Origin of the sequence: Nonomuraea sp. NPDC005501 (assembly GCF_040605905.1) — a bacterium.
In the GTDB taxonomy this organism is placed as follows: Bacteria; Actinomycetota; Actinomycetes; order Streptosporangiales; family Streptosporangiaceae; genus Nonomuraea.
Genome location: NZ_JBEXDT010000028.1, coordinates 26,770 through 80,252 on the forward strand (window position 1 = coordinate 26,770; position 53,483 = coordinate 80,252).

Below are 53,483 nucleotides of genomic sequence, written 5' to 3' on the forward strand. Positions count from 1 at the left end.
CAGCTGGGGGCCGAGAACGCGGGCCGGGCCCGGGCGGAGCAGCTGGGGGCCGAGAACGCGGGCCGGGCCCGGGCGGAGCAGCTGGGGGCCGAGAACGCGGGCCGGGCCCGGGCGGAGCAGCTGGGGGCCGAGAACTCGGGCCGGGCGGAGCAAGTCGGGGCGGAGAACGCGGGGCGGGCCAGGATGGAGCAGGAGGAGACCTAGCCGCGCGGCCGGTGGCCGGGGAGGACCGTCCTGGACAGGCGCCAGCCACGGTCAGCGGTTGGCGCCCGGCGTGCCGTACCTATCCAGAACGGCATCCCGCCGCGGTGATCCTGGCGCGCAGGATCACCGAAGACGGAACGTCAGACGCGCGGGGACTCGCCTGCCGGCCGATCGGCCGTAAGGACGTCCTCGCCTCGCAGAAGGGCGTGCACTTCCGACTCGCGGAAGCGCCGGTGCCCTCCGGGGGTGCGGATACTGCTGATGCGGCCTGCCGCAGCCCAGCGCGTAACCGTCTTTGGGTCTACCCGGAAGAGGGCGGCAACCTCTCCTGGGGTCAGCAGACGCTCGCTGCTACTCTCCACCAATCTCTCCCCCTCGCATCCCGCTTCCTGCCAGCGGGCGGACAGGTAACAAGTGTGTCGAGCGAAGCCTGATTTATCCGTGGTTTTCGACAAAGATCACGGGTTGTTATCAGCTGACTGCCCGATTGTTATATGATAGAGCCTCTTTGGGGCTCTCGTGGGTGTTTCTTTACGAAACTCCCTGACTGGGAACAGTAGCAGCGCTCGCGCCGGATGCGAAGAGCGACCGCACTAGCCGGCGAGTAACCTCGACGTGTGCGTCCCGTTCTCGTTTACACCCTGTTGAGGATTGTTCTCTTCCTCGTGACCGCCGGCCTGCTCTTCCTGCTGGGTCTGCAAAACCTGTTCTGGCTGATCGTCGTCTCATTCTTGGTCAGCGGAGTCGTGAGCTATGTCGTGCTGTCCAAGCAGCGAGACTCCATGAGCACACGCCTCACCAACAAGATCAACCGGCCGAAGCCGCACGACGACTAGGGCAGGGGGAACATGCCAATCCGGGCATGGTACTCCCGTCCGAGTCTCGTCGTGTCGCTACCAACCAGTAGTCCGCCGGGGTGGGCCAGAAACGCCTTCACCCCGATGCCGCGCTCCCGCCCGGGATTCCAACTGAGCGCCTTACCTGTCATCGGATGAATGGCCGCGATCCCCTCACGGGGCACCGCGCCCGGTCCGGCCGAGTCGTGGCCGCCGGGATTGTTCATCCAGCGCTGGTGGCCGCCCACGTAGACGGCCGCCCCGGTGACCGACACCGCGTAGAGCGAGTCGCCGCCGGTGCTGTTGACCCAGGTGGGCCGCACCTCCGAGGCCGTCGCGTACGTCTCGAACCTGGCGGCCGAGTCGCACAGCCGGCCGCTGCGCGGTCCTCCCGTGGTGACGACCACGAAGTAGCGGCCGTCCGGTGAGACGTCGAGGCCGCGCACGTACGAGGGGAACGCGCGCATGCACGCGGGCGCGTACGCGGTGGTCCGCCAGGGTGCGACGCGGGCCGTGGCGCCGGCGACGTCGATCAGCCCGAGCTGCGGCCGTGAGCGCCCGCCCAGGGTGGTGAAGCTGCCGTCGACCACCAGCCGGTCGGCCGTCGCGGCCAGCGCGGTGACCTTCACCTTGGGCGTCAGCGGAGCGCCCGGTGTGATCGCGAAGCGCGGGTCGGCCGCCCCGGTGACGGCGTCCAGCCGGGCCAGCGCCGTGCGGGGCCCGGTGAAGTCGCCTCCGGCGTACACCTGGGAGCCGCGCCGGGCCAGCGTGGTGACCATGCCGCCCGTGACCCGCGGCGCGAAGCCCGGCACCGCCGAGCCGTCGGCCAGCCTGAGCCGGGCCAGCGGCCCCAGGGGGGCGCCGTCGACCTCGGGGAAGTCGCCGCCCACGTAGACCGTGCCGTCGTCGCCGGCGGCCAGGGCGTGGACGGGGCCGTCGACCTCCGGCGCGAAGCCGGGCAGGATCCGCCCGGTGGCCAGGTCGTAGGCGAACAGGTTGTCGCGCGCCACCGTGCCGGACCGGTCGGCGCCGGAGACCTCGGTGAACGAGCCCCCCACCACCACGGTGCCGCCGACCAGCGCGATCGCGTTCACGATGCCGTCGAGGACGTGCGGCGTGGTGTCGACCGGGTCGGCCGACACCACCCGGGCGTGCGCGACGGGGGCGGTCGCGAGGAGCGCCGCGAGTGTGACTCGGGAAAACATTCGCCAAGTTTTAGCAGACTCTTCGTGGTTATACGCTTACTTTCCGTTGATTGTCGCCGTGGCCATAGGCTTGGTCCCATGACGCGTGCTCAGTTGGACAAGCAGCCGGACGAGGTCGCCGCGATGTTCGATCGCACCGCCCGGCGCTACGACCTCGTCAACGATGTGCTCACGCTGGGCCAGGTGCGCCTGTGGCGCAAGGCCGTCGCCCACGCCGTCGACGCGGGACCCGGCGAGCTGGTCCTCGACCTCGGCGCCGGCACGGGCACCTCGACCGACACCTTCACCACGCTGGGAGCGCGCGCGATCGCCTGCGACTTCTCGCTGGGCATGCTCCACACCGGTGTGCGCAGGCGCGGGGGCAACGCGCTGAGCGGGCCGGGCGTGCCGTTCGTCGCGGGGGACGCGATGCGGCTGCCCTTCGCCGACGACTCCTTCGACGCGGTGACCATCTCGGTGGCGCTGCGCAACGTCCACGACACCGCCCAGGCGCTGCGCGAGATGCTGCGGGTCACCAGGCCGGGCGGGCGCCTCGTGGTGCTGGAGTTCTCCCGCGTGACGGTGCCGGCCTTCGATCTCGTCTACCGCCAGTACCTGATGCGGCTTCTTCCCGTGGTGGCCCGCGTCTTCGGGTCCAACGGCGCCTCCTACGACTACCTCGCCGAGTCGATCAGGGACTGGCCCGACCAGGCGACCCTGGCCCGCACGATGCAGGGGGCCGGCTGGAAGCGGGTGGCCTGGCGCAACCTGGACCTGGGGATCGTGGCCATCCACCGGGGGTTCAAACCGGCCTGAGCCGGGTCCACGATGCGGGACACGCCGGGACGGGGTTGAGCGAAATTCGCTTCCGGCGACGGTTTGGTCAAAGCGGCAGGCCCCGACTGCCACTATGTACCGGAAAAGCGTTAGACTGCGGGCCGACAAGTTTGTGAAGGGGTTCACAAAGGAACGAAGGCGCCAGACACCCCGAGGCCTTCGAGCGTGTAGGACAGGAACAGTCCAGTGACCGTGCCCACAGCCAGAAAGCCTGACGACGATGCCGACGTCATCGTCGTCGGCGCCGGTCCCGCCGGTTCCGCCACCGCTTTCCACCTCGCCCGGGCCGGGCTCGACGTGCTGCTTCTGGAGAAGACCACCTTCCCCCGGGAGAAGGTCTGCGGCGACGGGCTGACGCCCCGCGCGGTCAAGCAGCTGATGAACATGGGCATCGACATCGACGCCCCCGGCTGGGTGCGCAACAAGGGCCTGCGGGTCGTCGGCGGCGGCCTGCGCTTCGAGCTCGACTGGCCCCAGCTGGAGCGCTTCCCCGACTTCGGCCTCGTGCGCACCCGGCAGGACTTCGACCAGATCGTCGCCGCCAATGCCGTCAAGGCCGGGGCGCGGCTGATGGAGGGCGTCAACGTCAGCGGCCCGGTCCTCGACGACCGCAGCGGCCACGTGGTCGGGGTGACGACCAAGGACGGCGGCACCTACCGGTCCCGGATCGTGGTGGCCGCCGACGGCAACAGCACCCGGCTGGCCCTCGGCATGGGGCTGCACAAGCGCGAGGACCGCCCGATGGGCGTGGCCGTGCGCACCTACTTCACCAGCCCCCGCCACGACGACGACTACCTGGAGACCTGGCTGGAGCTCTGGGACGACGAGACGCTGCTGCCCGGCTACGGCTGGGTGTTCGGCGTCGGCGACGGCACCGCCAACGTCGGCCTCGGGCTGCTCAACACCAGCGCCCAGTTCAAGAACATCGACTACCGCGACCTGCTCAAGCGGTGGTGCAGGGCGATGCCCGCCGAATGGGGCTTCACCGAGGAGAACATGACGGCCCCCATCCGCGGCGCCGCGCTCCCCATGGCCTTCAACCGGCAGCCCCACTACACGCGCGGCCTCGTCCTGGTCGGCGACTCCGGCGGCGCGATCAACCCGTTCAACGGCGAGGGCATCGCGTACGCCATGGAGACCGGCGAGATCGCGGCCGAGGTCATCGAGCGGGCCCTGCGCAGGGACACGACGCCCGCCCAGCGCGAGCGCACCCTGCGCGCCTATCCTGACGTGCTGAAGGACGCCTACGGCGGGTACTTCACCCTTGGCCGGTGGTTCGTCGAGGCCATCGGCAAGCCCGGCGTCATGAGCTTCGGCACCCGCCATGGTCTGCCGCACCCGAGGCTGATGCGCTTCGCGCTCAAACTCCTTGGTAATCTCACCGACCGGCGGGGCAATGCGTCAGACAAGATCATCAACGCACTCTCGAAGGTCGCGCCGCCAGCATGAATCCCGCACACACCCGGCACATCCATAGACCAGGCTGCGCGCCCGCGCGCGCGGCGACTCCAGAGGAGGCGTAGCGATGGACCTTTACGTGCCCATCCTGGTGCTCGCCGTTCTCGCGGGGGGCTTCGCGATCTTCTCGGTCGCCATCGCCCCCTTCACCGGACCCAAGCGCTGGAACCGCGCCAAGCTTGACGCCTACGAATGCGGCATCGAGCCGACGCCCCAGCCGGTCGGTGGCGGACGGTTCCCGCTCAAGTACATGGTGACCGCGATGCTCTTCATCGTGTTCGACATCGAGATCATCTTCCTCTACCCGTGGGCCGTGTCGTTCGCCCCGCTGCACGGCGACGACGGCCGTGTGCTCGCCTCGGGCCTCGGCATCTTCGCGCTGGTCGAGATGCTGCTGTTCATCGTCACCGTGCTCGCGGCCTACGCGTACGTGTGGCGCCGCAAGGGTCTGGACTGGGACTGAAAATGGGACTTGAAGAGAAACTCCCCAGCGGCTTCATCCTCAGCACGGTCGAGCAGGCCGCGGGATGGGCGCGCAAGAACTCCGTGTGGCCGGCCACCTTCGGCCTCGCCTGCTGTGCCATCGAGCTGATGGCCACCGGTGGCCCCCACTACGACCTGGCGCGCTTCGGCATGGAGCGCGCTTCGGCGTCTCCCCGCCAGGCCGACCTGATGATCGTCGCGGGTCGCGTGTCGCAGAAGATGGCCCCGGTGCTGCGGCAGATCTACGACCAGATGGCCGAGCCGAAGTGGGTCATCGCGATGGGCGTGTGCGCCTCCAGCGGCGGCATGTTCAACAACTACGCGATCGTGCAGGGCGTCGACCACGTCGTGCCGGTCGACATCTACCTGCCGGGCTGCCCGCCGCGGCCCGAGATGCTGATCGACGCGATCGTCAAACTACACGACAAGATCCAGAACATGAAGTTCGGCGCGCACCGGGCCAAGCAGATCGACGAGCTCGAACTGCGGGCCCTGCGCCAGCTTCCGCTGATCGACCAGGGGGCTGCCAAGTGACCTCCCCAGACAACCTCCCCGAGGTCCCCGGGGCCGAGGTCCCGGCGGCTCCGGAGGTGCCCGAGGCGCCGGTCGTCCGGCGCGGCATGTTCGGCACGTCCGACTCGGGTGACACCTCGGGCTACGGCGGCCTGGTGGTGCGGCGGGCGCCGCAGCTGTCCACGCCCCGCCCGTACGGGAGCTACTTCGACGAGATCGTCGACACCCTGGCCCTCGACGACGCCATCGAGCGCGTGGTCGTCGACCGGGGCGAGCTGACCCTGCACGTCAAGCGCGAGCGCCTCGTCGAGGTCTGCCAGAAGCTGCGCGACGACCCGGCCCTGCGCTTCGAGCTGTCGCTCGGCGTGTCCGGCGTCCACTACCCGCACCTGGCGGGCGAGGAGCTGCACGCCGTCCTGCACCTGTGCTCGATCACGCACAACCGGCGCGTCCGGGTCGAGGTGAGCTGCCCCGACTCCGACCCGCACATCCCCTCGACGGTCGGCGTCTACCCGGGCCACGACTGGCACGAGCGTGAGACGTACGACTTCTTCGGCATCGTCTTCGACGGCCACCCCGCGCTGACCCGGATCATGATGCCGGACGACTGGGACGGCCACCCGCAGCGCAAGGACTACCCGCTCGGCGGCATCCCGGTCGAGTACCGCGGCGCCACGGTGCCTTCGCCGGACCACAGGAGGGCATACTCGTGACCACTGGCTACGACGAGGCGACCGAGGGCAAGGTCTACTCGGTCTCCGGCGCCGACTGGGACGAGATCGTCACCGCCGGGGTGCGCGACTCCGACGCCGAGCGCCTGGTCGTCAACATGGGCCCGCAGCACCCGTCCACGCACGGCGTGCTCCGCCTGGTCCTGACTCTCGACGGTGAGACGGTCACCGAGGCGCGCGGCGTCATCGGCTACCTCCACACCGGCATCGAGAAGAACATGGAATACCGGACGTGGACCCAGGGCACCACGTTCGTCACCCGCATGGACTACCTGTCGCCGATCTTCAACGAGACGGCGTACTGCCTGGGCGTGGAGAAGCTCCTCGGCATCGAGGACCGCGTCCCGGACCGGGCCCAGGCCATCCGGGTCATGATGATGGAGCTCAACCGCATCTCCTCGCACCTGGTCGCGATGGGCACGTTCGGCATGGAGCTGGGCGCGACCACGCCGTTCCTCTTCGGCTACCGCGACCGCGAGATGATCATGGATCTCTTCGAGTACATCACCGGTCTGCGGATGAACCACGCCTACATCCGCCCCGGCGGCGTGAGCGTGGACCTGCCCGCGGGCGCGGTCGACAAGGTCGGCGAGTTCCTCAAGGAGATGCCCAAGCGGATCAAGGACATCCGCAAGCTCCTCGACGCCAACCCGGTCTACCTCAGCCGCACCCGCGACGTCGCCTACCTCGACCTGACCGGCTGCATGGCCCTCGGCATCACCGGGCCGATCCTGCGCGCCGCCGGCCTGCCGTGGGACCTGCGCAAGTCGCAGCCCTACTGCGGGTACGAGACCTACGAGTTCGAGGTGGCCACCGAGCGCGGCGCCGACGTGTACTCCCGTTACCTCGTGCGCATGCGCGAGATGGAGGAGTCGCTCAAGATCGTCGAGCAGGCCCTCGACCGCATCGCCGGCCCGCTCAAGGGCGACCCCGTGATGATCGAGGACAAGAAGATCGGCTGGCCCGCGCAGCTCGCGCTCGGCCCCGACGGCTTCGGCAACTCGCCCGATCACATCGCGCACATCATGGGCAGCTCCATGGAGGCCCTCATCCACCACTTCAAGCTGGTGACCGAGGGCTTCCGGGTGCCGGCCGGGCAGGCGTACGCCTCGATCGAGTCGCCGAAGGGCGAGCTCGGCGCCCACGTGATCAGCGACGGGGGCACCCGCCCCTACCGCGTGCACTTCCGCGAGCCGTCCTTCTGCAACCTGCAGGGCTTCCCCGCGATGGCGGAGGGCGGCCAGATCGCCGACGTCATCGCCGCGGTGGCTTCTATCGACCCCGTCATGGGAGGTGTGGACCGGTGACTTATTCACCGGAAGTCCGTGAGCGTCTCGAGCGGGACGCCAAGGAGATCATCGGCCGCTACCCCAAGGCGCGCTCCGCCCTGCTGCCGCTGCTCCACCTGGTGCAGTCGGAGGACGGCTACGTCTCCGACGCCGGCCAGGAGTTCTGCGCGGAGATGCTGGGCCTCAGCAAGGCCGAGGTCGTCGGCGTCTCCACCTTCTACACCATGTACAAGCGCAGGCCCGCCGGCGACTACCACGTCGGCGTGTGCATCAACTCGCTGTGCGCGGTCATGGGCGGCGACCAGATCTGGGAGGAGCTGAGCGAGCACGTCGGCGTCGGTCACGAGGAGACCACCTCCGACGGCAAGGTCTCGCTGGAGCGCCTGGAGTGCAACGCCGCCTGCGACTTCGCCCCGGTCATGATGGTCAACTGGGAGTTCTTCGACAACCAGACGCCCGACTCCGCCAAGCAGCTCGTGGACGACCTGCGTGACGGCAAGGACGTGCGGCCGACCCGGGGCCCGAAGAAGCTGTGCACCTTCAAGGAGGCCTCGCGCGTGCTCGCCGGCCTGCCCGACGACCTCGCGGGCGAGGGCCCGTCGGCCGCCGGCGCCTCGCTGGAGGGCCTGAAGGTCGCCAAGGCCAACGGATGGAAGGCCCCAGAGGCATGAGCGTCACCCTGACTCCCGTCCTGACCGCCAACTGGGACCGTCCCGACTCCTTCACCCTCGACGGCTACGGGCCGTACGAGGCGGCCAAGAAGGCGCTCGGCATGGACCCCGACGCGGTCATCCAGGCCGTCAAGGACTCCGGCCTGCGCGGCCGCGGCGGCGCGGGCTTCCCGACCGGCATGAAGTGGGGCTTCATCCCGCAGGGCGACGGCAAGCCGCACTACCTCGTCGTCAACGCCGACGAGTCGGAGCCGGGCACCTGCAAGGACATCCCGCTTATGATGGCCAACCCCCACTCGCTGGTCGAGGGCGTCATCATCACGGCCTACGCCATCCGCGCCAACCACGCCTTCATCTACGTGCGCGGCGAGGTGCTGCACGTCATCCGCCGGCTGCACGCGGCCGTGCGCGAGGCGTACGAGAAGGGCTACCTGGGCACCGACATCTTCGGCTCCGGCTACGACCTGGAGCTCGTCGTGCACAGCGGTGCCGGGGCGTACATCTGCGGCGAGGAGACGGCGCTGCTCGACTCGCTCGAAGGCTTCCGGGGCCAACCTCGACTCAAGCCTCCGTTCCCGGCCGTGGCGGGCCTGTACGCCTCGCCTACTGTCGTGAACAACGTGGAGTCCGTGGCGAGTGTTCCCTCGATCATCGCCAACGGGGCCGACTGGTTCGCCGGGATGGGCACCGAGAAGTCCAAGGGCTTCGGCATCTTCTCGCTGAGCGGCCACGTCACCCGGCCCGGCCAGTACGAGGCGCCGCTGGGCATCACCCTGCGGGAGCTGCTCGACATGGCGGGCGGCATCCGCGAGGGGCACCAGATCAAGTTCTGGACCCCCGGCGGCTCGTCCACGCCGATCTTCACCGACGAGCACCTGGACGTGCCGCTCGACTTCGAGGCGGTCGGCGCCAAGGGCTCCATGCTCGGCACCCGCGCGCTGCAGATCTTCGACGAGACCACCTGTGTGGTCCGCACCGTGCTGCGCTGGACCGAGTTCTACGCCCACGAGTCGTGCGGCAAGTGCACGCCGTGCCGTGAGGGCACCTACTGGCTCAAGCAGGTGCTCAAGCGGCTCGAAGCCGGACAGGGCACCGAGGACGACCTGGTCACCATCACCGACATCGCCGACAACATCCTGGGCCGCTCCTTCTGCGCCCTCGGCGACGGCGCGACCAGCCCGATCCACTCCTCGGTGAAGTACTTCCGCGACGAGTACCTCAAGCACTTCGAGGTCGGCGGCTGCCCGTTCGACGCGAAGAAGTCCACTCTCTGGGGTGACCAGTGACAACAACCGCCGTAGAGACCACCCTGGTGACCCTGTCGATCGACGGGTTCCAGGTCAGCGTCCCCAAGGGCACCCTGATCATCAGGGCGGCCGAGCTGCTGGGCATCCAGATCCCGCGCTTCTGCGACCACCCGCTGCTCGACCCCGCGGCCAACTGCCGCCAGTGCCTCGTGGACATCCCCGACGCGGGCAACGGCCGCGGCTTCCCCAAGCCGCAGCCGTCGTGCGCGATCGAGGTCGCCGAGGGCATGGTGGTGCAGACCCAGCTCACCTCGCCGGTCGCCGAGAAGGCGCAGCGCGCGGCGATGGAGTTCCTGCTGCTCAACCACCCGCTGGACTGCCCGGTCTGCGACAAGGGCGGCGAGTGCCCCCTGCAGAACCAGGCCATGTCCAACGGCCAGGGCGAGTCCCGCTTCCACGAGCACAAGCGGACCTTCCCCAAGCCGCTCCCGCTGTCCACGCAGGTGCTGCTCGACCGTGAGCGGTGCGTCCAGTGCGCCCGCTGCATCCGCTTCTCCGACCAGATCGCCGGCGACCCGTTCATCGAGTTCTTCGAGCGCGGCGCCAAGGAGCAGGTGGGCGTCGCCGACGGCGCGCCGTTCCAGTCCTACTTCTCCGGCAACACCGTGCAGATCTGCCCGGTCGGCGCGCTGACCGGCGCCGCCTACCGGTTCCGGGCGCGGCCGTTCGACCTGGTCTCCACGCCGAGCGCGTGCGAGCACTGCGCGTCCGGCTGCTCGCTGCGCACCGACCACCGGCGCGGCCGGGTCACCCGCCGCCTCGCCGGCAACGACCCGCAGGTCAACGAGGAGTGGAACTGCGACAAGGGCCGCTGGGCGTTCACCTACGCCACGCAGCCCGACCGCCTCAAGACCCCGCTGGTCCGCAACGAGGAGGGCGTGCTCGTGCCCGCCTCGTGGCCGGAGGCGCTGAGCGTCGCAGCCCAGGGCCTGGCCGCCGCCCGCGGCAGGGCCGGCGTCCTCGTCGGCGGGCGCGTCACGGTAGAGGAGGCGTACGGCTACTCCAAGTTCGCCCGCGTCGCCCTCGGCACCAACGACGTCGACTTCCGCGCCCGGCCGCACTCCGCCGAGGAGGCGGCGTTCCTGGCCCACGCGGTCGCCGGTCGGGGCATCGAGATCTCCTACGCCGACCTGGAGAGCGCGCCCGGCGTGCTGCTCGTCGGGTTCGAGCCCGAGGAGGAGTCGCCGATCGTCTTCCTGCGCCTGCGCAAGGCGTGGACGAAGCGCGGCCTCAAGGTCACCGCCATCGCGCCGTTCGCCACCCCGGGCCTGGCCAAGATGGGCGGCACGCTCATCCGCACCGCGCCGGGCGGCGAGGCCGACGCGATCGGCGACCTGGTCGGCAGCCTCCCCGAGGGCACGGTCGTGCTCGCCGGTGAGCGGCTCGCCACCGTCCCGGGCGCCCTGTCCGCCCTCCTCCGGCTCAGCGCCGCCTCCGGCGCCCGGCTGGCCTGGGTGCCGCGCCGGGCCGGTGAGCGCGGCGCGGTCGAGGCGGGCGCACTGCCCAACCTGCTGCCGATCGGCCGGCCGGTCGAGGACGAGAGCGCCAGGGCGGAGATCGCCCGGGCGTGGAACGTCGCCTCGCTGCCCGCCGTCCCCGGCCGCGACACGGCCGGCATCCTGGCCGCCGCCGCGCAGGGCGACCTCGACGCGCTCGTCGTCGCCGGGGTCGACCCCTACGACCTCGCAGACCCGGCCGCCGCGCTGGACGCCCTGGAGCGCACGCCGTTCATCGTCAGCCTGGAGATCCGTGCCAGCGCCGTCACCGACCGGGCCGACGTCGTCCTGCCGGTCGCCGCCGTGCAGGAGAAGGGCGGCACGTTCGTCAACTGGGAGGGCCGCGGACGCTCGTTCGAGGCGCCGCTCAAGGTGCCCGGCCTGCAGAGCGAGCTGGTCGTCCTCGGCAACCTCGCCGACCGCATGGACGTGCACCTCGGCCTGCCGGACGCCAAGACCGTCCGGCGCGAGCTGAGCGCCATCGGCGCCTGGCGCGGCACCCGCGTCGCCGCCCCCGGAGTCTCCACCCGCTCGCAGGTCGCCCCGGCGGCCGGCCAGGCGGTGCTGGCGACCTGGCACCTGCTGCTGGACGAAGGCCGGCTGCAGGACGGCGAGCCCTACCTCGCGGGCACCGCCCGCGCCGCCGAGGCGCTGGTCTCGGAGAGCACGGCGGCGGAGATCGGCGTCGTGGACGGCGACAAGCTCGTCGTCGGCGGCCCCGGCCCGAACCCGGTCACGCTGCCGGTCCGCGTCGCGGACCTGCCCGACCGCGTGATCTGGGTGCCGGCGAACTCCGGCGGCTGCTCGGTCACCCGCGACCTGCGCGCGGTGGCCGGCGACATCGTCACCATCGGGAGCGCCTCATGAACCACGTTCTCGCGGCCGATCCGACCCTCGCCGACTTCGGCAAGGACCCGCTCTGGATCACCATCATCAAGGCCGTGCTGCTCTTCGTCTTCCTGATGCTGGGCGTCCTGTTCGGCGTCTGGTTCGAACGCAAGCTCATCTCGCGGATGCAGAACCGCTACGGCCCCAACCGGGCCGGCAAGTTCGGTCTGCTCCAGTCCGTGGCCGACGGCCTGAAGATGGGCCTGAAGGAGGACCTCTTCCCGCGGACCGTGGACAAGATGCTCTACCTGCTGGCCCCGGTCATCATGGTGGTCCCGGCGTTCCTGGCCTTCTCGATCGTGCCCATCGGGCCGGTGGTCAACCTGTTCGGCGTGCAGACGCCGCTGCAGCTCGTGGACCTGCCGGTGGCCGTGCTGTTCATGCTGGCCATGGGCGCCATCTCGGTCTACGGCGTGGTGCTCGCCGGCTGGTCGTCCCGCTCGCCGTACGCGCTGCTCGGCGGTCTGCGGTCGGCGGCGCAGGTGGTCTCGTACGAGATCGCGATGGGGCTGTCCTTCGTGGGCGTCTTCCTGTTCGCCGGGACGCTGTCCACCTCGGAGATCGTCAAGGCGCAGGAGCAGACCTGGTACGCGGTCCTGCTGATCCCGTCGTTCCTCGTGTACGTGGTCTGCATGTTCGGCGAGGCCGCCCGCATCCCGTTCGACCTGCCCGAGGGCGAGGGCGAGCTGGTCGGCGGCTTCCAGACCGAGTACTCCTCCTCCCTGAAGTTCGCCCTGATCATGATGGGCGAGTACCTTCACACGTTCACCGCCTCCGGCATCGCGGTGACGCTGTTCCTCGGCGGCTGGCGGGCGCCCTGGCCCATCTCCCTCTGGGAGGGGGCCAACCAGGGCTGGTGGCCGGTCCTGTGGTTCTTCATCAAGTTCGTGCTCACGTTCTGCTTCATCGTGTGGGTACGGGCCTCCCTGCCGCGCGTGCGCTACGACCAGCTCATGTCCCTGGGCTGGAAGGTGCTGATCCCGGTCAACCTGGCCTGGATCCTCATCGTCGCGGCGGTCCGCAACGTGGTGGTCAACAAGGACTACTCGATGCTGTCCATCGGGCTCGGCGTGGTCATCGTCATCGGGGCCATCGCCATCTGGCTCCGGTTCGACACCGTCAACCAGCGGCGCAGGGAAGCGAAGAAGGCCCAGGTGGAGGCCGAGTTCGAGGAGCTGACCAGCGAACCGGCGGCAGGTGGCTTCCCGGTGCCGCCGCTCGATCTGCCGCACTACCACGGGGTGCAGCACAAGGAGATTCCCAGTGGGACTAACTGATTGGCTGAACCCCGTCAAGGGCTTCGGGGTCACCTTCCACACGATGTTCAAGAAGCCCGTCACGGTCAACTACCCGGAGGTGAAGCGGCCGACGGCTCCGCGCTTCCACGGCCGCCACCAGCTCAACCGGTGGCCCGACGGCCTGGAGAAGTGCGTCGGCTGCGAGCTGTGCGCCTGGGCGTGTCCGGCCGACGCCATCTTCGTCGAAGGCGCGGACAACACCGAGGAGGAGCGCTTCTCCCCGGGCGAGCGTTACGGGCGCACCTACCAGATCAACTACCTGCGGTGCATCCTGTGCGGTCTCTGCATCGAGGCGTGCCCCACGCGGGCGCTCACGATGACCAACGAGTACGAGCTGGCCGACACCAGCCGCGAGAGCCTCATCTACACCAAGGAGATGCTCCTCGCGCCGCTCACCCAGGGCATGGAGCAGCCTCCGCACCCCATGCGGCTCGGCGAGACCGAAGAGGACTACTACCGGCTGGGACGGACCAATGGGTGAGACCGTCACGTTCTGGGTGCTCGCCGTCGTATCCGTCGGCGCGGCGCTCGGCATGGTCTTCAACCGGAAGGCCGTCTACTCGGCGCTGATGCTCGGCACCGTGATGCTCTGCCTGGCCGTCCTGTACGCGGTGCAGGACGCGCCGTTTCTGGCGGCGGTGCAGATCATCGTCTACACCGGCGCCGTCATGATGCTGTTCCTGTTCGTGCTCATGCTGGTCGGCGTCGACTCGTCCGACTCGCTGGTCGAGACGATCAAGGGTCAGCGGTTCTGGGCGGCTATCGCGGCCATCGGGTTCGCCGTGCTGGTGATCCTGGCCTTCGGCAACGCGGTCTTCGCGCCCCAGGCGGGCCTGGAGGGCGCGGTCGGCACGGCCGGCTACATCCGGTCGCTGGCGCTGTTGTTGTTCACCAAGTACGTGTTCGCGTTCGAGATCACCTCGGCGCTGCTGATCACCGCCGCGCTCGGCGCGATGGTGCTGGCGCACCGCGAGCGGCTCACCGAGAAGGCCACGCAGAAGGACCTGTCCCGGGCCCGCTTCCGCGGCGACCGGCCGTCCCCGCTGCCCGGCCCCGGCACGTACGCGCGCAACAACGCCATCGACATGCCGGCGCTGCTGCCCGACGGGACCGTCGCGGGGGACTCGGTCAACCGCTACATCGCGCGCTACGACGTCGAGGAGGGCCACCTCCCCGACGACCCGCGCCTGGCCGAGGCGATCCAGCACAAGGCCGAGGAGGACTCCAAGTGACCACGCACTACCTGGTCCTCTCGGGCCTGCTGTTCGCCATCGGTGCGATGGGCGTGCTCATCCGGCGCAACGCGATCGTGGTGTTCATGTGCGTCGAGCTCATGCTCAACGCCTGCAACCTCGCGTTCGTCACCTTCGCCCGCCAGAACGGCAACCTCGAAGGCCAGATCATCGCGTTCTTCGTGATGGTGGTGGCCGCGGCCGAGGTCGTCGTCGGCCTGGCAATCATCGTGACGATCTTCCGAACCCGCAGGTCCGCGTCCGTAGACGACGCCAACCTGCTGAAGTACTAAGAGGTGACTGGTGGAATCTCCCGCTGAGATCGTCCAGCACACCACCGGCGGCGTGATCGGCGTCTCGTGGCTCATGATCGCCTTCCCGCTCCTGGGCGCGGCGATCCTGCTGATCCTCGGGCGCAAGACCGACCGGTGGGGCCATCTGCTGGGCGTGGCCATGTCCCTCGCCTCGTTCGTCGTGGCGGTGCTGGCGTTCTTCGACATGATCGGCCTGCCCGCCGAGCAACGGCGTCAGGCCGTGCACCTGTACGAGTTCATCCCCGGCATGGTCGACATGGGGCTGCTCATCGACCCGCTGTCGATCAGCTTCGCGTTGCTGATCACCGGTGTCGGATCGCTGATTCACATCTACTCGATCGGCTACATGTCGCACGACCCCGACCGGCGCAGGTTCTTCGCGTACCTGAACCTGTTCGTCTCCGCGATGCTCCTGCTGGTGCTGGCCGACAACTACGTCGGCCTGTTCATCGGCTGGGAGGGCGTGGGCCTGGCCTCGTACCTGCTGATCGGCTTCTGGCAGTTCAAGCCGTCGGCCGCGGTCGCCGCCAAGAAGGCGTTCGTCGTCAACCGCGTCGGTGACTTCGGGCTGCTCGTCGGCATGTTCATCATCTGGACCGCGACCGGCACGTTCGCCTTCGGCGACCTGACCGAGAAGGTCGGGAGCATGTCGCAGGGCACGCTCACCGCGGTCGGCCTGCTGCTGCTCCTCGGCGCGTGCGGCAAGTCGGCGCAGCTCCCGCTGCAGTCCTGGCTGCTCGACGCGATGGAGGGCCCGACCCCGGTCTCGGCCCTCATCCACGCCGCCACCATGGTCACCGCCGGCGTCTACCTGGTCGTCCGCTCGGGCGCGTTCTTCTTCCCCGAGGGGTCGGCGCAGGCGCTGGCCGTCGCGATCGTCGGCGCGGCCACGCTGCTCGCCGGTGCGATCATCGGTTGCGCGAAGGACGACATCAAGAAGGGCCTGGCCGGCTCGACGATGTCGCAGATCGGCTACATGATGCTCGGCGCGGGCCTCGGCCCGGCGGGCTACGCCTTCGCCATCGGCCACCTGATCACGCACGGCTTCTTCAAGGCCGACATGTTCCTCGGCGCCGGCTCGGTCATGCACGGCATGAACGACGAGGTGGACATGCGGAAGTACGGCGGGCTGCGCAAGTACATGCCCGTCACCTTCGTCACGTTCATCATCGGCTACCTGGCGATCATCGGGTTCCCGCTGCTGTCCGGCTACTTCACCAAGGACGGCATCATCGAGACGGCCGTGGAGCACAACCAGGTGCTCGGCTGGCTGGCCGTGGCCGGTGCGGGCATCACGGGCTTCTACATGTCCCGGATGATCTTCATGACGTTCTTCGGCGAGAAGCGGTGGGCGGAGGACGCGCACCCGCACGAGTCGCCGGCCGTCATGACGTGGCCGCTGATCATCCTGTCGATCGGCTCGATCTTCCTCGGCGGCTACCTCATCCTGAGCAACAGGCTGATGCTGTGGCTCGCGCCCGCGGTCGGGCGTCCCGAAGAGCTGCCCACGTTCCACTTCGCCAGTGTTCCCGGCCTCGCCACGCTGGCGCTGGTGGCGGTCGGCGCCGCGTTCGCCTGGGTGCGGTACGGCCGGGCCGAGGTGCCCGCCGTCCAGCCGCGCGGCTCGTTCCTCACCACGTTCGCCCGGCGCGACCTGTACGGTGACGCGCTGAACGAGTCGCTGTTCATGCGGCCCGGTCAGTGGCTCACCCGGATCGCGGTGTTCTTCGACAACCGCGGCATCGACGGAGTCGTCAACGGGCTGGCCGCGGGCATCGGCGGGACCTCGGGCCGCCTGCGGCGGATCCAGACGGGCTTCGCCAGAACCTACGCGTTGTCCATCCTGATCGGTGCCGCCCTGCTGACCGGCGCCCTGCTCCTCGTTGGGAACATCTGATGTCGTCACTCTGGCTCCCCATACTCCTGGCGGTGCCCGTGCTGGGGGCCGTCGTGGTGGCCCTGCTGCCCAAGGGCGCCGACCAGGTCGCCAAGCAGGTCACGCTGGCGGTCTCGCTGGTCGTGCTGGTGCTGACGCTGGTCATGGCGTTCCAGTTCCCGTCGGCCAAGGGCGAGCGGTTCAAGTTCGCCGCGGTCTACGACTGGATCCCGAGCTTCGGCGTCCACTTCGGGGTCGGCGTCGACGGAATCGCGCTGGTGCTCATCGTGCTGTCCGCGGTGCTGGTGCCGATCGTGGTGCTGGCCTCGTGGCACGACGCCGACGGTGTCCGCTCCGCCGACGGCACGCTGATCACGCCGAAGCGGTCGGTCAAGACGTACTTCTCGCTGCTGCTCGTCCTCGAGGCGATGATGATCGGCGTCTTCGCGGCGACCGACATCTTCCTGTTCTACGTGTTCTTCGAGGCCATGCTCATCCCGATGTACTTCATGATCGGGTCGTACGGCGGGGCTCAGCGGTCGTACGCGGCCGTCAAGTTCCTGCTCTACTCGCTGTTCGGCGGCCTGCTCATGCTGGTCGCGGTCATCGGGCTGTACGTGGTCGCGGGCAAGAGCACGTTCATGTTCCCCGAGCTCGTCGGCGCCATCCAGGACCCGGCGACGCAGAAGTGGCTGTTCGCCGGCTTCTTCATCGCCTTCGCCATCAAGGCGCCGCTGTGGCCGGTCCACACCTGGCTGCCCGACGCCGCCGCCCAGGCCCCGGCCGGCGCGGCCGTGCTGCTCGTGGGCGTGCTGGACAAGGTGGGCACGTTCGGGATGCTCCGCTTCTGCCTGGAGCTGTTCCCCGACGCGGCCAAGGCGTTCACGATGCCGATCGTGGTGCTCGCGGTCATCAGCATCATCTACGGCGCGATCGTGGCGATCGGGCAGACCGACATGAAGCGGCTCATCGCCTACACGTCGATCTCGCACTTCGGCTTCATCGTGATGGGCGTGTTCGCCATGTCGCAGGTCGCCCAGTCGGGCGCCACGCTGTACATGGTCAACCACGGCTTCGCGACCGGCGCGCTGTTCCTGGCCGCCGGGTTCCTCATCGCCCGGCGCGGCTCGCCGCACATCGCCGACTACGGCGGGGTGCAGAAGGTGGCTCCGCTGCTCGCCGGCTTCTTCCTGATCGCCGGTCTGGCCGGGCTGTCGCTGCCGGGACTGTCGTCCTTCGTCAGCGAGTTCATGGTCATGACCGGTACGTACTCCAGCTCGGCCCACGGGTCCGGGGCGCTGACTGTCGCGGCCGTCGTGTCGGCGGTGGCGGTCATCCTGGCGGCCGTCTACATCCTGTGGATGGTGCAGCGGACGCTCAACGGGCCCACCGCCGAGCCGGTCAAGGCGTTCAAGGACCTGAACGTGCGCGAGATCGTCGTGCTCGCGCCGCTGGTCGCGCTGATCATCGGCTTCGGCTTCTTCCCCAAGCCGTTGCTCGACGTGATCAACCCGGCGGTGACCCAGACGCTGGTCAACGTCAAGGTGGACAACCCGGCTATCGCTGAGAAGGGGGCCGGTCAGTGAGTGACATCATGCAGGCGCCGACGATCGAGTACGGCACGCTGGCGCCGATGCTGCTGGTCTTCGGCGCGGCGGTGCTCGGCGTGCTCGTGGAGGCGTTCGCGCCCCGCTACCTGCGCAAGGTGATGCAGGTACCGCTCACGCTCATCTCCCTGGGCGGCGCGTTCGCCCTGGTGCTCGTTCAGGTGATCATGCGTGGCACGCCCAGCGCGGCGGTGGCCATGGGCGCGGTCGCGGTCGACGGGCCTTCGCTGTTCATCTGGGGCATCATCCTGGTCCTGTCGTTCGTGTGCGTGCTGCTCGTCAACGACGAGGGTCACTTCGTCGCCTCGGCGGCGGCGGTGCCCGGCAGCTCCGACGAGGAGGAGGCCGAGGCCAGCGGCGGCGGCCACACCGAGGTCTACCCGCTGCTGCTGTTCGCGGTGGGCGGCATGATGCTGTTCCCCGCCGCCCACGACCTGCTGACCATGTTCGTCGGCCTCGAGGTCATGTCGCTGCCGCTGTACCTGCTGTGCGGCCTGGCCCGCCGGCGCCGCCTGCTGTCGCAGGAGGCGTCGATGAAGTACTTCCTGCTGGGCGCGTTCTCCTCGGCGTTCTTCCTGTACGGCACGGCCATGCTCTACGGCTACGCCGGCACCGTGTCGCTGCCGGGCATCAACAAGGCCCTGGCCGGCGGCTCGCTGCTCGACCCGCTGCTGCTGATCGGGTTCGCGATGCTGGGCGTCGGCCTGCTGTTCAAGATCGGCGCGGCGCCGTTCCAGGCGTGGAAGCCGGACGTCTACCAGGGCGCACCGACCCCGATCACCGCCCTCATGGCCTCGGGCACGCTGGTCGCGGCCATGGGCGCCGTGCTGCGGGTGTTCTGGGTCGGCCTGGGCAACCTCGACTGGAACTGGCGCCCGGTCATGTGGGCCGTCGCGGCCCTCACCATGATCGTGGGTGCGGTGCTGGCGATCACGCAGACCGACATCAAGCGGATGCTGGCCTACTCCTCGATCGCGCACGCCGGGTTCCTGCTCATCGGCGTCATGGCCACGTTCGACAAGAGCCAGCAGAACTCCGGCTCGCTGTCGGCCATCCTGTTCTACCTGCTGGTCTACAGCTTCACGACGGTCGGCGCGTTCGCGGTCGTCACGATGATCCGGGACCCCGGAGGCGAGGCGGGTCACCTGTCGCGCTGGGCGGGCCTGGGCAAGCGGTCGCCGCTGCTGGCGGGCATCTTCGCCTTCTTCCTGCTCGCCTTCGCCGGCATCCCGCTGACGAGCGGCTTCTTCGGGAAGTACGCGGTGTTCGCGGCGGCCCTGGCCAGCGGCTCCGAGCGGGGCGACTCCATGGGCGGCTGGATGACCGGGCTGGTCGTGCTGGGCGTCGTCGCCTCGGCGGTGGCCGCGTTCTTCTACGTCCGCGTCATCGTGCTGATGTTCTTCAGCGAGCCGGCGGCCGACGGTCCGTCGATCGCCCAGCCGAGTATGGGCACCGTGGCCGTCATCGCCGTGGCGGTGCTCGTTACGGTAGGAGTGGGGATCTTCCCGCAGCCCATGCTGGACGTGGCCAACGAGGCCGCGGCCAACCTGTTCATCCGATAAGGGGATATGCCATGTCCGCGCCTCCCGTTGTTGACCTTCCCATTGAGGACGAGCGGCTGGCGCAGGACGTGGCCACCGGCCTGGCCGCCGTGGAGAAGCTCCTGCGCTCGTCGGTGGAGAGCGAGGACGCCTTCGTCACGGAGGCGTCCAAGCACCTCATCGAGGCGGGCGGCAAGCGCTTCCGCACGCTGATGCTGCTGCTGGCGGCCCAGTTCGGCGACCCGTCGGCGCCGGGTGTCGTGCCCGGCGCCGTGGTCATCGAGCTGACCCACCTCGGGTCGCTCTACCACGACGACGTCATGGACGAGGCCCCGGTCCGCCGGGGCTCCCCGTCGGCCAACGCCCGGTGGGACAACACCGTGGCCATCCTCACGGGCGACTACCTGTTCGCCCAGGCGTCCGACATCCTGGCCGACCTCGGACCGGAGCTGATCCGCATCCAGGCGCAGACGTTCTCGCGGCTGGTGCAGGGACAGATCCGCGAGACGATCGGGCCGCGCGGCGACGACGACCCCGTCGCGCACTACATCAGCGTCCTGGCCGACAAGACCGGATCGCTGATCGCCGCCTCGGGCCGCTTCGGCGCCCTGCTGTCGGGCGCGCCCGCCGACGTGGAGGAGCGGCTCAGCCGGGCCTGCGAGGCGATCGGCGTGGCCTGGCAGCTCGGCGACGACCTGCTGGACGTGGCCTCCACCTCCACCGAGTCCGGCAAGACGCCCGGCACCGACCTGCGCGAGGGCGTCCACACGCTGCCCGTCCTGTACGCGCTCGCCTCCGGCTCGCCGTCGCGGCTGATGGAGCTGCTGTCCGGCCCGGTGGCCGAGGCGGACGTGGAGGAGGCGCTGACGCTGCTGCGGGAGCATCCGGCGATGGTGCGGGCCCGGGACGAGCTGGTGGCCTGGGTGGACCGGGCCCGCGACGACATCTCCGCCCTGCCGGACATCCCGGCCAAGGCCGCGTTCATGGCGCTGTGCGACTACGTGGCGGAGCGCTCCGGCTGAGCCGTGACGGGCCGCGCCTCCCGGTTGCGGAGATGGGTGGCGCGGGCCGTACGGATGCTGTCGTAGGTGAAGACGGCCAGGGCCAGCCACACGATCGAGAAGCCGATCCAGCGGCTGGCCGGCATCGTCTCCTTCGCGACCAGCACCCCGCACAGGAACTGCAGGACCGGCGCGATGTACTGGAGCAGGCCGAGCGTGCTCAGCGGCACCCGGATGGCGGCGGCCGTGAAGCACAGCAGCGGCACGGCGGTGATGATGCCGGCGCCCACGAGCAGCGCCGCGTGCCCGCTCCCGGTGTGGCCGAACGTCGCCTGCCCGGCCGTCTCCAGGTACACGAGGTAGCCGAAGGCCGGCAGGAGCAGGACCAGGGTCTCGATGGTCAGGCTCTCGGCCGCGCCCACGTTCGCCTGCTTCTTGATCAGCCCGTACACGCCGAACGAGACGGCGAGCGTGAGCGCGATCCAGGGCAGCCGGCCGTAGTCGATGGTCAGCACGAGGACGGCCAGCGCGCCGAACCCCACGGCCGCCCACTGCAGCGGCCGCAGCCGCTCACGCAGCAGCACCACCCCGAACAGCACGCTGACCAGGGGGTTGATGAAGTAGCCGAGGGCGCTCTCGACGACGTGGCCGGCGTTGACGGCGTAGATGTAGACGCCCCAGTTGACCGTGACGATGGCGGCGGCGAGGGCGAGGAGACCGAGCTTGCGCGGCTGGCGGGCCATCGTCCTGATCCACGACCAGTGACGGCGCACCGCGAGCACCGCCACGACCGCGACCAGCGACCAGACCATGCGGTGGGCGAGGATCTCGACGGCTCCGGAGGGCTTGAGGAGAGGCCAGTAGAGGGGGAAGAGCCCCCACATCGTGTAGGCGGCGACTCCGAACAGCACACCGCGGCGAACGTCAGGCATGTCCCCCATAGTCGTGCCTTACCACCCTTAAACACAAATGTGTATCGCTATGCGGGACTATGTAGCGACCCTTAAGCGTTAAGCGTTCTGTATCGTAGGCAGAGTCTGCGGAGGTGCACCATGGGTTGGTTGTTCGGCGGCAACAAGACGAGCATGGTCCGGCCGGAGGACGCCCTGCCGGGGCGCCCGGAGGAGATGCCGGCCCCGGCCCGGCACGCGGTCCTCGACGCCCCGATCGCCCCGCCGTACCCGGAGGGCGCGCAGGTCGCCGACTTCGGCCTGGGCTGCTTCTGGGGCGCGGAGCGCATGTTCTGGCAGACGCCCGGCGTCATCACCACGGCCGTCGGCTACCAGGGCGGCTACACGCCCAACCCGACGTACGAGGAGGTCTGCAGCGGCCGCACGGGCCACACGGAGGCCGTCAGGGTCGTGTACGACCCGTCGAAGGTGTCGTACGAGGACCTCCTGAAGGTCTTCTGGGAGGCCCACGACCCGACCCAGGGCATGCGCCAGGGAAACGACGTCGGGACGCAGTACCGCTCGGCCATCTACTACCACTCGCCGGAGCAGCGGAAGGCGGCGGAGGGGTCGCGGGAGTCGTACCAGAAGGTGCTGTCGGAGGCGGGGTACGGGGACATCACGACGGAGCTGGCCGAGGCGGGCCCGTTCTTCCTCGCGGAGGAGTATCACCAGCAGTACCTCTTCAAGAACCCCGGAGGCTACTGCGGGATCGGCGGCACCGGCGTCTCTTGCCCGGTGGGTCTGACCTCTGGCGAAGCCTGAGCCGTGCCTTTACGGACACCCCGGGAGCACCTGGAGGACGTGCGCAGGCGGCCTGGGGCGTACGGGCTGGACGGCTCGTATCGGTTGTCCACGACCTACCTCGCCGGGTTCCACGCGGGCAGCGGTCACACCTTCCTGGACGGCTTCAGGGAATGGTTGATCGTGCAGGTGGACGGCGGTAACAACCTCGTCTGGGAGGCGCTGGTGTTCATGCTGGCGTTTCCCGGCGAGACCATGCGCTCTCTTCACGCTCGGATGGACGACGAGCGGAACGTGGTCGTCGTGAGGACTCTCTTCGACGCGCTTGAACGGTTCTTGGACGATCGCGACGGCCGGCTGGGCGGGAAGGACATGATCCGTGCCGACTACGAGACGTGGCTCAGTCGGCAGAGTTGGAGCCGTCCTAGTCACCGCCCTTGTGACCACGGACAGTAGACGCGGCGACAATCTTCTCTACAGGGTCAAGGGCAGCCCGCCTGCGGCGGCCTGCCGCGCGTCGGGCGGTCGCTGGCCGCGCTGCGGCTCTCCGGCCGGTCGCAGCCAGCACCGCCCACGCGCCCAACACCGCGCCAAGCGACCTGGAAGCAGTCGAAGCCCATCACGGCGTATGGCAGCCCGACCGATGCGCAGGTCACAATCGATAATCAATTGATCACGCCTCTGACGTGCATCTGCTGCCTGCCCGTTCGGCAGTGCGTGGTCGTGGTGGTCGCAGCGTGATGGTGCTTGAGCGACGAGCCGGGAAGAGAGTGCCAGGATCCGTAAGTGGGCGAAGCTCACGGCCTGGCGGTTAGTGAGCGTGGCCGCCATCGCGGCCATCGTGGTCGACAAGTACGAGGCCGCGCGCTAGGTCATCGAGTAAGCCATTGGCCGAAAACCGCAGGCATCCTTGTTTTCTGGACGCTGCATGTGCGCGCAGCTTGAGTAGCCCGCATTGCGGCGCTATTGTCACTCCGCTCCCCAACTGTCATGAGGTGTGACGATGTACCCAGCTCCCATTGACCCCAAGCAGGTGTTAGCCAATGCCGTTGCGTATGAGGTCTCTCGTGGGTGGCGAGTCGAGTCATATTCTGACTACATCGCCGTATTGGCTAGCGGGGGAGGAACGCGGCAGATCAACCATGTACTTCATCTTCTCCTCACGCTGGTCACATGTGGATGTTGGGCGGTGGTATGGCTGTTGCTAGCTATCACACAACCGAGCCCCGCACCTCCGATGAGGATGGTCCTTACGGTTGATCAATACGGAAATGTGCACAGAGCCTAATATCGCAAAACCCTCCGCCGGGCGAAGGAGGAGTTAAGGCTGGACGATCGCTCACTTCGCTACTCGCCGACGGTGGTTGGGGTGATCGACGCCGAGGCCCTCCTTCGTCGGACCCCGGCACCGAATCCTGCGCGCTGAGGTGACAGCACTGCTGACGGCAACGTCCCCACACGCCTGATCGCCGTCTCGGCGGTCGGTCCGTACTGGGCGGGATTAGCAGCCGCCCGCCGCACAAGGTTGGGTAGGCCTCTCGGTGCTATCCACCGTGTGACGCGACTGCTTCGTACGAATCCGTAGTCCTCGCTCCAACGCCTCAGCAGTGCGATCCAGCCGGGAACTACGACTGCACCCGAGTTGGTCCGCGTTACCAGGTTCTCGCGCTCGAGAAACTCGTTCACCCGGTAGGTCGACCCGGTGGATACGTCAGCGACGTCGATCAGCCCACGTATCGTCCATGTTCTTTCGTGGTCCAACAGCGCACGATGCACCTTGCTGGTCAGACCGCCTCGCGAGCGGCCCAACTTGGCCGCCTTCAGCCGGAACCGGTGCCGGCGTCGTAACCGTCGCCGTTCGTTCCCCTCGTCGTCATCCCCGCCGTCCCCGCCGTCCCCGCCGTCCCCGTCGTCGTTGGTCTCTTCATCGCCGGGATCGCCGTCGCGGGCGTTTTGCCCCTTTGGCGAAGCCCCCTTTCCTGCTCGACGGCTTCTTCCAGCGCTGCGCTCAGCTCACCGTCCAAGACCATCCCGGCAGCATGGTGGTGGGCGCGGGCGGTGGTGGAGTCGACACTGACCAGGTCGAGGTCGGCCTGTCCCCGGGCTGCAGCCTCGGCGATCATGGCCTGCATCAGCTGCTCGAACACGCCGTTCAGTGCCCAGGTGCGGAACCGGTCGTAGGCGGTGGACCAGGGCCCGTACTCGACCGGCAGGTCCCGCCACGGGCTGCCGGTACGAAACCGCCACATCACCGCATTGAACAGCCGTCGAAGATCCGGGATCGGGCCTCGCTCACCCAGCGGTAAGTGGGGCTCGATCAAGGACCATTCTTCGTCGGTCAGGTCTCCGCGCGCCATGTTCGATGGCCTACCAGGACCGCTGGCCGTATTGCAGGAATTCCCTCTGATCTCAACTCCGTACAGGCCCTAGCACAGTCATTCCGGCTCGCAGAACTTCAGGCTCGTTCTGAGGCTGTGACCTGGCCTCCATGGTGCTCCCCAGTCCCTCGGTGTTCAGGAAAAATCCTGACTCCGTTGCAGGCGGAGAGATGGGATTTCCTGAACAACCAGCCGGAGGCGCTTGCGGCGTGGCGTCTCCGAAGCCCGGACGGCTACTGCGGGATGGGCGGCACCAACGTCAAGCTGGGTGACCCGTCCGAGCGGTTCTGTGCGACCGGGCTGACGATTGCAGAGGAGTAGGCTCAACATCAGGATGGATTGCTACTTCGAGTAGTAAACTAGGCGTATGAGCATGCCTGAGCGGGACTTCGGGCCGGGGGATGGTCCGGCGGCCAAGGTAAGCGTCTCACTGCGCTCGGGGAACATCCGGGCGGTCAGGGAGCGTGTTGGAGCGCGCGGATTCTCCGCGTACGTGGATGCGGCCGTGGAACGTCAGATTGAGCGTGATCTGCTGGAGGAAGCACTGCAGGCGAACGAGGCAGCCTCGGGGCCGATCCCGCAGGCGTTTCGCGATGAGGCGGCTGAGCTGTTCCGCAGTGTGAAGTCCGCACCCGAGCTTCTGGAGGAGGACGGGTGGCGCGCGCACGAAGCAAGCTGAGTGCGGGCACCGTCGTCCTGGACTGTGAGGGGCTCGTCAAGTGGTGTGAGGCCGACCGGCGGGTGACCGCGATCGTACGGGAGGCGCAGGACAACGACTTTCGGGTCGTCGTCAGTGCGATGACGCCGATCGAGGCTCAAGACGTACGTGTGAAAACTGAACGCCTCAAGTGGTACCTGTCACGGCTGAGGGTCGAGCCGGTGACCGAGGAGATCTGTTCGCGTGCGATCGAGTTGCTGCGCGGCAGTCGCCTTCACGGCCATAAGTACGCCATCGACGCTGTCGTGGCCGCTACGGCGCTTCGTGCGATGAAGCCGGTTCTCATCCTCACCTCCGACGAAGACGACATGAGCAGGCTCTGCGGGAAAGCCGTCAAGATTGTCGGGCTTTGAAGGCGCTTCATTACGAGAGAAGGGCATGCGCAACATAGGCGGCGCGGCAGAGGACGCGCGGCGTTGGCTGGCAGAAGTAGGCGTCACCCAGGTCCGGGAAGGCGTATGGGCGAGCGACGAAACATCGGTGGAAGAACCGCTCACGGCCAACGACGTGGCCCACACGTGGACAAGCGTGGTGCTGGAGGACCCTGACCTCGACGCGACCGGCCGGCTACGACTCGCCCTCGGCCTCCTGGACCTTCTCGACGACTACTGGGTGACGTGCGAGATTCGCTTCGCCGTAGTCGCTGCGCAAGATCTGAGAGCTGAGCTCCTGTGGGACGCCTACCGTCGGCGACTGGAGGCTTCGGAGTCGCCCGAGCCGGTCACCTATTCGCTGTGGGTCGACTGGTTCGAGGACCGCGGCACAGTGGAGGTCGCCTTCGCCGAAGTGCTGGGCAACGACATCGAGGAGTTGCGGACCGAGGATCGGCTGCACGCGTTGACTCAAGATCCACTGTTTCGGCGTGCTCAACGAGTTCTGGAGATTTCCGGTCCCGTGCCCTGGCCGCTCAAACACCCCGTCTACCAGGCAGTCGTGGAAGTACCGGCCCTCCATCCCGCCCTGTTCCAGGGCCTGCTCAGCAGCTACCACGACTTCCATGGCGACCTTGAGCCCCACGCAGCCCATGCTCTCTTGCAGCGACTGGACCTCCCCCCGGGCATCGAGGGGCTCGCCCAGTTACGCGCGGTCCTTCAGGCAGGGCACCGCAACCACTACCGCGCCCCAGACGCCTGGCGGGCAACCGCCCCATCGTCATCTCCCTGAGGTGATCGCCGGCTCTCGCCGCTCCTGCCGCGCCGGCACCAGCCGTTCGTGGAATCCGCCGTCCGGGGACCGCGTGATGATCCCCGTCTCCACTCCGTGCTCGGCCACGTCGTGATCTGTCTCCTGAAGCGCGAAGCAGATCCACCGGGTGACGACGAAGGCGATGACGGGGCCGATGACCACGGCGTACCTGAAGAGGATCGTCACAGCGTCGACCGTGAGGTCGAACTGGTGGGCGATCTGGTCGTTGGCCGCCGCTGCCCACAGCAGGCCGTAGAACGTGATGCCCGCGACGGCGACGGCCGTCTTCACCGGTGTCTCATGTGGCCGGTCGAGCACGTCATGCGCGGACGTCTCGCGAGCTGTACGGCCCCTGGTCCTGGGGCGGCCCAGCGTGTCGCGGCGGCCGCGTCGGGAGGCGAGGAAGCGCTCGGCCGTCGGGTAGGCCGCCAGGGCGGTGAAGAAGATGCCGGGTATCACCAGGGTGGGGACGAGGACCGCGAGGCTGAGTGTGTGGTCCCCGATGGTGAGTTCCCACCCGGGCATGATGCGGAGGGCGCCGTCGAGGAACCCCATGTACCAGTCCGGCACCGAGCCCGCCGATATCTGTGTGGGCCTGGCAGGGCCGTACAGCCAGACAGGGGCGATCTGGAACCCGAACCCGAGGATGATCAGCATGCCCGTCGTCGCGACCGCCATCGTCGGGCGTGCGCTCCGCCGCGCGGGGAGCGAGGCGGCGAACCGGGAGTGGCCGTGCCGCCGCACCAGCCGTTCCCGGGCGATCAGCAGCGCGGCCATGACGATCGGGATCAGCAGGTGCCCGGCATACATGACCGGGATGACCCTGTCGCCGGGAAAGTCCGGGCCGAACAGCAGCGACAGCACCCAGGTCCCCACCACGGGGATGGACTGCACCACTGACACGATCAGCCAGAGGCTCCCACCCGACAGCATGTCGTCAGGCAGAGCGTTGCCGGTCTCGCCCGCGGCCATGCCGAGCGCCAGCAGCGTCACCCAGATCAGCCACTGCCCGGTGCGCGGACGGCGGAAGGCGCCGGTGAGGAACATGCGCAGCAGCTGCAACACGACGGCCGCCACGAACACGAGCGCCGCCCAGTGGTGGACCTGGCGGATGAGCAGGCCGCCGCGCACCTCCAGGCTCAAGTGCATGGTGGAGTCGAAGGCCTTGCTGACGAAGAGCCCGCGCAGCGGGCCGTACGAACCGTCATAGGTCACCTGGGACATGCCGGGGTCGTAGAACACCATCAGCACAGCCCCGGTCACCGCCAGAACGACGAACGACCAGACGGCGATCTCCGCGAACATGAAAGACCAGTGGGAGAACTGGAACGAGCGGCGTCTGGCCGGCAACGAACGCATGATGGCCCCCTAACCTTGCCTACTCATATGACGGAATCGGGCCGGCTTCTGTGACAGCGATGAGGCGTCGGTGCCGGTGATTCACGTCACGAGGACCAGCAGTTGGCATCGGACATTCAGCCTTGAGTGTGACAAAAGGTTCGGTAACCTCTGCAGGTGATCTCCTATCGTGCGATCGTCCCCGCGGAGCTCGACCGGGTGACCGAGTGGGTCGTGACCGAGCCCGTCGGCTGGATCGCCGCCGACCGTTACCTCGCAGAACTGGCCGAGAACATGTACCGGCCGGAGTGGACGTGGATCGCCGAGGTCGGTGACCGGGTCGTCGGACGGGCGCTGTGGTGGGGGCCGAGGGACAGCGCGTACCCGGTCGCGCTCGACTGCCTCGACGTGGATCCCGCGGTGGGTGAGCGCACCGAGGTCGCCGCCGAACTGATCAGGGCCGCGATGGCAGCGTTCCCGCGGCCGGTGCAGTACGCGATCAAGGCGGCCGGCGGCTGGCGTGACGATCCGGCCACCTCGGCGGCCGTGGGATGGCGGCGGGCGGCAGCACACGCGGCCGGCCTCACCCTGGAGGTGGAGCGGCTGCAGTTCGAGTGGGCCCCGGCCGACGGAGTGGCCCCGGCGGCCGGGGCGCTGCGGTTCGCCGAGGCGTCCGACGAGGAGTTCCTGGCGGTGTTCACGAGAATCGCCGAGGGCAGTCTGGACTTCCAGACCCGGACGAGCGTGGCGGCCAACGGCGTGGACGCGGCCGCGCGCGAGGAGATGGACTTCTATCTCGGAGCGCCGGGCAAGCGGGAGTGGTGGCGGATCGCCTGTACGCACGAGGGCGAGGTGGCGGGCATGGCGATCCCCTCGGCGACGCCGTACAGCGTGAACGTGGGGTATCTCGGGGTGGTCCCGGAGTTCCGGGGGCGCGGATACGTGGACGAGATTCTCGCCGAGATCACCCGCATGCACGCGGCCAACGGAGAGTCGCGCATCACCGCCACCACCGACGTGGGCAACGCGCCGATGGCGGCCGCGTTCCTGCGCGCCGGATACCGGAACACGGAGATCCGGATCAACCTCTCCAACGACTTCCAGTCCTGAGGACTTGATGCCGGGAGCGGAGCGCCGCCACCAGCAGTACAGGAACCCGAGCGGCTGCTGCGGTCTGGGCGGCACCGGTCTTGCGGCTCAGCCGAATCGACTGTCTCTGCCCACTTCAGGGGGTTCCGGCACGGCCCGCACGCGACGGTGCGGCGTCAGGGCAGCAACCTCGGGAGGAGTCGTCGAGCCGATCCGTCGACAGTCAGCGCTTGACGGCGCGCAGGACGACGAACTTGGGCTCGCTCGCGGCGACCTCGCAGTTGCCGAACAGCCGGCGCAGCTTCACGTGATAGCCGAGGTGCCGGTTGGCGACCACCCAGAGTTCGCCGCCGCGCCGTAGTGCCGTGCGTGACCCGTTGAACATGCGCCAAGCCGTCGCGTCGGTCCTCGCGCGGTGCGTGTGGAACGGCGGGTTGGTCAGGACCAGATCCACCGTGCCCGCCGGCACACCGGACATGCCGTCGGCCGCCAGGAACGTCGCGCCGCCGTCCACATCCGCGTTCGCCCGGAACGTCGCCTCCGCCGAAGCCAGCGCCTGGTAGGACTCGTCGATGAACGTCACCTTGGCTCCGCTGCCGGCCAGTGACGCGGCGAGTCCGATCACCCCGTTGCCGCAGCCGAGGTCCACGACATGCTCATGGCCCCCGAGCGGTGGCAGGTTCTGCAGGAAGAACCGGGTGCCGATGTCGAGGCGGTCGGCGCAGAAGGTGCCCGCGTGGTTGGTGACGGTGAGCCCTGAGACCGTTCCGATGCCGGTGGGCAGCGCGTAGCTGCGCGGCCACGGGCTGGCGCCACGGGGCAGCCGGGGGTCGGGTGAGCAGAAGATGAGGCGCGCCTTCTTCGCCGCCAGCGACGTCCTGGTCGGCCCGAGAATACGTTCGAACAGCTGGAGCGTCGAGGTGTGGATCTCGGTGACCATTCCCGCGCCGACGACGACGGTGCCCGCGTGCACGTGCGGCGCGAGACGGTGCAGCTGATCCTCAAGGAGCGAGAGCCCCTTGGGCACCCGGATCAGCAGCACATCGATCAGGGGCGGCGGCTCGTCCATGGTCGTACAGAGCCGTACCGCGTCAGGGGGGACCTCGTTGCGAACCAGGTTCGCCCGGGTCGCCTGCTGAGTGAGGTAGGAGTCGGTGATCTGCACGGGACGATGATCGGCGAGTGCGGTGACCAACGCGCCCCAGCGGTCCCCCAGCACGACCACGGTGCCCGACAGGTCGGTGGGTCCGCCGTCGGTTCCCTCGAGATGCCGCAGCAGGTATTCGTCGGCGGCGTCCCACGCGCGTAGCTGATCACGGGGGTCCTCGGGGAAACGGGTGAGACGGAACTCGCCATTCGACGTGCTCAAATGGTTCATCGTGCCTCAGGCTAGCGAGTCACGCGTCCGCTACGCCAACGACGACGCTCCACTCGGGTCCGTACGACCGCCCGTTGATTTGTAAGTCTTCGGTCGGTTCTCACCAAGTACGGGTGTAGATCGACGAAGAGAGCAAGGCCGGTGCGTCTCATACGGGGAAAGCTCGCCACCGACCCCGTGGCGTTCGAAGCCTTCTACCGGCGGCACATCGACGCTGTCACGCGTTTCCTGGCACGCCGGGTCGACGACCCGCACACGGTCGCCGACCTGGCGGCCGACGTGTTCCTCGCGGTGTTCGACTCGGCGCACACGTACCGCCCGGGCAAGGGCAGCGAGGTCGCCTGGCTGTACGGCGTCGCGCGCAACACGCTGTCGGCCGAGCGGCGGCGGGCGCTGCGGGAGTCCCAGCTCACACGTCGCCTGCGCATCCGATCAGCCTGCGTGTTGCTCCAGCCAGGCGACGATGTGCCGTACGTAGCTCTCGGTGTGCGCCAGCGGCCTGCCGGCGAGTTCGAGGACCGCCACCAGGTGGTCGACGCCGAAGGTCCTGTCCCAGACCCGGGCACGGTGGTAGGTCCGGCCGTCGACGGCTTGACGGAGGTTGTCCCAGCCGTGCCACGCCATGAAGGCGGCGTCGATCGCGGGATCGAACAGGTGGGCCCGATCCCAGTCCAGGACGCCGATCAGCTTGCCGTTCTCGCTCCAATGGACGTTGGACCCGACCAGATCGCCGTGGACGAGGGAGTCGGGGACGGGTTCGAGGGCCAGCGCCTCCTCCAGGCGTCTCCGGCCCTCGCCGCGCCACTTCGCCGGGAGAAGGGGGATGACCTCCTCGGCCAGGATCGACGCCCAGTTGTCGCTGCCGTGGTGCTCGCGTGGTGCGGGCAGGACGGCGCGCAGCTCCGGGGTGACGGGCAACTCCCGCACGGCCCGCAGCAGCTCGCCGATCCTGCCCGGGTCGCCCTCGCCCTCCCGCAGCCCGGCGCCGTCGATCCACGACACGGCGACAGCCGCTCGATCCCCGAACATCCTCACCGGCGTCAGCGGCTCGGGGACGGCGAACGGCAGCCCGGCGGCGGCGATCAAACGCAGCACCTGCGTACAACGCGGCAGGGCCTCGGTCCCCGCGGGGCGCCGGCTGACGCGCACGGCCGCGACACCGGGAAGCAGGACGACGTCGTGAATGCCACCCCTGGCCAGCCGCGCCGCGTCGAGGGGAGCTCCCGGGAGGAGCGCGTCAGCTATCTCCAGCAGCTCGTCGGGTACGTGTCCACGCATACATCGGCTACTTTCTGCGGTTCGGACTCGGTGCCGCATCCTGACACCTGCGGCCATCACTCGGCCGTCGTGCCGGCGATGCGAGTTCAGGACCGATCATAGAAACGCCACCAGCGACATTTTTCCTATCGTAGACATGATCTCTAGCATTGCTATGATGCTTCCATGTCCGCCATCACCGAACGCCGCGAACGTGAACGCGCCCAACGCCATCAGCTGATCATCACGGCCGCCCGCGAACTGGCCGAGGCCGAAGGGTGGGAGGCGGTGACAACGCGAAGGCTGGCCGAGCGCGTCGAGTACAGCCAGCCCGTGCTCTACAGCCATTTCGACGGGAAGGACGCCATCCTGCGCGCCGTCGCCATCGAAGGCTTCGGTGAACTCGCGGCGCGCCTGCGCGGTGTCCGGCTGGCCGCCCCCGAGCCGGCTCAGGCGCTGCACGCCGTCTGCCGCGCCTACCTGGAGTTCGCGACCGAGCAGCCCGCCCTCTACCAGGCCATGTTCGTCCTGCCGACCGATGTGAAGTTCGCGCACGCCGAGACGCCGCCCCCGCTGCGCGCCGCTTTCGACGAGTTCGTGAGCTGCTTCCGCTCGGACAACCCGCGCCGCGAGCTGTTCGCCGAAGTCACCTGGAGCGCGTTGCACGGCATGGCCGCCCTGTCGGACAGCGGCCGCATCCCCCCGAACTTCCAGACGGAGCGGCTCGACTTCCTCGTCACCCAGATCGCCCGCGCACCAGGTGGACCGGCCACGCTGTGAGGGGGGATGGGCCCGGACCGGCAGTTCGACTCAGGCCGCGGGTCTGCGGGCGGCGAAGCGCTCGATCATGCCGAGTTTGAACCGGTCGTGCCGTTCCACGGTCAACCCCATGGCGCGGACCAGGGGCAGCGGGCGGCGGCGGAAGTGCTCACCCTGCAACGGAACGCTCACCAGGTCGGCCGCCGCCTGCAGCACCCGGATCGGCCAGGAGGACGAGGCGACGTGGTCGGCCAGCAGCAGCAGGCCGCCCGGCCGCAGCACCCGGTGCATCTCGGCGAGCGCCCGCGACTCGTCGGGGATCGCGCACAGCGCGAACGTGCAGACGACCATGTCGAAGCACGCGTCGGGGAACGGCAGCGCCTGCGCGTCGGCCTGCCGGAACTCCGCCGGCACGCCGAGCGACCCGGCGCGGCGTCTGGCCGCCGCGAGCATCGCCTCGCTCCACTCCACGCCGGTCAGCCGTACACCGTCCGGGTAGTGCCCGAGGTTCAGGCCGGTGCCGATCGCGACCTCCAGCACCTCGCCGGAGGCCTGCCGGCAGAGCCACTCGCGGGTGTCGCCGAAGAAACGGCGCTCGGCGAACGCCATCTGCCGGTCGTAGGTCACGGCCTGGCGGTCCCAGTACGTCCGCAACCGGAGGTCCCGCTCATCGGTGTCGGCCATCGTGTCACCAGCCCTTCTCCCGGAGCCCCGAATCTACCCAGCGGGATGGGCACCTGCGCGGCGACAGCGCCGTTCGTGATCCGCACGCTGATCCGCACGCTGATCCGTGCGCTGATCCGCGCGAAGAGTTCACCGTACCTTTGGTGGTTCTTGCCGTTGTTCGACCCGGCACGGCGGGGATTCTGACGGTGTCGGTCCCCTCGCATTCCCCGCAAGGAGGCTTCGTGCGCACCCCGCAACCCTCCCGGCGTTCCTGGCCGGCACGGATCGCCGTCATCCTCGTCGCCATCACCTCCCTGACCGGCGTGGCCGGCGTCGCCCCCGCCGACGCGTCGGTCCACGACTCCTGCACCGTCTCCCGGTGCGCCGACGCGCGCTCGGCCGACGCGACGTGGGCGGGCAAGGGCTATCCGACCAGCGGCGGCTGGTACTCCTGGCCGGACGGGAAGTACAACTACACCGGCGGGCGCTTCTACAACCGGGAGGGCCGGCTCCCGAGCGGGGCCACCTACTACGAGTACGACGTGTACTCCCGGGCACGGGGTGCCGCGCGTGACGCGTACCGGATCGTCGTCAACCGCAGCACCGGCGTGACCTGGTTCTCGCCGAACCACTACACCGACTTCTACCGGCTCCAGGGGTTCCGATGAGATCCGTCGCAGGTCCGCTGCCGCCCTGGCTGACGGTGTCCACGAGCCCGGTGCCCGCGGTCGTCGACGGACGCGCGTGCCGGACCCGCGCCGCCTTCTTCGAGGAGGTGGCGCGGGTTCTGCGCCTGCCCGGCTACTTCGGCCGTAACTGGGACGCCCTCACCGACTGCCTGCGCGACACGGCCCGAGTCCTGATCGTGGAGCACGCCGAGGAGCTGCTCGGCGGCGAGCCGCCCGAACAGTTCGCCGTCCTGCTGGCCGTCCTGGGTGACGCCGCCGACGCCGGGCTGACCGTGACGCTGTGCACCGATCCCGACCGTGAAGCGCTGCTCCGGCAGCGGATCGCCGCCGCCCTGCCCTGAAGCGTCGCCTGAGGTTTGCCGAGTCTTTGCCCATGGCCACGACACGCCCTTCCGGCGAGCGGAACCCGTAGCCCACGGCGGTTCCACGTGCGCGGCGCCAGACTTGAAGTGTTCGTTACCTTGTATCATTCGTGTTTATGGCGGTATGTTGGGCGCCATGACCGCACCCAGGACACCGACCACCGCCGAGGAGCTGCGCGGTGCAGGCCTGCGGGTGACGGCCGCCCGAGTCGCGCTGCTCGACACCGTTCGGGACGGCGATCACCTCGACGTCGAGGCGATCGCCTCCGGGGTGCGCGATCGCGTAGGCCACATCTCCCTCCAAGCCGTGTACGAGGCCCTCAACGCGCTCACCGCGGCGGGACTCGTACGCCGCATCGAGCCGGCCGGCAGCCCTGCCCGGTTCGAGCGACGCGTCGGCGACAACCACCACCACGTGGTGTGCCGGTCGTGCGGCGCCGTCGGCGATGTCGACTGTGCGGTCGGCCACGCGCCCTGTCTGACCGCGTCCGACGACCACGGCTTCTCGATCGAGGAGGCCGAGGTCATCTACTGGGGCCTGTGCCCCCGCTGTTCCACTGCCAGCAGTTCCTGAGCACCCTGATCCGCGTAGCCCGGAAGGATTCCCATGTCCGAGAACCACGATGCAATCGTCACCGACCCGAAGGCGGAGGGCGGAGGCGGCTGCCCGGTCCCGCACGGGCGCGCCCTGCACCCCACCCAGGGCGGCGGCAACCGCCAGTGGTGGCCTGAGCGGCTCAACCTGAAGATCCTCGCCAAGAACCCGGCCGTGGCCAACCCCCTCGGCGACGACTTCGACTACGCCGAGGCGTTCAAGAGCCTCGACCTCCCGGCCGTGAAGCGGGACATCGCCGAGGTGCTGACCACCTCGCAGGACTGGTGGCCGGCCGACTTCGGCCACTACGGCCCGTTCATGGTCCGGATGGCGTGGCACAGCGCGGGCACGTACCGGATCAGCGACGGCCGCGGCGGAGCCGGGGCCGGCCAGCAGCGCTTCGCGCCCCTCAACAGCTGGCCCGACAACGGCAACCTCGACAAGGCTCGCCGCCTGCTGTGGCCGGTCAAGAAGAAGTACGGCCGGAACCTCTCGTGGGCCGACCTGCTGATCCTCGCCGGCAACGTCGCGCTGGAGTCGATGGGCTTCAAGACGTTCGGCTACGCCGGCGGTCGCGCGGACGTGTGGGAGCCCGACGAGGACGTCTACTGGGGTCCCGAGACCACCTGGCTCGGCGACGAGCGCTACAGCGGTGACCGGGAGCTCGAGAACCCGCTCGGCGCGGTGCAGATGGGCCTCATCTACGTCAACCCGGAGGGCCCGAACGGCAACCCGGACCCGCTGGCCGCGGCCCGCGACATCCGTGAGACGTTCCGCCGGATGGCGATGAACGACGAGGAGACGGTCGCCCTGATCGCGGGCGGTCACACCTTCGGCAAGACCCACGGCGCCGGCCCGGCGGACCACGTCGGCGCCGACCCGGAGGCCGCCTCGATCGAGGAGCAGGGCCTGGGCTGGAGGAACACCTTCGGCACCGGCAAGGGCGGCGACACGATCACCAGCGGTCTCGAGGGTATCTGGACGGACACCCCGATCACCTGGGACAACAGCTTCTTCGAGATCCTCTTCGGCTACGAGTGGGAGCTGTTCAAGAGCCCCGCCGGCGCCAACCAGTGGAGGCCCAAGAACGGCGCCGGGGCCGGCACCGTTCCCGACGCCCACGACCCGTCGAAGACCCACGCCCCGACGATGCTGACCACCGACCTCTCGCTCCGCGTCGACCCGATCTACGAGCAGATCTCGCGGCGCTTCCTGGAGAACCCCGACGAGTTCGCGGACGCGTTCGCGCGGGCGTGGTTCAAGCTGACCCACCGCGACATGGGGCCGGTCGCGCGCTACCTCGGCCCGGAGGTCCCGGCCGAGACGCTGCTGTGGCAGGACCCGCTCCCCGCGGTGACGCACCAGCTCATCGACGCCCAGGACGTCGCCTACCTCAAGGGTCAGGTCCTCGCCTCGGGCCTGACGGTGTCCCAGCTGGTGTCCACCGCGTGGGCGTCGGCCTCGTCCTTCCGCGGTAGCGACAAGCGCGGCGGCGCCAACGGCGCCCGCATCCGCCTCCAGCCGCAGAGCGCGTGGGAGGTCAACGACCCCGACCGGCTGGCGACGGTGCTGCGCACCCTGGAAGGGATCAAGGACGCCTTCGACGCCGCGCAGACCGGCGGCAAGAAGGTCTCGCTCGCCGACCTGATCGTGCTGGCCGGTGCCGCGGGCGTCGAGCAGGCCGCCAAGGACGCCGGCTTCGACGTCCAGGTGCCGTTCACGCCGGGCCGCGTGGACGCCTCGCAGGAGCAGACCGACGTGGAGTCGTTCGCCGCCCTGGAGCCGACCGCCGACGGGTTCCGCAACTACCTCGGCAAGGGCAACCGGCTGCCGGCCGAGTACCTGCTGCTCGACCGGGCGAACCTGCTGACCCTGAGCGCCCCCGAGATGACCGTCCTCCTCGGCGGCCTCCGCGTCCTGGGCGCGAACTACCAGCAGTCGTCGCTCGGCGTCCTCACCACGACCCCCGGCGCTCTGACGAACGACTTCTTCGTCAACCTGCTCGACCTGGGCACGACGTGGAAGGCGACCTCCGAGGACCAGAACACGTTCGAGGGTCGCGACACCGCCACGGGCGAGGTCAAGTGGACCGGCAGCCGCGCCGACCTGGTCTTCGGGTCGAACTCCGAGCTGCGCGCGCTCGCCGAGGTCTACGCGAGCGACGACGCGAAGGAGAAGTTCGTGAACGACTTCGTCGCGGCGTGGGACAAGGTCATGAACCTGGACCGGTTCGACCTGGTCTGACTCGTCTGACCAATGTCCAGGCCGGCCCCGTACGGGACCGGCCTGGACCTTGTGCATGAGCGGGGGTCAGCGACCACTGCCCGCCACGAGACCGGAGTACGAGGCGACCACCTCGACCTGGTCCGGCTCGGCCTTCTTCGGAGGGATGCGGGCCGCCACCTGGAACAGGTCGGTGACCTCCATGTACGTGTAGTACTTGCCGCGCAGGAAGCCGCTGTCCTTCTGGAGGACGTAGTTGCGCTGCGGGCTCGGCCGTACGTCGTAGCGGATGGTGCGCTCGATCGTGGTGAAGGTCAGTGCCCCGCCGTCGGCGGTCCGCAGCGTGTACGACGGGTAGCGGGTGGCCGGGCGGGCCTTCGTGGTGATGCTCGCGTACGGGTTCATCCGCACGCGGGTCTTCGCGGCACTGGTGGTGAGGTTGTCGGCGGCGAAGAGGCTCTTGTCGGCGGCAGTGCCCTTGCCGGCCAGGTGGGAGGCGTACTTCTTCGCGAAATCGGCCGGTGACATCATCAGGCCGGTGCCGTCAGCCGGGCCGACCTCCTTGGCCAGCCCCGCGGCGTCGACGGAGATCTCGGGCAACTCCTTGGCGGTGGTGCCGTCGAAGGCGTCCGGGGCGTACACCTGCCGCCAGCCGTCCCCCTGCCGGGCGAAGAGCAGGTACGTCGGCTCCTTCGCGGTCGTCGGCTTGCGCTGCCAGTGCACCGTGGCCAGGAACCAGGGCTTCTGCCCGGCGGCCGGCGCCTGGAAGACGGGCTTCGTGTAGCCGAACGGCTTGTACGTGATGGTCTTGTGCAGGATGCGGCTGGAGGCGTAGCTCGCCTTGTCGATGGTGTAGCTGGAGCCGCCTTCGTACCCCGCCAGGAGCTTGGCGCTGCGGGCCTTGTTGGCGGCGTTGTTGCGCTTCACGTAGTCGGCGAGGACCGAGGCGGCCTCCTGGTCCGAGATGGCGCGAGCGGGCGTCGGGGCACTGCTCGCACGCGGTGCGCCCGGGGTGCCGGCCGGGGGATTCGCCTTTCCACCCATGCCCGGGAGGGCGGAGCATGCTGTGAGCAGACACCCTGCCATGACGCCACTGATCGTCCAGCCGTACCTTCGCACTTTCCGTACCTCTAACCACTACGGGACCAAAGGGCCTCAAGGTAGCAGGAGTGATGCCGGGCGCCACAACAGCTCGGGCGGACGCGGCCTGACCAGCCTGAGGAGGACCGCCCGGCCCGGGTCAGGCGGTCGCCGGCGCGGGATCGCGGCGCGGGGTGAGCAGGTTGCGGAGCCGGCCGGCGGTGGCGGCGGCGGGCCAGAGGCGGGTCGCCAGGTTCCGGGCCGCGATTCCGGTACGGGTCGAAGGGACCATCAGGGAGGCGGCCATCGCGACGTTGTTCTGCTTGGGGTCCACCAGGGTGCGGTGCCGGGCCTCGTAGCGGGCGAAGGCTGAGCGGGGGTCGGCGGGGCTGGCGGCCAGCTCCTCGGCGAGCGTGTACGCGCCGGCCATGGCCAGGGTGGAGCCGTCGCCGAACAGCGACACCGACGAGGCGGCGTCCCCGAGCAGCGCGACGCGGCCCTTGCTCCAGCGGTCGAGCCGTACCTGGCTGACGGCGTCGAGCCACAGGTCGTCGGCGGCGCGCACGCCGTCCAGGAGTTCGGGCACGCGCCAGCCGTCGCCGGCGTAGGTGTCGGTCACGATCCGCTTGTGCTGCTCGATGTCGCGGTGGTCGAAGCCCTGCACCGCCGGGCTGCGGAAGATGAAGGCGGCCAGGGCGCGACCGCGCACAGGGTGGACGGAGGCCATCCGGCCGGGGGCGTTGTGCAGGACGACGTCTTTCCCATGATCGGCCGGGCCGTTCAGCTGCATCGTGGCGACGTACAGTCCCATGTGGCGGACGAAGTCCTCCTCGGGGCCGAAGGCGATCCGGCGGGTGGTCGAATGCAGCCCGTCGGCGCCGATGACCAGATCGAACCGGCGCGGCGCGGCCTTCTCGAAGGTGACTTCCACCCCGCCGCCGTCCTGGCTCAGCGACGTGATGGTGTCGTCGAACAGGAACTCGGCGGAGTCCCGGCCGGCCTCGTACAGGATCCTGGCCAGGTCGGTGCGCGTCACCTCCACCTCCCGGCTGCCTGTCGCCCGTTGCAGGGCGCGCATGTTGACGCGGCCGACCTGACGGCCGGAGCCGTTGACGAAGCTCATTGCCGTCACGTCCGTGGCGGCCTCGCGCAGCCGCTCCATCACCCCCATCCGCTCGGCCACCTCCACGGCCGGGCCCCGGACGTCCACGGGGTTGCCGCTGGTGCGCAGGCCCGCCGCCCGCTCGACGACGGTGGTACGGAATCCACGCTCGGCCAGCCAGTAGGCCAGCGTGGGGCCGCCGACTCCGGCTCCGGAGATCAGCACTGAGGGGGTGGTCATGTCGCGCTCCTGTCGATCCGTCGATGTTCCTTCACCGTATGACTAAAAGCGAAAATTAGTCAAGAGATTGACGCGGATGTGACCAGAACTCTTATCTGGTCATATGATGGCGTCATGAGTGCCAGTGCCGAACGACTGCGGGACCCGCAGCAGCGGACCGAACGGGCCACCCGGATCCTCGACGCGGCCGCGGACCTGCTGGCCCGCCACGGCTACCGGCGGGTCACCATCGACGACGTCGCCGCCGAGGCCGGCATCGGCAAGGGCACGGTCTATCTGCACTGGAAGACCCGCGAGCAACTGTTCGGCGCGGTCTTCGGGCGTGAGGTGCTGTACGCGATGGACGAGCTCCGGCAGGCGCTGGGGCACGATCCGCAGGTGTGCCTGCTGCACCGCTTCGCGCGCACGTACTTCGTGGCCATCGCGAACCGGCCGCTGCTGCGCGGGTTCCTTCTCGGCGACCCCGACCTGCTCGGCAAGCTGGCGGACTCGCGTGACGCCGCCCGCGACGACCGGCACGCCGCCATGGCCCGCGGCTACTTCAAGCTGCTGTCGGAGCACGGCCTGCTCCGCGCCGACATGGGCGCCGACGAGGTGGGCTACGCCTACCAGGCGACGTTCGAGGGCTTCCTGCGGGCGGAGGCGAGTGCCCCGGCTGAGGGCCTGGAGCGGCGGGCGGACCTGCTGGCGCGTACCGTCCGGCAGGCGTTCGAGAGCGAGCCGGCCACCCCGGACGGCGCCCTGCGGGACCTCGCCGCCGTCGTCGTCGCCCTGCTCACCGGCCTCATCGACGCCGACCGCGCCGAGTCCGGCATCCCCCAGTCCTGACTACCGGGATGTCCGGGGGCGGCGGGCGCCGTTCCCGACGATCTCCTCGCGGGGCAGTGCGGACAGCGTCTGGAGCGCGCGTAGGAAGGCGTCCCGGTCCTCGGCGGGCAGGCGCGCCAGGAGCCGGTCCTCCTGCTGCTGGATGCCCGCCTGGGCGGCGTCCCGTACGCGCCGGCCTTCGGCGGTGAGCGACAGCAGGTGAGTGCGCCGGTCGGCCGGGTCGGCCCGCCGCTCGATGAGCCCGCGCTCCTGCAGGCCGTCGAGCACGCCGATGATGCGGGTCTTGTCCGCCCCGATGGCCTGGGCCAGCGCGCTCTGACTCCGTACCGGCTGCCTGTCCAGCGCGAGCAGGACCACGTACGCCCACATGGACAGGCCGTGCGCCCGCAGGACCGGCAGCTCGGCCGCGACCAGGGCGCGGCTCAGGGGCGCCATCATCGCCGCGAGGTCGGGACGTCCGGCCGCCGTCTGCTCAGGGGCCCTGCTCTCCGCCATGCCCCAACGATATGCCGTCGTTTAATATATGCATGGACTTATAGTAGGCACATGCTTATGATTGCGCCATGACGACTTCCGATGTCACCGGTATCACTGCCCTGAACAGGCGCGCGGTCGAGATCAGCGTCGAGGTGGTGTCCCGGGTGACCGTGGCCGACCTCGACCGGCCCACGCCCTGCGCCGAGTGGACGCTGGGCGACCTGCTCGCCCACATGACGGCCCAGCACCGCGGCTTCGCGGCCGCGGCCCGAGGTCACGGTGCGGACCTCGCGGTGTGGGAGGTCCGCCCCCTCCCCGCCGGCGGCGACCCGGCGGCCGAGTACGCCGAGGCCGCGCGCGACGTCCTCGCCGCGTTCGCCGAGGAGGGCGTGCTGGAGCGGGAGTTCGCCCTTCCCGAGTTCGGCCCCGGCGCGGCGTTCCCCGGCGCGTCGGCCATCGGCTTTCATCTCATCGACTACGTCGTGCACGGTTGGGACGTGGCCCGATCGCTGGGCCGGCCGTACGAGCTGGAGGCGGAGCTGGCCGAGCCGGCGCTGCGCGTCGCCCGCGCGGTCCCCGACGGGGCCGACCGGCTGGCGCCGGGGGCGGCGTTCCGGCCGGGCCTGCCGGTGAAGGACGACGCCGAACCCCTGGACCGGATCCTCGCCATCCTCGGCCGCTCACCGTCCTGGCCCGCCTGACGGCTTCAACCCGTGGCGCGTTCCTCCGTCGGGAACAGCCACGGCAGTCCGGCCGCGCGGTAGAGCACCACGATCAGGGTCACGACGGCGACGAACCAGGCGATGGGCGTGACAAAGCCCAGGTCGGCGTGGCCGAAGCCGGACAGGATGCCGAGGATTCCCAGGCTGACCACGGCCCAGCGGAGCACGTCGAGGCGGGCGGCGGTGGAGATCTCTCCCTGGGGCCGGATGCGCCGGATGATCGCGTCGACGGTCAGCCAGACGGCGATCAAGGCGCCGGCCGTGTCGACGAGTCCGATCACCTGGGAGAGGGAGAAGGACGCCGGCTCGTCGCTCGGGTGGGGCACTCCGGATGCGAACACGGCGACGAGCGAGACGGAGACCATGGCCACGGCGAAGGACCTGGCCCGGTCGAAGGGGTCGCCGGCGGAACGCAGCAGCCGGGTCAGCCCCGACGCGCACAGTCCCCATCCGACGGGGTCGAGCAGCAGGTCGAACCCGTTGAAACGCAAGGCCCCGAAGGCGAAGACGAAGCCCGTGGCGATCTTCGTGACGGGGAGCGACGAGCCGGCTGTCAACTCCATTCCGGGCTCATCGCCTCATTGCAGACCTTGACTGCGACGGCTCGCTGCCAGGCGACCGGGACCTGCCCCTCGGGGCCTGTCAGCTGCCATGAGCCCCATGTCACCTCCGCCGAGCCTGATCCGACCCAGGTCGTGTAGGTGAAGCGAACCGGTTGCGGTTCGTGCGGCACCGCGGCGCAGTCGGTGATGACCACGCGCCTCCGCACGGTCTGGAAGCCGCCGATCGCCATGGTGACCTCCTCGTCGGCGGGCAGCAGGCGAAGGCCCGGCATTTCCGCGGTCAGGCCGGTGAGGGTGAAAGAGGTCAGTCCCTCGTTCTCGATGTCGATATCCAGAGTGCTGGACAGGACGCCATTCTCGTCCACGTCGGCGTGGACGAAGAATCCCGGGAGGCTCCAGCTGATGTGCGGTGTTATCGCTCCCGACCACGACATGGCTGCCGCGAGAAGTGCCAGCGACAGACAGCCGGACACCACCATCTGTAATCGCTTGCGCTGGATATGCGACGTGGTGATGCCAAATTGCCGCCATATGTCATCCGGGCTCACGATATAGGACCATATATGGTGTCACCTCGTGACGATGCCTCAGCTGATCTCTTGGGTGGTCGCCGTGCTGACCGTGCTGGTGGCGGCCGTGCCGGTAACCCAGGACCGGCTGACCAGGTTCGCCGCACTGGCCGGACTTTCCGTCACCACGCACAACGCCCGCGGGGTCATCGACCATTTCGCCGCTCTGCGTCGACAGCGGCTGATCGCCCTGGTCATCGCCGCTCCGCTGACCTGCTTCACCAATGACCTGTTCTATGTGGTCCTGGGCTGGTGTGCCATTTCGGTCTTCCACGGTGTACGACAGCCGGCCCGGGCGTTCCATGCCGATGAAGAGGTGCGAATCCATCGGGCGGCATGGCTCCTCTCTTTGGGTGGCGCCGTGGTGGCGGGTGGTTATCTGCTGATGGATCGGGGCGTCACCCCAGCACTTCTGGCCCATGCCGTCGTCATGCTTGTCGTGATTTGGGCCGTCCGGAAAGCGAATGCGGGGCCGGATTCCGAAAGAGCGGAGGAGGCGGTTTCGGCCGAGTCCGCCATCGGCCGTTGGTCGGCACGGAACCTCTACCTGGCGGGAACGGCGATCGTGCTGTCCGGCGCCTTGCTCACCCCCGGCCAATCACCACGGCGCGCACTGCCCGAGTACACGATGCCCAGCACCTTTCCCGAGCAGACGGTCGATTTCGCGACCGTGGAGAAATACAAGCGGCCCACCTGTCCGTGGAACGACCTGATGGACGTCCCCTGCCGGTCGTGGCAGGTGAACGGACAGTCGTTTCCGCAGGCCGCGCCGTACATCGTCAGAAATGGCAGAGCACCCGAGCAGGCCCCGTTCGTGCGCAGCGCCGACAAGAAGGCCGTCGTCTATCTCGGCAGGCACGATCGCCGCATGGTGTACCAGGACGCCCGGGGCGTCCACCCCCTCACCGGCCCTCTGGCGGACACCGCCGTGCCCACGCCGACCTTCATCCGCCAGAGCAGGTACGTGGCCCTGGCCAGGGACGGCGCGCAGATCATCGACACCCGGACCTGGACCACCCTGCCGGTCGCCGGGGCCGAGAAGGTTCATGACATCAACGAGAGCGGGATCGTGGTCACGACGGCATCGCGGGTTCTCGTCCTCGACCGCCGGGGGAAGACGCGGATGAGCCTCCCCCTCAGGAAACTCCCGGCCTCTTCCGTCGAGGACACGTACCACCTCCGGCCGGACGGACGGCGGTTCGTGGTCATCCGAGGCCGCGAGGAGCGCGTCGAGACCTTCGACCCAGAGACCGGCGAACGCATGTCGAGCGTCACTCCCGAGTTCCCCGGCGACGACTTCCTCGGCGTCGGCTGGTCGAAGCAGGGCCCCTTCCTGATCCGCGACTCCCTGAACGGGCGTGTCTACTATCTCGACCTGGCGACGGGCAAGCTCTGGAGGAAACGCGACAAGGCCCTCGGTTAGGGGCGTGCGGGGGGGTGGACGGGGTGCGGGTGGTGGTGGCGGTCAGGTGGCGGAGCTTGGCCTCCGACTCCGAGCCCGCCTCGGCGGCGAACATGTCCATGCCCTGCAGTTCAGGGTCGCCGGGCAGGGCGACGAGCTCGGCCGACAGCCGCAGCTCGCCCACGATCGGATGGTCCAGGACGTAGTCGCGGTGCGTCGCGACGGCCACGTGGTGCTCGTTCCACAGGGCGCGGAACGCCTGGGCCGAGCTCCTAGGCCGAGGTGGACGACGGGGGAGTGCACGCCCGGGTGACGGCCGACGGGTCCCAGTAGAAGGGACGGCATTCGAGCATGCGCCCGTCCCGTACCCGGATGAGCTGCAGGATCTCCGTCTCCACGTCCTGGCCGGTGGCGCGGGCACGGAACCGCACCCGGTTGCGCACCACGACCGTGTCCCCGTCGCCCCAGTGCTCCTGCTCCAGGAACTCCATCGACTCCCAGACGTCGCTGAAGGTCGCCAGGAAGCGCTCCATGCCGTCATGGCCGCGCCACGTCCCCGTCCCCGTGAAGGGCAGACCGGGCGCCTGGTGCAGGACGACCTCGGGGTCCAGGTGGGCGGCGACCTCGTCGTAACGGGCCCTGCCGTACCCGCCGGCCGCCACGTACGCGGTCTCCGCGGCGTAGAAGCGCTCCATCACCGCCCAGGCATCGTCTTTGGTCACATCGTTCGCCGAAAGCGTCATGGGCGCCATCCTCACAGGGGCGCCGGCTCCTGGCTGGCGGGATTCGGACGCGTCATGGGCCGAGGGGCTCCAGGAACTCCAGGCGGTTGCCGAGCGGGTCCTCGCTGTAGAAGCGCCGCATGCCGGGGAAGTCGTCGTCGAACGTGACCGGGTACCCGGCCCGGCGCAGGCGGCCGGCCCACTCGTCGAGGCCCGAGACGAGCAGGCCGGGGTGGGCCTTGCGGGCCGGTCGGAAGTCGGTCTCGACGCCGAGGTGCAGCTCGATGCCGTGGCCGCGGAACCAGCAGCCGCCGCGTGCCGCCAGGACCGGGGGCTTGGGGATCTCGGTCAGGCCGAGGACACCCTCGTAGAAGTCGCGCAGCGCCTGCTCGCTTCCGGGCGGGCAGGCGAGCTGGACGTGATGGATCATGTCGCTCCGATCGGGAGGGTGTCAGGCCGTACCGGCGGGCTCCGGGATGAGGCGGCGGCCGACGCGGACGGCGGCCACCGCCACCACCGGCGTCAGCAGCCAGAGCAGCGGCACGTTCTCCATCACCCACGTCAGAGCCGCCGTGAGCAGCCAGAATCCGCCGACCGCCCACAGGGAGACCGCGAGGACGCGGAGCCGCCGTATGTCCGTGCCGGCCTTGATGGGGCCGCGCAGCGCCGAGGTGATCAGGGCGGCCTGGCACAGCAGCAGGACCGCCTCGGAGCCGGCGAAGAGGGTGACGGACAGCGGGTTGGCGGAGTTGTCGCCGATGAGCGCGGTCGGGTACGGCAGCAGGGCCACGAAGATCAGCATCGGCAGGTGGAGCAGCATCATGCCGCGCGACAGGTACGTGATCCGGTCGAACAGCCGGTGGTGCTGCCGCCAGGCCGTCCACAACATCATGAACGCGATGAAGAACGCCAGGAACGTCCCGGAATGCTGGCTGAGGTACTGCCAGAGCTCGGCGGCCATGGCCAGCCGGTCCCCGTGGGGCTCCGCGGCCTCGCCCTCGGGGCGCGGGAGCTCGATGGCGAGCAGCGTCATGGCGATGGCGAAGACCGCGTCGGTGAACATCCCCACGCGCTCGTGCGTCAGGCCCGCGGGCGGAGCCGCCTCGTGAGCGTCCGGGCCGCCGTGCTTGCCGGATGGGTCGTCGATGGCCACGTATCCTCCGCCGGGGGGTTACCTGAAAAGGTGCAGATCGGGCCGATCATACTCATCTGTCCGTACGTGAATCCTCCCCGTGCAGGGCGGCGGTGAGCTCCTCGGGGGTGAGGCGGTGGGAGCCCACGTAGTACAGCACGGAGCCCGCCGGCAGCTGGGTCTGCCAGCCGGGGTTCACCAGCAGCTCGTCACCGGTCCGGGCGGCGAGCAGCGTGGCGCCGCACCGGCGGCCGAGCGAGGTCTGGCAGCGGTCCACCAGCACCGGCCCGAGGGACTCGGGCAGCCGCACGGAGTACGTCTCGGCGTCGCCGTGGGTCATGAGCTGCGTGTAGACCTCGCTGAGGCCCGGGTCGCGCAGCTCCTCGGTGATCATGTACGGGCTGTGCCACTGGACGCAGCGCAGCGTCTCCCGGACGTACCGCAGCTGCCGGACCCTGCCGACGTCCCGCAGCGCGACGACGAGGTGCGCCCCGTGCGCGACGTGGTCGGCGGTGATCGCGATCGCCAGCGCCTCGTTGTCGTCGCGCGCGTCCACGAGCACGCTGTACGCCCGGTCGACGCCGGCCCGGCGCAGCACGCCGTCGTCGGTCAGGTCGCCGCGCACGAACGTCACCTCGCGGTCCGGCATCGGATGCGTCGGGACGTCGTCCCACGCGCACAGCACGATGCGGCTCGAACCGTCGGCCGTCAGCTCGTCCACCATCTGCTCGGTACGGCCGGGGGTGTAGCCGAGCAGCACGATGTGGCCGGACATGTCCACGGTGACGGCACCTCGCATCCTTCGTCCCTTGGCCCGTTCCAGAGCCGCCGCGAACCTGGTGAAGACGGTCGTCAAGGTCGCGATGCCGCCGGCGATGACGTACACGCCCACCGCGTGGCCGCCGGCCGTCTCCGGGTACAGGTCGCCGTAGCCCACGGTCGAGGCGGTGACGACGAAGTACCACCAGTAGTTGGCCGGCGCCACGATCTCACTGCCCGCCGGCTCCGCGAGCGCCATCAGCGGCCAGCTCGTCAGGAACACCGCCGCGAAGACGAGCACCGGCGTCCACCAGGTCCCGAGCATGCCGAGCCGGGCCAGCAGGCGGGCCAGGAAGATGGGCACGCTTGTCCTCCCGCCTGACGCCGCTGTACTGCGGTCACCATAACTGGACAAACTCCACAAAGCATCCCCCTATCTCTTGGGTATCAGGGGCAATGCGTCATGGCGGGACAGCACGGCGACATCCGGTAAAGGCGCTTTCCTGAGAGGTAACGATTACTTCCTGATGCGCCGGAGGTCTCCCTCGGCCGCTACGGGTGTGCGATTATCGCACCATGAAGGATCCGGGAGGCTGGGCCGAGATAGGGGAACGCGTGCGCGAATGTCGCATCGCGGCCGATATGTCACAGGAACAGCTGGCATCAGCACTTCGCCTGGACCGCACCATGATCGCCAAGATCGAGATGGGCGTGCGCCGCGTCGACGCGCTGGAATTGGCCAAACTGTCCACGGTGCTCAAAGTCCCGTTGAGCCATTTCCTGACCCCTGCTCCCGCCGTGGTGTCCCGCCGTGCCGAACTGGCCGAGGACGGCGCCGTCGACGGCACGCGGCAGTCGTATCGAATGGAGTTCGCGCTCACGACCTGGCTCGCCGATGTCCGCCAGCTCATGGAGAGCGGAGAATTCACACCGCCTCCGATAGCGCGATTTCCGGGCCGGATCACCGATATCGCAGACGCGCGCAAGGCGGCCTTGTGGGCCCGGCAGAAGATCGATCTGGGTGCTGAGCCGATCAGTTCCCTGATGAGCGTGTGCGAAGCGCTCGGACAGCTCGTGGCGGTCGTGGAGGTGCCGGGCGAGGGCGCCTCGCTGGTCGAGGACGAGATCGCTGTGGCGGTCGTCAGCGACCAGGGAGATCCCGGGCGCCGCCGCGCCACGGCCGCGCACGAGCTCGGCCACCTCGTCGTGGGTGACGAGTACTCCAGTGACGTGAGCGTCCACACCTCCCGTGGCGACAGGGAGATCGTGGTCGAGGCGTTCGCGGCGGAGCTGTTGCTGCCGGCCCAGGCGTTGCTGGCGCGTTTCAAGGCACGGGAGGGAGCGCCCCGGGAGCGGCTGGTCGTACTGGCCGCCCATTACCGGACCTCCTGGTCGCTCACGCTGAGGCAGGCGGTCGCGGCCGGTGTCATCGACAAGGCGACGGCCAAGGAGTTGCGCCAGCGCAATCCCACGCGTGCCGAGTTGATGGAGGCGGTCGGGTGGGCGCCGCAGCCGGACCTGGAGAGGGTCCGCGTTCCTCCCGCGTACGCGCACGCGGTGGTCCAGGCCTATCTCAAGGGCGGCATCACGGTCTCGCGCGCCGTCGAGCTGATGCGCGGCCAGATCGAGCCGGCGGATCTGCCCGCGCGTGACGACACGGAGCCCGAGCTTTGAGCGATGTCGGCGGTGACCCCGCCGGCTCGACGTTCGGATCGTACGCGCGGCGCAGCAGGATCTACTCGGGGTCGTCGGCGGGGAAGGCGTAGAGGCGGAGGTACATGGGGCGGGCGCCGGGTGGGGCCTCGGTCCGGGGGCGGCTGTGCTGGAGCAGGAGCCGCATGAACGCCTCGAAGAACGCCTCGAACTCCTCGTCCGTCATCCAGCCCAGCCCTCGTGACGACTTCACGTGCTCCGGGTCGCGCTCGTACAGGTGGGGGAGACCCTCCAGGAGGCGCAGGTCCTCCTCCAGGCCGAGGCGGTGGAACTCGGCCAGGATCGGGCGGTCCTCCGGCGCCAGCCGGTCGGGCGTGGGCAGGCGCATGTCGCGCGGCGCCGGGGCCTTGCGCCACCAGCGCTCCCTGCCGGTCGAGCGCTCCGGGATCTCCTCGATGAAGCCGTACTTCTCCAGCTGGCGCAGGTGGTAGCTGGTCGTGCCGGTCTTGGCGCCGAGCAGCTCGCCGAGCGTGGTCGAGGTGGCCGGGCCGTGGACGCCGAGGTGGCGCAGCATGAGGCGGCGCATGGGGTGGGCCAGGGCCTTGAGCCGGGCCGGGTCGTCGAGGAGGAAGGACTCGGGGGTCGCGGCCTCATCCGTCATGAGGACGAGTCTAGTCCTGCAGAGGGATTTCTGCCGAGATCTGTTTGCCGAGAACTCTCTGCAGAGTAGGGTCGGCGGACATGAGACGAGTTCTGGTGGCCGGGCTGGCCGCCCTCCTGTGGTGTCTGCTCGCCGCTCCCGGTGCGTGGGCGGCGGCCGTACGCGACGACGAGCCCGCCCCGGTCGTGCCCGGGGACCTCAAGGCGGTGGAGGTGAGCTTCCGCGGTGACGGGGGGCTGGTCATGCACGGCACCGTCCTGTCACCCGGCAAGGGCGGCGACGGGCGGCCGGGCATCGTGCTGGTTCACGGAGCCGGCACGGGGACGCCGCGGACCAAGCTCATGGGCGAGGCCGTCGAGTTCGCCCGCAGGGGGCTGTCGGTGCTGGTCTACGACAAGCGGTCCGTGGGCTACTCGCTGTTCGAGCGCTCGTACGCGCAGCTCGCCCGGGACGCGCTGGGGGGCGTGGCGGAGCTGCGCCGGCAGCCGGGCGTCGATCCGGCGAAGGTGGGTGTCTGGGGCCTCAGCGAGGGCGGCTGGGTGGCGCCGATGGCCGCCGCCCGCTCCCGGGACGTCGCGTTCGTCGTGGTCGTCGGCGGCAACAGCCAGCAGCCGCTGGTCCAGCAGACGTGGGCGGTGCACGCGGGCATGAGGGCCGCCGGGATGTCGGGACGGCTGGTGGACCGCACGGAGCCCGATCTGTACCGGGTGCTGGCCGACGGTGACCTGTTCCCCGAGCCGTACTACGACCCGGCTCCGACCATCGCCGCGGTGCGCCGGCCGGTGCTCGCCGTCTGGGGCGTCCACGACCTGCTGACCCCGGCCCGGGAGAGCGCGCGGGGCTTCGCCGAGGCGCTGCGGCGCGGCGGCAACGACCACGTCACGGTCCGGTACTTCGCCGACGCCGACCACGCCGCCCACCGGACCCCCGACCGCGGCGTCACCCGGCTGCCCGAGCTGGCCCCCGGCTACGCGGACCTGGTCGGCGCCTGGGTGGCCGACGCGACCTCCGGCCGGGCGCCCGCCACGAGCACGTCGGGCCCGGAGCCGGTGCAGGCCGTGCCGACCGTGCCGGTCCCGCCGGTGGACTGGTGGGAGTCGGCCGACGTGCAGCTCGCGGCGCTGGTGGTGATGCTGGTGGGGTTCGCCGGGTATCCGGTGGTGGCGCTGGTCCGGCGGGTCCGGGGACGAACCGGCACACCGGTGAGCGCGGCGGCGCGGGTGCTCAGTGCGGGCGGGCTGACGGTGGTGCTCGGGTCGTTCGGGTACCTGATGTACGCGGTGATGACGGGGGCCAAGCTGGCGAGCCCGGGGCCGCTCCTGGCGGGCCGGCCGGTGGCGTGGCTGGCGCTCCAGGCACTCGCGGTGGCCTGCGTGGTGGCCGCCGCCGTCACCGGGCTGGCGTGGTGGCGGGGGCGCGGGGACGTCGCGGGAGGCGAGCGGGTACGGCTGGCGGTGCTGCTGGCCGGTGGCCTGGTGCTCGTTCCGTGGGGGCTGTACTGGGGGCTGCTGCTGCCGTGACGCACAGGCCGCCCACGTCATCGGGTGGCGGCGACCGGTGTACGGGCCGGCACGCGGCGCGACGCGGCGAGGAGGACACCGGCGGCGGCCAGCGCCACCGCCCCGAGCAGGGTCGCGGCAGCGGTCAGCGTCGTCGCGTCCGGGCTGGTCAGGGGCTGGCTGCGCTGCGCCTGCCAGACCAGCAGCCAGGTGAGCCCGCCGTACCCGATGGCCACCACGACGACCAGCGCCGTCCGTACGGTGAGGTCGCGCAGGACGGTCACCCGGCGGGCGAGCAGGCGCAGGCCCACCGCGACCAGCGGCAGCGCCTGGAGGGCGTGCAGGCCGACGAAGTGGCCCACCCGCAGGTCGCCGGCCCCCGTCTTCCAGCCGGTCAGCGGCATCCCGGCGCCCGCGTCGGGGGCGCCCACGCTGTGCGCGCCGATCGTGGCCAGCTTGAGGCCGGCGTCCAGGGCCTGGGCCTGCTCCGGGGTCGGGGCGGTCATGAGGTAGCCGACGGACATGCCGGCCAGGGACACGGCGATCCCGAGCGGCACCGCCCAGGCCATCGGCCGCTCCAGGGTCCGCTTCTGCGACAGCAGGAACACGCCCATGGCGAACGTCATCAGCCAGCCCAGGTACGCCGCCCCGCCCATGACGGCGAAGACGGTCGAGTCGAGCCCCGTCTCGAAGTTGAAGTGGCTGCGCACCCCCCGCCCCGCCTGGAACGTGATGGCCGAGATCTCGGGCAGCACGAACCCGGCGGCGGCCACCGTGCCGAGCCACCACAGGGTCCGCCGCCACCGCCGCGCCTGGCCGATCATCCAGGACAGCGTCCCGGCGTACAGGGCGAACGACAGCGCGAACTTGAACGGCTTGAGCCAGACCGGCTCGCCCAGCACGGTCCGCCCGTCGACGGCCAGTCCGGTGGCGGCGGCCAGCGCGAGGACGGCCATGGCGGCGGCGCAGAGGGCGAGCGGGAGGTGGGCGCCGGGCGTCCCGCCCGGACGGCGGGTGAAGGGGTTCGTCATGCCCTCTACCTTGCCGACCTGGGGAAACGCGGGCCAGGGAGTGGATCACCTGTCCGATGTGATCTCGTCATGAACCGGACACACGTTCTGTCGGTGGCGGCTGGTACACAGGGGCCATGGGTGTGAGCGTCGAAGAGTTCCTCAAGCTGGTGGAGGGTCTGCCCGAGGTCCGCATGGACCGCATGGCCACCTGGGTCAGCCTCAAGGTCCGGGGCAAGGGCTTCGGCTACCTGTGGGAGGAGACCGAGACCGTGGGCGTCAAGGCGACCGTCGAGGAGCAGATCGCGCTGGTGACCGAGCGGCCCGAGGTGTTCGAGCCGCAGTTCACCGCCGGGCGGTTCGGGTGGGTGGTGATCCGGCTGGACCGGATCGACTACGACGAGCTGTTCGAGCTGGTCGCCGAGGCGTGGTGCCTGACCGCTCCCAAGCAGCTCGTGACGGCCTTCGAGCACGCCCACCAGATCGGGCGATAATCTGGCATCAATGCTGATAACGAACATCCGGCTGCGCGAGTGGCGTGCGGACGACGCCCCGGCCGTGCTGGCCGCCTTCCAGGACCCCGAGCTGTCCCGGCAGGCGCCCTGGCCGGTCGTCACGGTGCGGGACGCGCTCGGGTGGATCGCGGCGTGGGACGGGGTGGGGCACGCGTTCGCGGTGACGCTCGACGGGCGCGTCGTCGGCAACGTGGCCGTCGCCCGCATCGACGACCACGCCAACGGCTGGGTCTCCTACTGGACGGTGCGCGAGGCGCGCGGCCGGGGCGTCGCGTCGGCCGCGGTGGAGGAGCTGGCGCGGTGGGCGTTCCGGGAGCGGGGGCTCTTCCGGCTGGAGCTGGGGCATCGCGTCGACAACCCCGCCTCGTGCCGGGTGGCGACCAAGGCCGGCTTCCTCGCCGAGGGGATCGAGCGGGGCAAGCTCCGCTACGACGGCGTCCGCTACGACGTCGAGCGCCACGCGCGCCTGGCCACCGACTGAGACACCGACTGGGACACCGACTGGGACAGCCGGGACAGCCGGGACAGGTGCGGCGGAAGGCGGCTGGCGGGTGGCCGTGAGGGTGATCTACCCTCGGGGTGTGGACAGCGAGAGCCTGGCGGCGGCCGGTCTGCTGGCGGCCATGAGCCGGGCGGCGGTGAGCCTCGCCGAGTTACATCACCCCTTCGTCCGCAGCGTGCCCTTCTCCTACTTCTTCCCGCCCGCCGGCGCCCGCGCGGGCACCGCGTTCACCCTGCCCGACGGCCGCGAGGTGAGCTTCACGGTCTCCATCGCCGCCGCCGACGGGGCGTTCCGGGTGGACGGCGTCGCCTCGGTCGAGGGCGAGGCGCTGCTCACCCTGTCGCCCCGTACGGCCGAGAGCATCGGCGACGGCGTCGCCGTCCTGGACGACTACGCGGCGGAGCTGGTCTCCTGCGCCGCCCGGCTCATCGACCAGCTTCTGGACGAGCTCGTGTGACGTCCGGCTGATCCAACTGGACGAGATTGTCTGATTGTCAGACAATGACGTCCATGAAGAACGGACCTCTGGCAGTCGTGGGCGCCTCCGTGCTCTGGGGCACGGCCGGCACCGCGGGCCTGCTCGTCTCCGCCGACTCGGTCGCCCTGGCCGCGGCCCGCCTGGTCATCGGCGGCGCGGTCCTCGCGCTCTTCGCGGGCAAGGGCCTGCGGCGGGCGGTGAGCCCCGGCACGCTGCTCGCGGCCGCCGCGGTGGCCGCGTACCAGCTCTGCTTCTTCGCGGCGGTCGGCCGCACGGGCGTGGCCGTCGGCACGGTGGTGGCGATCGGCAGCGGGCCTGTCTTCACCGGGCTGCTGTCGTGGGCGCTGCACCGCGAACGGCCGAGCGGGCGCTGGGCGGCTCGCGCCGGTCCCTCATCCAGGTCGTCTCCCAGAACCCGCTCGACTCCTTCGACCCCCGCCTCACCGTGGGCCGCCTGGTCGCCGAGCCGTTG

58 protein-coding genes and 2 pseudogenes are annotated in these 53,483 nt (G+C 69.6%); 40 read left to right on the plus strand and 20 right to left on the minus strand.

Features of this window, described 5'->3' with window-relative positions:
* Positions 1-204, plus strand: a 204-nt coding sequence (locus tag ABZS51_RS16285; RefSeq protein ID WP_355441062.1) for a hypothetical protein, incomplete at its 5' end; no start/stop codon positions are given.
* Positions 205-344: 140 nt separating this feature from the next.
* Here ABZS51_RS16285 and ABZS51_RS16290 read toward each other — a convergent pair.
* A complete protein-coding gene (locus tag ABZS51_RS16290; RefSeq protein ID WP_026214226.1) occupies positions 345-566 on the minus strand; it encodes a BldC family transcriptional regulator in 222 nt (73 codons plus the stop codon).
* Between the two features lie 255 nt (positions 567-821).
* Between ABZS51_RS16290 and ABZS51_RS16295 the strand changes: the two genes are divergently transcribed.
* The gene (locus ABZS51_RS16295; protein ID WP_355441065.1) at positions 822-1,040 is read left to right on the plus strand and encodes a DUF4229 domain-containing protein; all 219 of its coding nucleotides are present in this window, start codon (positions 822-824) and stop codon (positions 1,038-1,040) included.
* Here the strand turns inward: ABZS51_RS16295 and ABZS51_RS16300 are convergent.
* The gene (locus tag ABZS51_RS16300) at positions 1,037-2,245 is read right to left on the minus strand and encodes a hypothetical protein (RefSeq protein ID WP_355441068.1); all 1,209 of its coding nucleotides are present in this window, start codon (positions 2,243-2,245) and stop codon (positions 1,037-1,039) included. The genes ABZS51_RS16295 and ABZS51_RS16300 overlap by 4 nt on opposite strands.
* A 78-nt stretch (positions 2,246-2,323) precedes the next feature.
* Between ABZS51_RS16300 and ABZS51_RS16305 the strand changes: the two genes are divergently transcribed.
* From ABZS51_RS16305 to ABZS51_RS16385, 17 genes are all read left to right on the plus strand, one after another.
* Positions 2,324-3,040, plus strand: a complete 717-nt coding sequence (locus ABZS51_RS16305; protein ID WP_355441071.1) for a demethylmenaquinone methyltransferase — start codon at positions 2,324-2,326, stop codon at positions 3,038-3,040.
* Positions 3,041-3,247: 207 nt separating this feature from the next.
* Positions 3,248-4,510 carry a geranylgeranyl reductase family protein gene (locus ABZS51_RS16310; protein ID WP_355441074.1) on the plus strand — a complete coding sequence of 421 codons (1,263 nt, stop codon included), beginning with the start codon at positions 3,248-3,250 and terminating at the stop codon, positions 4,508-4,510.
* A gap of 76 nt (positions 4,511-4,586) precedes the next feature.
* Entirely contained in the window at positions 4,587-4,982 is a 396-nt protein-coding gene (locus ABZS51_RS16315) for an NADH-quinone oxidoreductase subunit A (protein WP_310707233.1), read from the plus strand.
* A gap of 2 nt (positions 4,983-4,984) precedes the next feature.
* Complete coding sequence (locus ABZS51_RS16320) at positions 4,985-5,536, plus strand: NADH-quinone oxidoreductase subunit B (RefSeq protein ID WP_175591133.1); 552 nt, start codon at positions 4,985-4,987, stop codon at positions 5,534-5,536.
* Positions 5,537-5,622: 86 nt separating this feature from the next.
* The gene (locus ABZS51_RS16325) at positions 5,623-6,228 is read left to right on the plus strand and encodes an NADH-quinone oxidoreductase subunit C (protein WP_310707527.1); all 606 of its coding nucleotides are present in this window, start codon (positions 5,623-5,625) and stop codon (positions 6,226-6,228) included.
* Positions 6,225-7,553: an NADH-quinone oxidoreductase subunit D gene (locus tag ABZS51_RS16330; protein ID WP_355441078.1), complete on the plus strand. Its 1,329-nt coding sequence runs from the start codon at positions 6,225-6,227 to the stop codon at positions 7,551-7,553. The genes ABZS51_RS16325 and ABZS51_RS16330 overlap by 4 nt, the downstream gene beginning before the upstream one ends.
* The gene (gene nuoE, locus ABZS51_RS16335; protein WP_310707231.1) at positions 7,550-8,206 is read left to right on the plus strand and encodes an NADH-quinone oxidoreductase subunit NuoE; all 657 of its coding nucleotides are present in this window, start codon (positions 7,550-7,552) and stop codon (positions 8,204-8,206) included. Before ABZS51_RS16330 ends, nuoE begins: the two co-directional genes overlap by 4 nt.
* On the plus strand, positions 8,203-9,492 hold the full coding sequence (gene nuoF / locus ABZS51_RS16340; protein WP_310707230.1) for an NADH-quinone oxidoreductase subunit NuoF: 1,290 nt from the start codon (positions 8,203-8,205) through the stop codon (positions 9,490-9,492). Before nuoE ends, nuoF begins: the two co-directional genes overlap by 4 nt.
* The gene (locus tag ABZS51_RS16345) at positions 9,489-11,876 is read left to right on the plus strand and encodes an NADH-quinone oxidoreductase subunit G (protein WP_355441081.1); all 2,388 of its coding nucleotides are present in this window, start codon (positions 9,489-9,491) and stop codon (positions 11,874-11,876) included. Before nuoF ends, ABZS51_RS16345 begins: the two co-directional genes overlap by 4 nt.
* The gene (nuoH, locus tag ABZS51_RS16350) at positions 11,873-13,174 is read left to right on the plus strand and encodes an NADH-quinone oxidoreductase subunit NuoH (RefSeq protein ID WP_355441084.1); all 1,302 of its coding nucleotides are present in this window, start codon (positions 11,873-11,875) and stop codon (positions 13,172-13,174) included. Before ABZS51_RS16345 ends, nuoH begins: the two co-directional genes overlap by 4 nt.
* Positions 13,161-13,676 (plus strand): NADH-quinone oxidoreductase subunit NuoI, encoded by a 516-nt coding sequence (nuoI, locus tag ABZS51_RS16355; protein ID WP_310707227.1) that lies wholly within the window; start codon positions 13,161-13,163, stop codon positions 13,674-13,676. The genes nuoH and nuoI overlap by 14 nt, the downstream gene beginning before the upstream one ends.
* Complete coding sequence (locus ABZS51_RS16360; RefSeq protein ID WP_355441088.1) at positions 13,669-14,427, plus strand: NADH-quinone oxidoreductase subunit J; 759 nt, start codon at positions 13,669-13,671, stop codon at positions 14,425-14,427. The genes nuoI and ABZS51_RS16360 overlap by 8 nt, the downstream gene beginning before the upstream one ends.
* Positions 14,424-14,720 carry an NADH-quinone oxidoreductase subunit NuoK gene (nuoK, locus tag ABZS51_RS16365; protein ID WP_310707225.1) on the plus strand — a complete coding sequence of 99 codons (297 nt, stop codon included), beginning with the start codon at positions 14,424-14,426 and terminating at the stop codon, positions 14,718-14,720. Before ABZS51_RS16360 ends, nuoK begins: the two co-directional genes overlap by 4 nt.
* A gap of 10 nt (positions 14,721-14,730) precedes the next feature.
* Positions 14,731-16,638, plus strand: a complete 1,908-nt coding sequence (gene nuoL / locus ABZS51_RS16370; protein ID WP_355441092.1) for an NADH-quinone oxidoreductase subunit L — start codon at positions 14,731-14,733, stop codon at positions 16,636-16,638.
* On the plus strand, positions 16,638-18,203 hold the full coding sequence (locus tag ABZS51_RS16375; RefSeq protein WP_310707223.1) for an NADH-quinone oxidoreductase subunit M: 1,566 nt from the start codon (positions 16,638-16,640) through the stop codon (positions 18,201-18,203). Before nuoL ends, ABZS51_RS16375 begins: the two co-directional genes overlap by 1 nt.
* A gap of 8 nt (positions 18,204-18,211) precedes the next feature.
* Positions 18,212-19,786, plus strand: coding sequence for an NADH-quinone oxidoreductase subunit NuoN (nuoN, locus tag ABZS51_RS16380; RefSeq protein ID WP_310707526.1), 1,575 nt, complete (start codon positions 18,212-18,214; stop codon positions 19,784-19,786).
* 11 nt (positions 19,787-19,797) lie between these two features.
* On the plus strand, positions 19,798-20,787 hold the full coding sequence (locus tag ABZS51_RS16385) for a polyprenyl synthetase family protein (protein ID WP_355441095.1): 990 nt from the start codon (positions 19,798-19,800) through the stop codon (positions 20,785-20,787).
* Here the strand turns inward: ABZS51_RS16385 and rarD are convergent.
* Positions 20,763-21,698 carry an EamA family transporter RarD gene (rarD, locus tag ABZS51_RS16390; RefSeq protein ID WP_355441097.1) on the minus strand — a complete coding sequence of 312 codons (936 nt, stop codon included), beginning with the start codon at positions 21,696-21,698 and terminating at the stop codon, positions 20,763-20,765. The genes ABZS51_RS16385 and rarD overlap by 25 nt on opposite strands.
* A 120-nt stretch (positions 21,699-21,818) precedes the next feature.
* Between rarD and msrA the strand changes: the two genes are divergently transcribed.
* Entirely contained in the window at positions 21,819-22,481 is a 663-nt protein-coding gene (gene msrA / locus ABZS51_RS16395; RefSeq protein WP_355441100.1) for a peptide-methionine (S)-S-oxide reductase MsrA, read from the plus strand.
* 84 nt (positions 22,482-22,565) lie between these two features.
* Entirely contained in the window at positions 22,566-22,916 is a 351-nt protein-coding gene (locus ABZS51_RS16400; protein WP_355441104.1) for a hypothetical protein, read from the plus strand.
* A 1,364-nt stretch (positions 22,917-24,280) separates the two neighbouring features.
* Here the strand turns inward: ABZS51_RS16400 and ABZS51_RS16405 are convergent.
* The gene (locus ABZS51_RS16405; protein WP_355441107.1) at positions 24,281-24,817 is read right to left on the minus strand and encodes an IS5 family transposase; all 537 of its coding nucleotides are present in this window, start codon (positions 24,815-24,817) and stop codon (positions 24,281-24,283) included.
* 388 nt (positions 24,818-25,205) lie between these two features.
* On the opposite strand from ABZS51_RS16405, the gene ABZS51_RS16410 reads away from it, so the two are divergent.
* The 3 genes from ABZS51_RS16410 to ABZS51_RS16420 are packed head-to-tail and all read left to right on the plus strand — an operon-like array spanning position 25,206 to position 26,720.
* The gene (locus ABZS51_RS16410) at positions 25,206-25,517 is read left to right on the plus strand and encodes a hypothetical protein (RefSeq protein WP_355441110.1); all 312 of its coding nucleotides are present in this window, start codon (positions 25,206-25,208) and stop codon (positions 25,515-25,517) included.
* Positions 25,493-25,909, plus strand: a complete 417-nt coding sequence (locus ABZS51_RS16415) for a PIN domain-containing protein (RefSeq protein ID WP_355441113.1) — start codon at positions 25,493-25,495, stop codon at positions 25,907-25,909. Before ABZS51_RS16410 ends, ABZS51_RS16415 begins: the two co-directional genes overlap by 25 nt.
* Before the next feature lie 25 nt (positions 25,910-25,934).
* A complete protein-coding gene (locus tag ABZS51_RS16420) occupies positions 25,935-26,720 on the plus strand; it encodes a hypothetical protein (protein WP_355441115.1) in 786 nt (261 codons plus the stop codon).
* Here ABZS51_RS16420 and ABZS51_RS16425 read toward each other — a convergent pair.
* Entirely contained in the window at positions 26,709-28,100 is a 1,392-nt protein-coding gene (locus tag ABZS51_RS16425) for a cytochrome b N-terminal domain-containing protein (protein WP_355441117.1), read from the minus strand. The genes ABZS51_RS16420 and ABZS51_RS16425 overlap by 12 nt on opposite strands.
* Before the next feature lie 156 nt (positions 28,101-28,256).
* On the opposite strand from ABZS51_RS16425, the gene ABZS51_RS16430 reads away from it, so the two are divergent.
* The gene (locus ABZS51_RS16430) at positions 28,257-29,189 is read left to right on the plus strand and encodes a GNAT family N-acetyltransferase (protein WP_355441120.1); all 933 of its coding nucleotides are present in this window, start codon (positions 28,257-28,259) and stop codon (positions 29,187-29,189) included.
* Positions 29,190-29,391: 202 nt separating this feature from the next.
* Here ABZS51_RS16430 and ABZS51_RS16435 read toward each other — a convergent pair whose 3' ends face one another.
* The gene (locus tag ABZS51_RS16435; protein ID WP_355441122.1) at positions 29,392-30,546 is read right to left on the minus strand and encodes a methyltransferase; all 1,155 of its coding nucleotides are present in this window, start codon (positions 30,544-30,546) and stop codon (positions 29,392-29,394) included.
* A 177-nt stretch (positions 30,547-30,723) separates the two neighbouring features.
* On the opposite strand from ABZS51_RS16435, the pseudogene ABZS51_RS16440 reads away from it, so the two are divergent.
* A pseudogene (locus tag ABZS51_RS16440) lies at positions 30,724-30,927 on the plus strand (sigma factor); the annotation flags it as partial.
* 51 nt (positions 30,928-30,978) lie between these two features.
* Here the strand turns inward: ABZS51_RS16440 and ABZS51_RS16445 are convergent.
* Positions 30,979-31,824, minus strand: coding sequence for a phosphotransferase (locus tag ABZS51_RS16445; protein WP_355441125.1), 846 nt, complete (start codon positions 31,822-31,824; stop codon positions 30,979-30,981).
* A gap of 165 nt (positions 31,825-31,989) precedes the next feature.
* Here ABZS51_RS16445 and ABZS51_RS16450 point away from each other — a divergent pair, with 165 nt between their 5' ends.
* Positions 31,990-32,583, plus strand: coding sequence for a TetR/AcrR family transcriptional regulator (locus ABZS51_RS16450; RefSeq protein ID WP_355441128.1), 594 nt, complete (start codon positions 31,990-31,992; stop codon positions 32,581-32,583).
* Positions 32,584-32,613: 30 nt separating this feature from the next.
* Here the strand turns inward: ABZS51_RS16450 and ABZS51_RS16455 are convergent, their stop codons facing one another.
* A complete protein-coding gene (locus tag ABZS51_RS16455) occupies positions 32,614-33,246 on the minus strand; it encodes a methyltransferase domain-containing protein (RefSeq protein WP_355441132.1) in 633 nt (210 codons plus the stop codon).
* A 224-nt stretch (positions 33,247-33,470) separates the two neighbouring features.
* Between ABZS51_RS16455 and ABZS51_RS16460 the strand changes: the two genes are divergently transcribed.
* The 4 genes from ABZS51_RS16460 to katG all read left to right on the plus strand — a co-directional run bounded on the left by ABZS51_RS16460 (position 33,471) and on the right by katG (position 37,118).
* The gene (locus tag ABZS51_RS16460; RefSeq protein WP_355441134.1) at positions 33,471-33,896 is read left to right on the plus strand and encodes a ribonuclease domain-containing protein; all 426 of its coding nucleotides are present in this window, start codon (positions 33,471-33,473) and stop codon (positions 33,894-33,896) included.
* Entirely contained in the window at positions 33,893-34,258 is a 366-nt protein-coding gene (locus tag ABZS51_RS16465; protein WP_355441137.1) for a barstar family protein, read from the plus strand. The genes ABZS51_RS16460 and ABZS51_RS16465 overlap by 4 nt, the downstream gene beginning before the upstream one ends.
* Before the next feature lie 157 nt (positions 34,259-34,415).
* A complete protein-coding gene (locus tag ABZS51_RS16470; protein ID WP_310707201.1) occupies positions 34,416-34,853 on the plus strand; it encodes a Fur family transcriptional regulator in 438 nt (145 codons plus the stop codon).
* Between the two features lie 33 nt (positions 34,854-34,886).
* Positions 34,887-37,118 carry a catalase/peroxidase HPI gene (gene katG / locus ABZS51_RS16475; protein WP_355441140.1) on the plus strand — a complete coding sequence of 744 codons (2,232 nt, stop codon included), beginning with the start codon at positions 34,887-34,889 and terminating at the stop codon, positions 37,116-37,118.
* A 66-nt stretch (positions 37,119-37,184) separates the two neighbouring features.
* Here the strand turns inward: katG and ABZS51_RS16480 are convergent, their stop codons facing one another.
* Together ABZS51_RS16480 and ABZS51_RS16485 are read right to left on the minus strand one after the other, a co-directional pair.
* Positions 37,185-38,141 (minus strand): hypothetical protein, encoded by a 957-nt coding sequence (locus ABZS51_RS16480; protein ID WP_355441144.1) that lies wholly within the window; start codon positions 38,139-38,141, stop codon positions 37,185-37,187.
* 196 nt (positions 38,142-38,337) lie between these two features.
* Positions 38,338-39,519 carry an FAD-dependent monooxygenase gene (locus ABZS51_RS16485; RefSeq protein ID WP_355441147.1) on the minus strand — a complete coding sequence of 394 codons (1,182 nt, stop codon included), beginning with the start codon at positions 39,517-39,519 and terminating at the stop codon, positions 38,338-38,340.
* Positions 39,520-39,633: 114 nt separating this feature from the next.
* Here ABZS51_RS16485 and ABZS51_RS16490 point away from each other — a divergent pair, with 114 nt between their 5' ends.
* Entirely contained in the window at positions 39,634-40,347 is a 714-nt protein-coding gene (locus ABZS51_RS16490) for a helix-turn-helix domain-containing protein (protein ID WP_355441150.1), read from the plus strand.
* Here ABZS51_RS16490 and ABZS51_RS16495 read toward each other — a convergent pair whose 3' ends face one another.
* On the minus strand, positions 40,348-40,842 hold the full coding sequence (locus ABZS51_RS16495; RefSeq protein WP_355441153.1) for a MarR family transcriptional regulator: 495 nt from the start codon (positions 40,840-40,842) through the stop codon (positions 40,348-40,350).
* 68 nt (positions 40,843-40,910) lie between these two features.
* On the opposite strand from ABZS51_RS16495, the gene ABZS51_RS16500 reads away from it, so the two are divergent.
* Entirely contained in the window at positions 40,911-41,525 is a 615-nt protein-coding gene (locus tag ABZS51_RS16500) for a TIGR03086 family metal-binding protein (protein ID WP_355441156.1), read from the plus strand.
* A gap of 5 nt (positions 41,526-41,530) precedes the next feature.
* Here ABZS51_RS16500 and ABZS51_RS16505 read toward each other — a convergent pair whose 3' ends face one another.
* A complete protein-coding gene (locus ABZS51_RS16505) occupies positions 41,531-42,109 on the minus strand; it encodes a hypothetical protein (RefSeq protein WP_355441159.1) in 579 nt (192 codons plus the stop codon).
* Positions 42,100-42,657, minus strand: a complete 558-nt coding sequence (locus ABZS51_RS16510) for a hypothetical protein (protein ID WP_355441162.1) — start codon at positions 42,655-42,657, stop codon at positions 42,100-42,102. The genes ABZS51_RS16505 and ABZS51_RS16510 overlap by 10 nt, the downstream gene beginning before the upstream one ends.
* A 28-nt stretch (positions 42,658-42,685) precedes the next feature.
* Between ABZS51_RS16510 and ABZS51_RS16515 the strand changes: the two genes are divergently transcribed.
* Entirely contained in the window at positions 42,686-44,101 is a 1,416-nt protein-coding gene (locus ABZS51_RS16515; RefSeq protein ID WP_355441165.1) for a hypothetical protein, read from the plus strand.
* 55 nt (positions 44,102-44,156) lie between these two features.
* On the opposite strand, the pseudogene ABZS51_RS16520 reads toward ABZS51_RS16515, so the two are convergent.
* The 5 genes and pseudogenes from ABZS51_RS16520 to ABZS51_RS16540 all read right to left on the minus strand — a co-directional run.
* Positions 44,157-44,333: pseudogene (locus ABZS51_RS16520) on the minus strand (transcriptional regulator); the annotation flags it as partial.
* Positions 44,334-44,352: 19 nt separating this feature from the next.
* On the minus strand, positions 44,353-44,823 hold the full coding sequence (locus tag ABZS51_RS16525) for a nuclear transport factor 2 family protein (RefSeq protein ID WP_355441168.1): 471 nt from the start codon (positions 44,821-44,823) through the stop codon (positions 44,353-44,355).
* 52 nt (positions 44,824-44,875) lie between these two features.
* Positions 44,876-45,232 (minus strand): VOC family protein, encoded by a 357-nt coding sequence (locus ABZS51_RS16530; RefSeq protein WP_355441171.1) that lies wholly within the window; start codon positions 45,230-45,232, stop codon positions 44,876-44,878.
* A gap of 21 nt (positions 45,233-45,253) precedes the next feature.
* The gene (locus ABZS51_RS16535; protein ID WP_355441174.1) at positions 45,254-45,955 is read right to left on the minus strand and encodes a TMEM175 family protein; all 702 of its coding nucleotides are present in this window, start codon (positions 45,953-45,955) and stop codon (positions 45,254-45,256) included.
* 52 nt (positions 45,956-46,007) lie between these two features.
* A complete protein-coding gene (locus ABZS51_RS16540; RefSeq protein WP_355441177.1) occupies positions 46,008-47,057 on the minus strand; it encodes an ion channel in 1,050 nt (349 codons plus the stop codon).
* Between the two features lie 212 nt (positions 47,058-47,269).
* Between ABZS51_RS16540 and ABZS51_RS16545 the strand changes: the two genes are divergently transcribed.
* The gene (locus tag ABZS51_RS16545) at positions 47,270-48,367 is read left to right on the plus strand and encodes an XRE family transcriptional regulator (RefSeq protein WP_355441180.1); all 1,098 of its coding nucleotides are present in this window, start codon (positions 47,270-47,272) and stop codon (positions 48,365-48,367) included.
* Positions 48,368-48,428: 61 nt separating this feature from the next.
* On the opposite strand, the gene ABZS51_RS16550 is transcribed toward ABZS51_RS16545, so the two are convergent.
* Positions 48,429-49,007: a helix-turn-helix domain-containing protein gene (locus ABZS51_RS16550; RefSeq protein ID WP_355441183.1), complete on the minus strand. Its 579-nt coding sequence runs from the start codon at positions 49,005-49,007 to the stop codon at positions 48,429-48,431.
* Positions 49,008-49,087: 80 nt separating this feature from the next.
* Here ABZS51_RS16550 and ABZS51_RS16555 point away from each other — a divergent pair, with 80 nt between their 5' ends.
* A complete protein-coding gene (locus ABZS51_RS16555) occupies positions 49,088-50,527 on the plus strand; it encodes a prolyl oligopeptidase family serine peptidase (RefSeq protein WP_355441186.1) in 1,440 nt (479 codons plus the stop codon).
* Between the two features lie 17 nt (positions 50,528-50,544).
* Here the strand turns inward: ABZS51_RS16555 and ABZS51_RS16560 are convergent, their stop codons facing one another.
* Positions 50,545-51,537, minus strand: coding sequence for a hypothetical protein (locus ABZS51_RS16560; RefSeq protein ID WP_355441189.1), 993 nt, complete (start codon positions 51,535-51,537; stop codon positions 50,545-50,547).
* Between the two features lie 116 nt (positions 51,538-51,653).
* Between ABZS51_RS16560 and ABZS51_RS16565 the strand changes: the two genes are divergently transcribed.
* The 4 genes from ABZS51_RS16565 to ABZS51_RS16580 all read left to right on the plus strand — a co-directional run.
* Positions 51,654-52,010, plus strand: a complete 357-nt coding sequence (locus ABZS51_RS16565; RefSeq protein WP_355441192.1) for an MmcQ/YjbR family DNA-binding protein — start codon at positions 51,654-51,656, stop codon at positions 52,008-52,010.
* A gap of 10 nt (positions 52,011-52,020) precedes the next feature.
* Positions 52,021-52,512: a GNAT family protein gene (locus ABZS51_RS16570; protein ID WP_310707182.1), complete on the plus strand. Its 492-nt coding sequence runs from the start codon at positions 52,021-52,023 to the stop codon at positions 52,510-52,512.
* 100 nt (positions 52,513-52,612) lie between these two features.
* Positions 52,613-52,990 (plus strand): hypothetical protein, encoded by a 378-nt coding sequence (locus ABZS51_RS16575; RefSeq protein WP_355441195.1) that lies wholly within the window; start codon positions 52,613-52,615, stop codon positions 52,988-52,990.
* 53 nt (positions 52,991-53,043) lie between these two features.
* Positions 53,044-53,483 (plus strand): EamA family transporter (locus ABZS51_RS16580; protein ID WP_355441198.1); only part of this gene is annotated, 440 nt, incomplete at its 3' end.

Excerpts from the sequence above, each read along its gene's own strand:
- ABZS51_RS16500 (WP_355441156.1), top strand. The coding sequence starts at position 40,911 with ATGACGACTTCCGATGTCACCGGTATCACTGCCCTGAACAGGCGCGCG.
- ABZS51_RS16470 (WP_310707201.1), top strand. The coding sequence starts at position 34,416 with ATGACCGCACCCAGGACACCGACCACCGCCGAGGAGCTGCGCGGTGCA.
- ABZS51_RS16315 (WP_310707233.1), top strand. The coding sequence starts at position 4,587 with ATGGACCTTTACGTGCCCATCCTGGTGCTCGCCGTTCTCGCGGGGGGC.
- ABZS51_RS16465 (WP_355441137.1), top strand. The coding sequence starts at position 33,893 with ATGAGATCCGTCGCAGGTCCGCTGCCGCCCTGGCTGACGGTGTCCACG.
- ABZS51_RS16435 (WP_355441122.1), bottom strand. The coding sequence starts at position 30,546 with ATGAACCATTTGAGCACGTCGAATGGCGAGTTCCGTCTCACCCGTTTC.
- ABZS51_RS16545 (WP_355441180.1), top strand. The coding sequence starts at position 47,270 with ATGAAGGATCCGGGAGGCTGGGCCGAGATAGGGGAACGCGTGCGCGAA.
- ABZS51_RS16505 (WP_355441159.1), bottom strand. The coding sequence starts at position 42,109 with ATGGAGTTGACAGCCGGCTCGTCGCTCCCCGTCACGAAGATCGCCACG.
- nuoF (WP_310707230.1), top strand. The coding sequence starts at position 8,203 with ATGAGCGTCACCCTGACTCCCGTCCTGACCGCCAACTGGGACCGTCCC.
- nuoN (WP_310707526.1), top strand. The coding sequence starts at position 18,212 with ATGCAGGCGCCGACGATCGAGTACGGCACGCTGGCGCCGATGCTGCTG.
- ABZS51_RS16420 (WP_355441115.1), top strand. The coding sequence starts at position 25,935 with ATGCGCAACATAGGCGGCGCGGCAGAGGACGCGCGGCGTTGGCTGGCA.
- ABZS51_RS16405 (WP_355441107.1), bottom strand. The coding sequence starts at position 24,817 with ATGGCGCGCGGAGACCTGACCGACGAAGAATGGTCCTTGATCGAGCCC.
- ABZS51_RS16455 (WP_355441132.1), bottom strand. The coding sequence starts at position 33,246 with ATGGCCGACACCGATGAGCGGGACCTCCGGTTGCGGACGTACTGGGAC.
- ABZS51_RS16410 (WP_355441110.1), top strand. The coding sequence starts at position 25,206 with ATGAGCATGCCTGAGCGGGACTTCGGGCCGGGGGATGGTCCGGCGGCC.
- ABZS51_RS16320 (WP_175591133.1), top strand. The coding sequence starts at position 4,985 with ATGGGACTTGAAGAGAAACTCCCCAGCGGCTTCATCCTCAGCACGGTC.
- nuoH (WP_355441084.1), top strand. The coding sequence starts at position 11,873 with ATGAACCACGTTCTCGCGGCCGATCCGACCCTCGCCGACTTCGGCAAG.
- ABZS51_RS16360 (WP_355441088.1), top strand. The coding sequence starts at position 13,669 with ATGGGTGAGACCGTCACGTTCTGGGTGCTCGCCGTCGTATCCGTCGGC.
- ABZS51_RS16305 (WP_355441071.1), top strand. The coding sequence starts at position 2,324 with ATGACGCGTGCTCAGTTGGACAAGCAGCCGGACGAGGTCGCCGCGATG.
- ABZS51_RS16550 (WP_355441183.1), bottom strand. The coding sequence starts at position 49,007 with ATGACGGATGAGGCCGCGACCCCCGAGTCCTTCCTCCTCGACGACCCG.
- ABZS51_RS16485 (WP_355441147.1), bottom strand. The coding sequence starts at position 39,519 with ATGACCACCCCCTCAGTGCTGATCTCCGGAGCCGGAGTCGGCGGCCCC.
- ABZS51_RS16480 (WP_355441144.1), bottom strand. The coding sequence starts at position 38,141 with ATGGGTGGAAAGGCGAATCCCCCGGCCGGCACCCCGGGCGCACCGCGT.
- ABZS51_RS16445 (WP_355441125.1), bottom strand. The coding sequence starts at position 31,824 with ATGCGTGGACACGTACCCGACGAGCTGCTGGAGATAGCTGACGCGCTC.
- ABZS51_RS16375 (WP_310707223.1), top strand. The coding sequence starts at position 16,638 with ATGTCGTCACTCTGGCTCCCCATACTCCTGGCGGTGCCCGTGCTGGGG.
- rarD (WP_355441097.1), bottom strand. The coding sequence starts at position 21,698 with ATGCCTGACGTTCGCCGCGGTGTGCTGTTCGGAGTCGCCGCCTACACG.
- ABZS51_RS16495 (WP_355441153.1), bottom strand. The coding sequence starts at position 40,842 with ATGGCGGAGAGCAGGGCCCCTGAGCAGACGGCGGCCGGACGTCCCGAC.
- ABZS51_RS16525 (WP_355441168.1), bottom strand. The coding sequence starts at position 44,823 with ATGACGCTTTCGGCGAACGATGTGACCAAAGACGATGCCTGGGCGGTG.
- ABZS51_RS16565 (WP_355441192.1), top strand. The coding sequence starts at position 51,654 with ATGGGTGTGAGCGTCGAAGAGTTCCTCAAGCTGGTGGAGGGTCTGCCC.
- ABZS51_RS16490 (WP_355441150.1), top strand. The coding sequence starts at position 39,634 with ATGAGTGCCAGTGCCGAACGACTGCGGGACCCGCAGCAGCGGACCGAA.
- ABZS51_RS16300 (WP_355441068.1), bottom strand. The coding sequence starts at position 2,245 with ATGTTTTCCCGAGTCACACTCGCGGCGCTCCTCGCGACCGCCCCCGTC.
- ABZS51_RS16570 (WP_310707182.1), top strand. The coding sequence starts at position 52,021 with ATGCTGATAACGAACATCCGGCTGCGCGAGTGGCGTGCGGACGACGCC.
- ABZS51_RS16450 (WP_355441128.1), top strand. The coding sequence starts at position 31,990 with ATGTCCGCCATCACCGAACGCCGCGAACGTGAACGCGCCCAACGCCAT.
- msrA (WP_355441100.1), top strand. The coding sequence starts at position 21,819 with ATGGGTTGGTTGTTCGGCGGCAACAAGACGAGCATGGTCCGGCCGGAG.
- ABZS51_RS16425 (WP_355441117.1), bottom strand. The coding sequence starts at position 28,100 with ATGCGTTCGTTGCCGGCCAGACGCCGCTCGTTCCAGTTCTCCCACTGG.
- katG (WP_355441140.1), top strand. The coding sequence starts at position 34,887 with ATGTCCGAGAACCACGATGCAATCGTCACCGACCCGAAGGCGGAGGGC.
- ABZS51_RS16325 (WP_310707527.1), top strand. The coding sequence starts at position 5,623 with ATGTTCGGCACGTCCGACTCGGGTGACACCTCGGGCTACGGCGGCCTG.
- ABZS51_RS16560 (WP_355441189.1), bottom strand. The coding sequence starts at position 51,537 with ATGACGAACCCCTTCACCCGCCGTCCGGGCGGGACGCCCGGCGCCCAC.
- ABZS51_RS16530 (WP_355441171.1), bottom strand. The coding sequence starts at position 45,232 with ATGATCCATCACGTCCAGCTCGCCTGCCCGCCCGGAAGCGAGCAGGCG.
- ABZS51_RS16555 (WP_355441186.1), top strand. The coding sequence starts at position 49,088 with ATGAGACGAGTTCTGGTGGCCGGGCTGGCCGCCCTCCTGTGGTGTCTG.
- ABZS51_RS16385 (WP_355441095.1), top strand. The coding sequence starts at position 19,798 with ATGTCCGCGCCTCCCGTTGTTGACCTTCCCATTGAGGACGAGCGGCTG.